A 55,745-nucleotide genomic window follows, 5' to 3' on the forward strand; every position below is an offset into this window, starting at 1 on the left:
TGCCTGTGCCGGGTCTTTGCGTGCAAATTGGCAGCGGATGCGGTCACGCGCGGGGGCATTGCGCCGCCCGCGCAATCCGGCAGTTGCTTCAATGCGGCGCTCCTTCTCGAGCAAGGCGCTAACGCCAGTTATTCGCTTTGGGCAGCCGTATGGCGCGATGACGAATCTGATCGAAGCGGGGGCCGATCCGTCCATCGCCGACCCGCAAGGCCGCGATAGCATGGCGATCGCGCGCGAACGCAAGCTGCCGGCGGGTATCATTGAAAAGCTCGAGTCGCTGCAGCGCAAACTGCCTGGGCGTCGCCATTGATCCGCCAGCTTCCAGTCATTTCGACGCCTGCGACGCGTAACACAACCACGTAACACAACCACGCAACACAACGGGCCCTCTCGTCAATGCGCATTTTCGGAATCAGCCTTTACGTCATCATCGCGCTGCTTTTTGCAGTGCACGCGATCCGCAACCAGCAGAACATGTACTGGCTGCTGATCCTGTTTCTTTTCCCCGGGCTTGGCAGCCTCGTCTACTTCTTCGTCATTTATCTGCCGAGCCTGCGCCAGTCGCGCGGGGCGAGGGCAACAGGCCGGGCCATCTCGCAACTGGTCGACCCCAACCGCGCCGTGCGCGAAGCGCGCAACGATTTCGACCGCGCGCCGACCGTCGCGCACCGTATGCGCCTGGGCGCTGCGCTGCTCGACGCGGGCAACGCCGTCGAAGCGCTGGAGCACTACCAGGCGGCGGCCACCGGGCCGTTCGCATCCGATCCCGCGTTGCTCGAAGGTCTCGCACGCGCGCAGTTTGCCAATGGCAATACCGTAGCCACGCAGGAGACGCTGGAAAAGCTGTTCGCCCTCCAGCCTGTCGCCCGCCAGCAGCCGGATCCCTCCTTGTTGTATGCACGGGCGCTCGCCGCGAATGGCGCAGCGGGCACCCGCGCCGCGTTCGAAGCCGCGCTCTCGTGCGCGAGCGACGCCGCTCCGCGTTGTCTCTTCGCCGACTGGCTGGCAAAGCAGCCCGGTGACGCCGATCGCCAGCGCTCGCGCGAGCTTTACGCCGAGATCGTGCACGACGCGAAGCACTGGCCGCGTCACGCCCGCGAGCACAATGGCGAGTGGCTGCAACGGGCTCAGGCCGCGTTGAGCCGATAGCGTGCCGAGCAGCGCCGCGGTGTCATGGTGTGCGCCGGTCATCGCGCCTGGAATCGATATGACATGACCTGCCGGATGCGTTCAGTCCGGCGTGTGCGCGTCCATGCGCGCGCACATGCGCCGGTAGGCGGCCGGCGTCATGCGGTACGCGCGGCGAAACCAGCGGCCGAGATGGCTCTGGTCGGCGAAACCCACTTCAGCCGCGACCCGCGCCGGCGTGTGGCCCGCCGCCAGCAGCCTGCGCGCGGCACGCAGGCGCAAGCGCACCAGGTACGCATGGGGCGACGTGCCGAACTCGCGCTGGAACAGGCGCGTCAGACGAAACCGGTCGATGCCCGAGCTATCGACGAGTTCGTCGAGCCCGATGTTCGCGCTCATGTGTTCGTGCAGCAGGTCGCGCACACGGGCAAGGGCGGGCGAAGCGGGGCGCGCCGCTGCGGTCGTATCGACCAGATGGCCGCCCAGGCGCTCCAGCAAGCAGTCGAGCGCCTCGTCGCGCGCGAGCCGGCCTTCCTCGCCGTATAGCGCAAGAAACGCCCGGCAGATCGACTCGGTCAGGCGCGGGTCGTCAACGAGCGTCTGGCCGAAAGCGGGCACCACGCCGCCCAGGCCCGCGATGTTCAGCCTGCGCGCCGCACACTCGACCCACGGCTGCGGGAGGTACAGCATCGCGTAGGTGAAGCCGCCCGGTTCGGGCGCGTGGCCGTCGTGCAGCGCGCCCGGTTCGATCAGGATCGCGCGCCCCGGCACGCTCGTATGCAGCGACCGGTGACACTGAAAGCGCTGCACCCCCTGCTCCGTATAGCCGATCAGCATGTCGTCGTGATCGTGGGGATCGTAAGCGTGGCCGCTGAAATGCGCCCGCAGACTCTCGATGCCCGTCTGCGCATCGCGCCGCGCGACGAGCCAGTGATCGTTCCGGCCCTCAGTCACCGTGGCGTTCGTCATGGCAAGCCTGGCTCCTCGTTCCCGATTCCTTTCCCAAGGGGACGAGTGTACGCCGGCCATGCGCGGATGACAGAACGTGGCCTCGTCGGCATGATCGGCGCCGGCTCTCGATCATCGGGTTCAGTCGTCGAACTCGCCGGCCTGCAGCGCTTCGTCGAAATCCGTGATCCACGGGGCGAAGTGATCGGTGTCGTAGGTGGCCGTCTTGCCGTTGGCGATCCGTGTGACGGATACCTGGCGAATCGCCGCGCGCTCACCGCCGGCAGCGGATTTCTCGTTGTCCGAGATCCGGAACTCGCCCAGGTCGAGCCCCCGGCTCGCGAGCACAGCCTTGACGTCTTCCTGTTCATCCCAGGAAAACTCGGCGAAGTCGTGGGCTGTCATGTTCGTCTCCTCCAGGGCGTCATCACGGGCTGCACGGCGCGACGGGCAATCCCTCGGCCTTCCAGCGCAACATGCCGCCAGCGAGATTGGCCACCTTGCCGAAGCCCGCCTTGGTCAGCAATACGCTTGCCTGCGCGGAGCGCACGCCGGAGCGGCACACGGCCACGACCGGCCGATCGCGATCGAGCTCGTCGATGCGCGACATCAGTTGCGAGAGCGGCACGAGTTTCGCGTCGGGCAGATGGCCGAGATGGTCGATGAACTCGGGCGCCTCGCGCACGTCGACGATCTGCAGCGCCGCCGCATGCTCCAGCAGCGCCATGGGCTCGATTTCCCATACGCCGCTAAAGCGCAGCGTGAGCGGCGCCCAGTCGGGCGTTTCCCGGATCGGCGCGTCGCCTTCCGGCTTGCCGCAGCGCAGGTTGGCGGGCACCGCGACGGCCATCTGCTTGGGGTGCGGCAAATTCAGGTTGTGCATGTAGCCCGCAAAGTCGCCGAGATCGACGTCGCCGCCCAGGCGCGGATTAAAGCGCCTCTCCTCCGCCACGCTCGTGACCGTGATGCCGCGATAGTCGTGCGCCGGGTAGAGCAGGCAGTCGTCGGGCAGCGTGAGAATCTGCTCGCGCACGGAAGTAAACAGCTGCTCCGCGCTCCCGCCCTGAAAATCGGTGCGGCCGCAGCCGCGTATCAGCAGGCTGTCGCCGGTAAAGGCCATGCTCGCGTCGTCGAGGACGTAGGTCAGACAGCCGCTGGTGTGACCAGGCGTGGCGCGCACTTCCAGATACCGTTTGCCGAAGGCGATGCGATCGCCGTGCCGCAGCGGACGGTTCACGCCCTCGGCGCCCACCGCGTCGGCGAGCGCGATCTGGCTCCCGCTGCGCTCGCGCAAACGCCACGCGCCCGTGACATGATCGGCGTGCACATGGGTATCGAGCGTCGCCTGCAGGCGCAAGCCCAGCTCCCGCAGCAGCGCGAGGTCGCGCGGCACCTGCTCGTAGACCGGGTCGATCAGGAGCGCCTCGCCGCTTTCGGGGTCGCCGAGCAGGTAGGTATAGGTAGACGATACGGGGTCGAAAAGCTGGCGAAAGATCATCGCGGCTCTCTGCGAAAACAAACGCGTGGTTCGCTTTCCAGTATGCCGCATCCGGTATCGGCCCGGCGGCTCCACGTGCGCGATCTACCCGCGTTTGTTCGGCAGAGAACCAAAGAGCCGCAAGGTCGCTCGCCGCGATGCGGCTCATCGATTGCCATTGCCCGGCTCACCCCTGTGCTTGGGGCGAGCCGTGGGAAGTGACGTGCATTGTTGGCGATCAGTTACCCGTGCGCAACGTCCAGACCGTTGCCGCGTTGGTAGTGTCGTCGACGGCGGCGAACTGCGAGTGGTGCTGGCTGTCCATGCCAAATGCGAGCCCGAACGCGGAACCCGTCGTGGGATCGACCGACATCTGCGCGACGAACTGGCCTTCCACGGTGAATTCGACGATCTCGCTGGGCTGTTGCGCGTCGACGTTCACGGCGTCGCCATTGGCCGTGACGAGATGCCCGTTGGGCGCGAGCGCAAGGGCAAGCGGTCCGTGCAGGTGGGTATTGTCCTGATAGATCAGCCGCCCCACTCCGCCGCTATGATTCGCACCCGCCGCGCCGTAGACGGCGAATACCGCGTTGTCGCCTGTCGAAGCGACGTAGAGCACGTCGTGCTGGCCATCATAGGCGAGGCCCGTCGGGCCGACGACCAGCGCAGCCGGATCGGTGCGATGCATGTAGCCCGAAGCGACGATGGTCGAGGAGGGCAACTCCTTCACGCCGTCCTCGCCGATCGCAAGGTCTATCCGGGCGACGGTGCCGTCGAGCACGTCCGAGACGAAGACCTTCACGATTTGGCCGCCGTCGAGCACGGTGAGGTCCCAGGGGCCGTCGAGCAGCCGCGCATCTTTCAGTTCCTTGACGAGCCGGCCCTGCGGATTGATGACGAGAAGCGAGCCCGGCGCGATGACGTCCTTGCCGTTCGTGGTCGGCACGTTGCCCACCAGTACGAAGCCGCTTCGCAGCACGGCGAGCGCCGTCGTGAGACCAAGGTTGGCGCCCTGGAAGAACGTCACTGGCGGGCTATTCGGAACGAGCTTCACGATCGTCGTGCCGGTGCCTTGCAGATTCGATTTCGCGTTGAAGTTGGACACCACCACGTCACCGGGCTTGAGCGTACTCCATGAGGGCACGCCGAACGGTACGAATGCGATGCCGTACGGATTGACGTCGCCTTTGGACGGCACGGTCGATGAAGTCGCAAAGGCCGGCGGCAGGATCGCCTGCAGGCCGTCGGCGCGCACGGTCCCAAGCGTCAGGGCGAAGAGCCCGGCGCCCAATGCGAGATGACGCAGTCGCGGCACGAACGCCGCCCGGTTCCGGCCGAAGTATGAACGACATGCAGACAACGAGCGGGAAGCTTTCATCTGACACCTCCTTCTCGCGGGGACGGTCCGGACGCCAGGACGACTCGCGCGGCCAGTGAACGCACCATGCTTCGCGCGCCCCGCGTTTTGCGTAAACGATCCAGCGGCGAGGCTATTCCGCTAGTCGCGCTTCAACGCTTTGCCATTCCGATTTTCGCTTTTGGCGAAACCGCAGGCGCCGAAAGCTGCTCCACCAGAAAATCCACGAACGCCCGCACCCGCGACGTCAAATAACGTGCATGCGGATACAGCAGGATGAACGGCCGGGTACGCCCTCCCTCCTCGCGCAGCACTTCCACGAGCCGGCCTTCGCGCAGGTCGTCGGCGACGACGAAGCGGTACGTCTGGAACAGCCCCGCTCCCGCGCGCGCGAGCGTTACGCCGGCGAGCGCGTCGCCCGACGTTCCGTAACTTCCGCTCGTGATCACGTCGCCATCTTCATTGGCATTGCCGTCGAACGTCCAGGCAAGATGGCGCCCACTACTTGGCAGTTCGAACTGTATGCATTCGTGCGACTGCAGATCCGCCACGGTCTTGGGCACGCCCGCGCGCTTCAGATAGGCGGGCGTGGCCACCACCACCATCTCCGCGTCTTCCAGCTTGCGCGCCACCAGGTTGGAATCGGCGGGCGCGCGCCCGCGGATCGCCAGGTCGAAGCCTTCGTCGGCGAAGTCGATGTTGCGGTTGCTCAGATGCGTGTCGACCTGCACCTCCGGATAGCGCTCGCGAAACGCCGGCAAGAGCGGCAGCACGCGATAGTGCCCGTAGGGCGTGGGCATGCTGATGCGCAGCACGCCAGCCGGCGTGGTCTGTTCGCCCGTGACTTCGCGCTCCGCGTCCACGAGTTGCGAGAGCGCCTGGCGGCACTGCTCGAAGTAGCGCCGCCCCGCATCGGTCAGGCGAATCTGGCGCGTCGTGCGCACGAACAGGCGCACGCCGAGCCGCTCTTCGAGCCGCGCCACGGACCGGCTCACCGCGGCGGGCGTGACGCTCGCCGCATTGGCCGCCAGCGTGAAGCTGCCCAGCTCCGCCGCCTGGCAGAACAGTTCGATGCTGCCCAGCAGCAGATCGTCGAATTTGCGTTGCATGCCCTTTTCTCCTGATGGCTCCAGCTCGCGCCAGATGCTTTAGTTCTATTCTGATGCGTCCAACATGAGGCGAATACGCATCGCCACTCGAGGAGAACATGGTGTCCGTCGAACAAAAACTTGCCGATCTCGGTCTCGCTCTGGCCGCCGCGCCGCAACCGCTCGGCAACTACAAGGCCAGAAGGCTTTCTCGAGCAGCCTGCCGTGCTCGACGCCGCATCGGATCTCTTCGCCGCCGTGCTCGGCGAGAAGGCCGGGCACGCGCACTCCGCGTTCTCGCATGCGCGACTGCCCCTCGATCTGCCCGTCGAACTCGTGGTGATCGCGCAGATTCTGCCTGCCTGAAGCCGTCTTTGCCGCCGCCTAAAGGAACATCGGCACGCGCATCCATCGCGCGTGCCGATGTTCCCGTTTGCGTCGATCAAATGCCGCTCAAGCCCATACCGACTGCAGCCGTGCGATGCTCTCGCGCGTCTCGCGCTCCAGTTGCGCCACCAGCTCCGCCGCCGGCAACGCGCGCGCGAGCGGCGCGGCCTGGCCCGCCCACTGCGCGCCGTAGCCGAATTCACCCTTGGCCTTCGCAGCCGCGATCAGCGCCTTGCCCGCGTCGTACGTGATCGGATAAGACGGAACGCGCGGCGCCTTCGGGTCCTCGCCAAGCGCGGTGAAGCGATTGACGATGCTGCGCGCAAGCCGCCCCGAGATTGCCGAGGTGAACGTCGTATGGCGCGCGGGGTCGCCGAGCAAGGCGGCGCGATAGCCTTCGTCGGCCGCGCTCTCCGGGCAGGCCACGAACGCCGTGCCCAGTTGCGCCGCCTGCGCGCCCAGCGCGAGCGCGGCCGCGATGCCCGCGCCGTCCATGATGCCGCCCGCCGCAATCACGGGCACGTCGAATTCGCTCACCAGCAGGCGCGTGAGCGCGAACGTGCCGAGGCCGTCGTCGCGGGCGTTCTGATCGAACACGCCGCGATGGCCGCCCGCCTCCACACCCTGCGCGACGATCGCATCCACGCCCGCCTCCACCGCTGCGGCCGCTTCGTCGAGACTCGTTGCGCTCGCAAACAACCGGACGCCCGCGTGCTTGAGCTCGGCGATCACCGCATCGGGCGGCAGGCCGAAATGGAAGCTCACCACGGCCGGCTTCTCTTCGAGCAGCATGGACTGCATGGCCTTGTCGACGACGAAGCTCATGTAGATCTCCGAGAGCGAGGCAGGCGGCTTCGCGCCGTATTGCTCGAACACCGGCGCGAGCCAGTCGAGCCACGCGCGCTCCACGGCCGCGTCGGGCGTGGCCGGGCGATGGCAGAACACGTTGATGTTGAACGGCTTCGCCGTCAGCTCGCGCGTCTGGTGGATCGCGCGACGCGCGTTCTCCGCGTTCATCGCGGCCACGCCCAGCGAACCGAGCGCGCCCGCATTCGACACGGCGGCGGCCAGCGCCGGCGTGGTAGTGCCCGCCATGGGCGCCTGGATGATCGGCTTCTGAATGCCGAGCGAGCGCAGCAACGCCCGCTGGTCCACTTGAGTGCTCATGTTGCGTTCCCTCCGGATCCGTTCCCGTTTCAAGCGTGAGCGCGGCGCTGCGCCCAGTGCGCGAGTCCGCCGCATGCGACCAGCAGCGCGCCGGTCGCGAAGAACACGGCGTGCAGACCGAAGTGAACGCCGACCACGCCGCCGATCACCGGCCCCACCACCTGGCCGCTGAATTGCGCCGACTGCAAATAGCCGAGCATGCGGCCGGTTTTGCTTTCGTCTACCGACTGCCGCGCGAGCTTGCCGATGGAAGGCAAGAGCCCCGCGAGCGTCATGCCCATCACCACGCGCAGGCCCGCGAGCTGCCACCAGTGTGTGACGAACGCTTGCGGCACCATCGCGAGCCCGGTGAGCACGAGGCAGGCGACGATCACGCGCCAGCTCCCGAAGCGGTCGGCCAGTGCGCCGAGGCGCGCCGCCGTGAGCATGCTGCCAAGCGCCGAGCATGCCATGACCACGCCCGCCACGCGCGCGAGATGCGCCGCGCCCACGCCCAGACTGCCGATATACACCGTGATGACGGGCTCGATCGACATGTTGGCGAGCAGCACCATCATCGCGGTCACGAGCAGCGCGGCCACCACCGCATAGTCGGGGCGGCGCGCACCGCTGCCCGAACCGGCCGCCGCGTTGCTTGCGTGCGGTTTCGCGTCGCTTTCTGGATGAAACTCTTCCTTCACGACGAAGATGGTCAGGAGCGCCGCCACGGCGATCATCGCGCCGCCGGCGAAAAAGGTACCGCGAATGCCGATCCAGCCGGGCAGCACGCCGCCCACCAGCGGCCCGACGAGATTGCCCGCGAGCGCGCCCGTGGAAAGAATGCCGAGCGCCCAGCCCGCGCGCTCGCGCGGCGCCTGGGTGCCGACCATCACCGTGGAAGCCGACGCGTAGCCACCTACGAGGCCGGCGATCAGACGCAGCGCGACGAGCTCGTACACATTGTGCGCCACGCCGATCAACGACATCACCACGGCCATGCCGATGGCCGCGCGCACGAGCATGGGCTTGCGGCCATAGCGGTCGGCAAGGCGGCCCCAGATCGGGGCGGTGAGCGCCGTGCCGAGGAAGGTCGCGCCGAATGCCACGCCCGACCACTGGATCACGGCGGACTGCGAGCTCACGCCGAGCTGCCGCACGTAGAGCGGCAGGAATGGCAGCAGCATGCTGAGGCTCACGAGCGTCGTGAACGAGCCGATCACGCACACGACGAGATTGCGCCGCCAGTACTGCGCATTGCGCTCCGAATAGCCGCGCGGTTGCGGCTTTGACTGCCGCAGCGTAGCCGCGGGCGAGGAAACAGTGGTATTCACTTGGCCCTCAACGCAGAGAAGAGATCGACGAAGAGCGCGAGCCCGAACGCCGCATGGGAGCCAGTCTAGGTTAGATCGCGCAGCGAGAGAATCGCCGCGATACGTAAGTCATTCTTCCGTGAGGCGAACGAATGGTGAGGACTTGCTCAATCGGCGTCGGTAATGCGCCGGGCCTGCTCGAAGTACTCACGTAGCCGGGGCACGGCGAAATCGACGAAGCTGCGCACCTTGGGCACCGAGAGGCGCCCGTGCGGCGTGACGAGATTCGCGGGCAGCGGCCCATGCTCGCTGTCGCGCAGCACGATCCGGAGCCGGCCCGCCTCGACCTCTTCGGCCACGTGATAGGAAAAGAGCCGCGTGACGCCATGCCCCGCAACGGCCGAAGCCCGCGCCGCGCGTATGGTATTCACGATGAAGCGCGGCGAGAATTGCACGACCTGGGGCAGCGCGGTCTGACGCGCCGCCGGGAAGCTCCACGAGTCGAGCCCGAAATGCGTCATCGAGATGATCGGGTGGCTCGCGAGATCGGCGGGCGTCTCGATAGCCGGATGCGTGGCGAGATAGTCGGGCGAGGCGACCACCACGCGCCGCACCTCGCCCACCGGGATGGCGACGAGCGTCGAATCCTGCAGATGCGCAATGCGCAACGCCACGTCGATGCCCTCGTCGATGAGGCTCGCGGGCCGGTCGAGCAGGTGCAGACGGATCGACACCTCGGGGTTGCGGTCGATGAACGCCTCGATCATCGGGCGCAGCACTTCTTCGCCCACGGCCACCGCCGCCGTGACGCCCAGCAGCCCGCGCGGCGCGGAGCGTTCGTCGGCGGCGAGCAGGTCGGCTTCCTCGAGATCGGCGAGAATGCGCCGGCATGCCAGCGCATAGCGCTCGCCCGCCTCGCTCAGGCGAATCGTGCGCGTGGTGCGGTACAGCAGCGCCGTGCCGGTGTGCTCCTCGAGGAACGCAATGGCCCGGCTCACCGCGGCGGGCGAGCGGCCCAGCCGGCGGCCCGCGCCCGCGAGACTTCCCTCGTCGAGCGTGGCGACGAAAACCTTCATGGCGTCGATTCGGTCCATTGCGCGTTCTGGCTTGCGGTCGCTTCGCTCTGTGAATTCCGCGTCGATCTTAGCGGATATCGCGCAGGCGTTAAAATCGGCGCTTCCACTTTTGCGGCAATCGATCACTCATGAAGTGTCCTACCCTCTCGCCGGTCCTCGCTGCCTTCGCTGCCATGGCGCTGGTCGCAACGCCCGCCCTTGCCCAGACGTCGTCGGGCGATTCGAATTCGAAGCGCGACTGCGCGATCGGTTATGTGACGGGCGTGGCAGGCTCGGCGCAAAGCGTGCGCGACTATCTGGCCACGCCCGACCGCGACCGCATTCGCTACCTCAAGGACAACGAGATTCAATGCAAGATCGCCGACGACGACAGCCACGCGTCCGGCTGCACCGGCGTCACGCTATTGAAGAACGAGAAGGTGAGCGTGTACGACGATAGCGACCCTGCCACCACCGCCATCGTCGTGCGCGTCGAACTCGATCGCGGCACCTACCCGGTGATCATCGTCGCGCCCAAAAACGAGGTGAAGTGCGACGAGTGAGCGGAACGTAGTTAGCCTGGCAGTTAACGCGCGCTGCGCTCGCACGCCGCGATTTCCGCCTCAGTCACGCCCGCCATGCGCGCGGCATCGATGATCTGCGACCAGCTCGTCGCATCCACGGGAATGCCCTGCGCTTCGCGCTGCCGCCGCGTCGCGTCCTCGCGCTCGCCGGGCAGCAGGATCTCGTCGACACCCGCTGCGCGCCGCGTGGCCTTCAGCCATTCCACGAACGCGAGCGCTTCGTGCTCGCGCGAGGGCGCGTCGAACGCCGCCGGATCGACGATCACCGACGTCATGCAATTGACGATCGCGTGCGTGGAGACGATGGTTTGCTCGCGCGTGGTGAAGCCGCCCGAGAGCGCGCCCGCCAGAATTTCGCACATCGCGGCGAGCCCCGAACCCTTATGGCCCGCCACCGCGCCGCCGAAAGCGCGCAGCGCACCGTGCTGCGTATCGCTGAACAGCGCGCCCGGATCGCGCGTGGGGCGGCCGTCGCTGTCGATCAGGGCGTCGGCCGGCACATCCACGCCCTTGTTGTAGGCCACGCGCACTTTCCCCGCCGCAATCGCGCTCGTGGCGAAGTCGAGCACCAGCGGCGAGCGCCCCTCGAGCGGAAACGCCGCGCAAAACGGATTGGTGCCGAAGCGCCTGTCGATGCCGCCGAACGGCGCGACGAGCGGATCGCCCGCGACGTTGACGAAGTGGAACGACACGAGCCCGGCGCGCGCGCATTGCTCCGCCCAGTGCCCGATACGTCCGATGTGATGCGCGTTGCGCAGGCCGAGTGCACACACGCCGAGCGATTTCGCGCGCTCGATGCCGCGCTCCATCGCCTCGAACGCCGTGACTTGCCCGAAACCGCGCCCGCCTTCGATCGTGAGCACCGCACCCGCGTCGCGCGCGACCTGCGCGTGCGCGTTCAGTTTGAGCTCGCCTTCGCGGCACGACAGCATATAGCGCGGAATCATGCCCACGCCGTGCGAGTCGTGCCCGGCGAGATTGGCTTCGACGAGATGATCGGCAACCAGCGTCGCCTCGCGCGCCTCGCTGCCGGCCGCGCGCCAGATGGCGACGACGAAGGCGTGCAGCGCACGAGCCTCGATAACGACTTCTGAACCTTTTGCAGCAGCGGCATTCGACATGTACGTGACCCTGTGTATGGCAGCGGAGTAAGAGGCCGCGCCTTCGTGGTTACGTGCTTACGTGCGCGGCGCGTAAGCCGGTTGGTCGACGCGGCTGGCCTCGGGAGCCTCAAGCGGCTCGACGCGTCCGACAATCACAAGATAGCTCACCGCGCCGAGCACGCAAAACCCACCGGCGACCACGAGCGGAATCGTGAACGAGCCGCGCGTGAGCTGCAGCATCACGCCGGTAAACGTCGTCAACGCGATGCCTGCGAGATTCGACGCGAAGTTCTGAATGCCCGCCAGCGAAGCGACATGCCGCGGCGTGGGCGCGACGTCGGCAGGCAGCGACCAGATGCTGGCCGCCGCAGCCGCGAGGCTCCCATAAGCAATCGCGAAGAGTGCGAGCATTACATAGATATCCTGAACAATGCCGGTTAGCGTGATCACGGACGAAAGCAGCATGCCGCCGACGATGCACGTCTTGCGCGCAGCCGTCAGGCTCCAGCCGCGCTTCACGAGTGCATCGGAAAGCCAGCCGCCCAGCCAGCCGCCCGGTATCGAGGCGATGGCGGGCAAGGTGCCGAGCGTACCGAGCGACTTGAGCGAGAAACCGCGCGCCTCGACGAGATAGCTCGGGAACCACGTAATGAAGAAGTAAATGACGAAGTTCAGGCAGAAGAAGCCGAGCATCATGCCCCACACGGTGCGGTAGCGGAACAGGCCGCTCCAGCGTATCGAGGCGGCGGCCGGCGCGGGGGCGCGCGGCTTGTCGAGTGCGGCCCGCGCCTCGGGTTCCCGGTACATCACGATCCAGCCCAGGATCCACACGAGCCCGAGCGCGCCGGTAATCACGAACGACGCCTTCCAGCCCCACGCGGCCATGATGGCGGCCACGAGCGGTAGCGAGAGTGCGGAGCCCACGCGCGAGCCGCTGTCGAAGATGCTCGTGGCGAGCGCGCGTTCATCGCGCGAGAACCATTGGCTCACGAGCTTCGCGCACGACGGATACGCCCCCGCCTCGCCCACGCCGAGCATGAGCCGGCAGCCGAACATCGCCGCGAAGCCGCCCGCCACCGCGGTGGCCGCGGTGAACACCGACCACCAGCCCACGGCGAACGGCAATGCGATGCGCGCACCGGCCCGGTCGACGAACCAGCCAAACGGCAGTTGCATCACGGCGTAAGTCCAGAAGAAGCCGCTGAGCAGCAGCCCCATGGCGGCAGGACCAATGCCGAGGTCCTTCATGATGTGCGGCGCCGCAACCGCGAGATTGGCGCGGTCGATGTAATTGACCGCAATCGCCAGAAAACAGAAGAAAATGACCAGCCAGCGCGATTTTTCTTTCATCGAAAGCACTCCTTCTGAATGTGGCGTCGTCTGTCCGGTGAATGGCGGCGCCTGTTCGAATCGCTCCCGCTCTACATGACCGCTCCCAGATGCCAGGGCACGAATTCGTTCTGGCCGTAGCCGTGCAGCTCGCTCTTCGTGCGCTGCCCGGAGGCGGTCGCGAGCATCAGCTCGAAGATCGCAGCACCGGCCTCGTCCACGCTTTGCTCGCCGTCCAGAATGCGGCCGCAGTTCAGGTCGATGTCCTCTTCCTGGCGTCGCCACAGCGCGCTGTTGGTGCCGAGTTTGAGCGACGGCGAAGGCGCGCAGCCGTAGGCCGAGCCGCGGCCCGTCGTGAAGCAGATCAGGTTGGCGCCGCCCGCCACCTGGCCTGTGGCGGACACCGGGTCGTAGCCCGGCGTATCCATGAACACGAGACCCTGGGCGCGCACGGGCTGCGCATACTCGTAGGTTTCGACGAGCCGCGTCGTCCCGCCTTTCGCCACTGCGCCGAGCGACTTTTCGAGAATGGTCGTGAGGCCGCCCGCCTTGTTGCCGGCAGACGGGTTGTTGTTCATGTTGGCTTCCATGCGCGCGCAATACGCTTCCCACCAGCGAATGCGCGCCACCAGCTTTTCACCCACCTCGCGCGACACCGCGCGCCGCGTGAGCAGATGCTCGGCGCCGTAGATTTCGGGCGTTTCGGAGAGGATCGCCGTGCCGCCGTGCATGACGAGCCGGTCCACGGCCGCGCCGAGCGCCGGGTTCGCGGAAATGCCGGAATAGCCGTCCGAGCCGCCGCACTGCAAGCCGACCATGAGGTGACGCGCATCGACCGGCTCGCGCGTCACGCGGTTCGCATCGGCCAGCAGCGCACGCACCTGTTCGATGCCCGCTGCCACCGTGCGCGCGGTGCCGCCCGTCTGCTGGATCGTCATGGTCGAGAGGCGCGTACTGCGCTCGAGTTGTTCCGCTTCCACGAGACCGTCGATCTGATTCGTCTCGCAGCCGAGCCCGACGATCATCACGGCGTAAAAGTTGGGGTGCCGCGCATAACCCGCGAGCGTGCGGCGCAACACCGTGATCGGCTCGCCCTCGGCCGCTAGCGCACAGCCTTCGCCGTGCGTGAGCGCCACCACGCCATCCACGTTGGGGAACGCTTCCAGCGCTTCGGGGTGGATGTCGCGGCGAAAGTGATCGGCAATCGCGCGCGCGACCGTGGCCGAGCAGTTCACAGACGTCAGGATGCCTATGTAATTACGCGTCCCGACGCGGCCATCCGCGCGCCGAATGCCGAGAAACGTGGCCGGTTGCGCAGCTGCGGGCGTGTCGTGCGCGTCCACGCCGAAGGCGTAGTCGCGCTCGAAATCGCCCATCGAGAGATTCTGCGTATGCACGTGTTCGCCGCAGCGAATCGGCCGGCTCGCAAAGCCGATGATCTGCCCGTAGCGACGCACCGGTTCTCCTGGCTCGATGTCGCGCAGCGCGACCTTGTGGCCCGGCGGAATCATGCCCGCGACCGTTTGGTCGCCATAGAGTGCCGAGCCAGGCATCAACTGCCCACGCGCGATGGCAACGTCATCGCGCCGATCGAGGAGAATGAGCGCGGACGAAAGCGAGGCGGAGTCGAGAAGTGTCATAGCCGGTCTCCGTAAGCAGCGCCGCGCACGCCAACGTAAAGCGAGTACAGCGACGTGCTGGCTGCAATGAATAGGCGATTGCGATTCGGGCCGCCGAACACGAGGTTCGCGACCGTCTCCGGCACGAGAATCTTGCCGAGCAGCGTGCCATCGGGCGCATAGCAGTGGATGCCGTCGCCCGCGCTCGTCCAGACGTTGCCATGCTCGTCCACGCGCATGCCGTCCGGCACCCCAGGCGAAACGTCCGCGAATAACCGCCCGTTGTGCAACCCGCCTTGCGGATCCACGTCGAATACGCGGATGTGATGCGGGCCGTTCTCGATATGCGACGCGCCCGAGTCGGCCACATAGAGCCGCAGTTCATCGGGCGAGAAGGCGAGCCCGTTGGGCTTCATGAAGTCGTCGGCCACGCGCCGCACCACGCCCGTATCGGGCGCCACGCGATATACGTGGCATGCGCCGATCTCGCTCGGCGCGCGAAAGCCCTCGTAGTCGCCGAGAATGCCGTAGTCGGGGTCGGTGAACCAGATCGAGCCGTCCGAATGCACGATCACGTCGTTGGGAGAATTCAGCCGATGCCCTTCGTAGCGGTCGGCAATGACGGTGATGCGCCCGTCGTGCTCCGTGCGCGTGACGCGGCGCGTGCCGTGCTCGCAGGTCACGAGCCGGCATTCGCGGTCGAGCGTGTTGCCATTGCTGAAATTCGAGTTCGCGCGGAACACGCCCGTGCCGATGCCGGGCACCCAGCGCATCATCCGGTTGTTGGGAATGTCGCTCCAGACAAGAAAGTCGCCGGCGGGAAACCACACCGGTCCTTCCGCCCACATGCAGCCGCCCGCGAGCTTCTCGAACTGCGCGTTGGGCTGCAGCAGCATGCGAAAGCGCGCATCGTGGATTTCGTATTCGTGGGGATTCATCGTTCCGGCCTCGTACCGTCAGGGTCAGGTCACGGCGACGCGCGTGACCCGTCGCTCACTGCCGCGCCGGTTTATTAAATACTAGTTGAATAGGCCTGTGAAGATTTTCTTCAAGCGCCTGGAATGTGGTTTACCCGTGTTTCCCCGCGAGCCTGTGTGGCAATCAGGTTTTGTCGAACACCTGGTCCAGGTCGTAGACGAGCAGGAACACGCAGCCCGTGTCGCTATGAAATCCTGCGTCGACCGTGCCCTGTTCGGCGATGCTGGCATAGCCCGCCGTTAGTCGCCGGCCGTTTTGCACGGCCTCGCCTTCGAGTACGTAGATGAACTCCGGGCCCGTATGGCGGTGATCAGGGAACGTTGCCCCTGCAGCGAACCGGACCAGTTGCATCGCGCGGCCGTCTGCCTTGCCGAGGTTCTTGACCTCCACGCCGGGCGCGAAGCGGGAGGGCACCCATGGCAGGCTCGCTGAATCGATGCCTGAGAACCCAGGCGCGAGCGGCGGATCGTTTGCCATGACGGTGCCCTCGTGTGCGCGGGTGCGCGCTATTGCGCCTTCTCGTCGGCAGCGGCGAGCATGGCGTCGGCGATGCGAGACTCGCCGCTCGATTTGAGCGCTTCGCCCGCGCCGCGAATATCGCGCTCTTCCTTGTTCTGGCTGAGCTTGCTCTTGCCGACCAGACGCGTGATCTCGATCTCCACGCCGACGATCGCCTTGACGAGCGTGTCCGTGTAGTCCTTGGGCGCATCGGCCATCTTCCAGGGCTTGGGCTGCGTGGCTTCGTGCGTGCGCGTCAGGCGGCCAATCACGCCGCGCACGTAGCGCTCGTCGTCGAGAATCTTGATGCGCCCGTGAGCATGGACCACGACGTAATTCCAGGTCGGCACCTGCTTGTGCGCCTCGTGCTTGCTCGGATACCAGTTCGGTGAAATATACGCGTCGCCCGCGCGGAAGATCACGAGCACGTCGTCGCCGTTCGCCACGTCCTGCCAAACCGGGTTGGCCCGCGCGACGTGCGCGCGCAGCACGCCCAACTCGCGCTCGCCCGCCGCGAGTTCAAAGGGGAGGTGATTCGCATCGAGCCCGCTTTTGCCCTGCGTGACCAACGTGCCGAACGGATGTTGGGCGATGCAATCGTGCAGAACGTCTTTGCGGTTTTCGGCGAAATGGGCTGGTACGTACATGCGTTTGTCCCTGCTCGTAAGGTGATGGGCGAGCGCGGCCGCAGCCGCCACAAATCCGAGTCTGCCGCAAAAGTGGTTTATTCTATAGATCCAGTTTATTCATAATCCAGTGAACCAGAATCATGCCGAGAACCGCGCAGGCCGCGGAGATGCCATCGTTCGGCACGCTGGACCGGGAGGCCGGCAATCTCAGCCGCCAGGTGGCCGAGGCGCTGCGCGAAGCGGTGCGCAAAGGCGATCTGCAGCCCGCCGATGCGCTGCCTTCCACGCGCGCGCTCGCCGCTTCGCTCCGGGTCGCGCGCGGTACGGTGGTCGAGGCCTACGAACAGCTGATAGCCGAAGGCTTTCTTGAATCGAAAGCCGGGGCAGGTACCCGCGTGGCGCTCGCACTGGCGGAGCCGCCCGCGCGCGAGCCCCGCGTGGCTTCATCGCAGGCGGCGCAAGCCGGGCTGCCGGAGCGCGCCGAAGCGTTCGCCAGGATCGGACGCGAGTTCAAGCCGCTTCCTCCAGTACCGTTTGCCATATCGGTGCCAACGGGTATGACCGCGCCCGGCGACATCTGGCGCCGGCTCGGCAACCGCCTGCGCGCGCGTGGCCCCGCCTCGCCGACCGGCTATGCCGACCCGCTGGGCGCACTGGCGCTGCGCGAAGCGATTGCCGATTATGTGCGCAAGTCCCGCTCGGTGCGCTGCGAAGCGGATCAGGTCATCGTGACGAGCGGCACCCAGCAGGGGCTCTTTCTCGCAAGCCAGGTGCTGCTGGGGCCGCGCGACCAGGCGTGGGTCGAGAACCCGGCCTATCGTGGCGTCACCGCCATCCTCGAAAGCCTGCCCTACCGCGACGCCATGGTGCGCGTGCCCGTGGACGCCGAGGGTCTCGACGTCGAGGCCGGCATTCGCATGGCTCCGAAGGCGCGCGTGGCGTTCGTCACGCCTTCGCATCAATATCCGCTCGGCATGCCGCTGAGCATGGCGCGGCGCGCGGCGTTGCTCGCCTGGGCGCGCTCGGCCCATGGCTGGGTCGTCGAAGACGACTACGACAGCGAACTGCGCTACGAGGGCTCTCCGTTTCCGGCGCTGCAGGGCCTCGCGCCCGATCGCGTGGTGTATCTCGGCACCTTCAGCAAGATCCTGTTTCCGTCACTGCGGCTTGGCTACGTCGTCGTGCCGCCCAGCCTCGTAGATGCGTTCTGCGGCGCGCGCGTGCTCATGGACCGCCATCCGCCAACGGCCGATCAACACGTGCTCGCCGCCTTTATGACCGAGGGGCACCTCGAGCGACACGTCCGCAAGGTTCGCAACGTCTATGCCGAGCAGCGGCTCAGCCTGATCGAAACGCTCGAAGCGCTTTTGCCCCGTGAACTGGCGTGGATCGAGCCCGGCGATCAGGGCATGCATCTCGTGCTCTGGCTCGCCGCGAGGCTGGACGATCACGAGATCGTGCGGCTTGCAGCGAACGAGGGTATCGCGGTGCGCGCAGCGTCGCCGATGTTCGCCGCGGGCACCGCACGCCCAGGGCTCATCCTGGGTTTTGGCGGCTTTATCAGCGCGCAAATGAAAGCGGCCGCAGAGCGCCTCGCCGCCGTGATCGCCACGGCGGCGACATGAAGCATCGCTAAGCGCTTCGGGCTACTGGATATCGCTGCGACTTGCTCAATTCCATAGCGAGGAAGTCGACGAACGCCCGAATGCGCGTGGACAACTGATGCCGCTGCGCATACACGGCGTAGATATCCGCACCGGGCGTTTCATACTCGGGCAGCACGACCACGAGCCGCCCGTCCGCCAGATACTCGTTGATGTCCCATTCCGCGCGCATCAAAATGCCATGCCCGTCCAGCGCCCACTTCACGGCAATCTCGCCGTCGTTGGTCGTGAGATTGCCATTGATCCGGACGGCTTCCGATTTCCGCGCATTGCCGCGCTCGTGCGAAAGCCGCCACACGCCATAGGCTTCGTCGCCCTGGCGAATGCTGATGCAGTTGTGCTTCACGAGGTCGTGCGGCGTGGCGGGCGTGCCCCGGCTCGCGAGATAGGCGGGCGAAGCACAGAGCAAGCGCCGGTTCGCTGCGAGACGCCGCGCGATCACGCGCGTATCGGGCGGCTCGCCGAAGCGGATGCAGACATCGTATGAATCTTCCGTGAGCGGCGGCGGCATGACCGAAAGCTGAAGCTGCACGGAAACCTGTGGATACTGCGCGACGAAACGCGAAAGCGCGGGCCCGATATGGCTGCGCCCAAAGCCGAGCGTCGCGTTCACGCGCAGCAAGCCCTTGGGATGCTTCTTCGAGCCGCCCAGCAGCTCGCCCAGCTCGTCGATCTCGTCGAGAATGCGGCGCGCGTGCTCCAGATACACCTCGCCTTCTGGCGTCAGCATCATGCGGCGGGTCGTGCGGTTCACGAGCGGCACGCCGGCGCGCTCCTCCATTTGCGCGAGCCGCTTGCTCACGGCGGCGGGCGTGAGGCCCAGTTCGCGCGCGGCGGCGCTCAGGCTGCCCGAGGAGGCGAGCGTCGAGAAAAAGCCAAGATCGGCGGGTAGAACGGTGTCGGTCACGGTCGCCACTTGTGAATTCAAGTTAAGGATGCTTTGAGTCTAGCACCGGTTTTTGAACCGGGAGTTCGGTAAAGTGAACCCACACTGGCCTCACTTCACAGGAACGAGACATGAAGACCTATCGCATCGCGACCATTCCCGGCGACGGCATCGGCAAGGAAGTCGTGCCCGCGGGCAAGGAAGTGCTGGAAGCGCTTGCGAAAACCACGCAGCGCTTCGCGTTCGAATTCGAAAACTTCGACTGGGGCGCCGACTACTACCGCCAGCACGGCGTGATGATGCCGGCCGACGGGCTCGATGCCATCCGCAACAAGGACGCCATTCTGTTCGGTTCCGCGGGCGACCCCGACGTGCCCGACCACATTACGCTCTGGGGCCTGCGCCTGAAGATCTGCCAGGGCCTCGACCAGTACGCGAACGTGCGCCCCACGCGCATCCTGCCCGGCATCGACGCGCCTCTGAAGCGCTGCAAGCCCGAAGACCTGAACTGGGTGATCGTGCGCGAGAACTCCGAAGGCGAGTATTCGGGTGTGGGCGGCCGCGTGCACCAAGGTCATCCGCTCGAAGCCGCGACCGATGTCTCGATTCTCACGCGCGCCGGGGTCGAGCGCATCCTGCGCTTTGCGTTCCGCCTCGCGCAGTCGCGCCCGCGCAAGCTGCTCACGGTCATCACCAAAAGCAACGCGCAACGCCATGCCATGGTCATGTGGGACGAGATCGCGCAACAGATCTCGAAGGAGTTCCCGGACGTGAAGTGGGACAAGGAACTGGTGGACGCCGCCACGGCGCGCATGGTCAACCGCCCGGCTTCGCTCGATACGATCGTCGCGACCAACCTGCACGCGGATATTCTCAGCGACCTCGCCGCCGCGCTCGCGGGCAGCCTGGGCATCGCGCCGACCGGCAACATCGACCCCGAGCGGCGTTATCCGTCGATGTTCGAGCCGATCCACGGTTCGGCCTTCGACATCATGGGCAAGGGGCTGGCGAATCCGATCGGCACGTTCTGGTCGGTCGTGATGCTGCTCGAGCACCTCGGCGAGACCGAAGCCGCCGCTCATGTGATGCAGGCCATCGAAACCGTGACCGCGAACCCCGCGCTGCACACCGGCGACCTGGGCGGCAAGGCGACCACGGCGCAGGTCACGGCCGCGGTGTGCGAACTCGTCGAGAAGGCGGCCGTCGCTGCCTGAGCGCTAGCGCGCCGTTAAAAAAGCAGACACGGGGGGCGTGACACCAAAAATACCCGCATGCCCCCGCCGAACCCTCCAGGGAGGAGACACGTGAATTCGGATACCGAAGCAATCGTCACGCGCAAGCTCATGTGGCGCATCATCCCGTTCGTCATGCTGCTCTATTTCGTGAGCTTTCTCGACCGGGTCAACGTGGGCTTCGCGGCAATGACGATGAACAAGGCGATCGGCCTCTCGCCCACGGCGTTCGGCCTCGGCGGCGGCCTCTTCTTCATCGGCTACTTTCTGTTCGAAGTGCCTTCGAATCTCATCTTGCACCGCGTCGGCGCGCGCATCTGGATCGCGCGCGTCATGGTCACGTGGGGCATCGTTTCGGCGGCGTCCGCCTTTGTGACCGGCCCCACCAGTTTCTATGCGCTGCGCTTTTTGCTCGGCGTAGCGGAAGCGGGCTTTTTCCCCGGCATCATCCTTTACCTGAGCCTCTGGTTCCCGACGAAGCAACGCGCGGCAGCCGCGGCGTGGTTCATGGCGGCGGCGCCGATTTCGACGGCGCTCGGTTCGCCGATTTCCGGCGCGCTCATGCAATTGCCGACCCTGTTCGGGCTCGCCAACTGGCAGCTGCTCTACGTGATCGAAGCGGTTCCCGCCTGTGCTGCTCGGTTTCGTGGTCCTGAAAGTTCTCACCGATGCGCCTTCGAAAGCACACTGGCTGAAGCCGCAAGAACGCGACTGGCTCATGGCGAAGCTCGCCGACGAAGCGAGAACGCGCGAAGGCCACGCAGGCCACACAGCCGGGGCGCTGAGCGCCCTGCGCGACCCGCGCGTGCTGGCGCTCGCGCTGATCTACTTCGGCACCTCGGCCGGCCTGTACACGCTGGGTCTGTGGGCGCCGCTCATCATCCGGCAATATGGCTTCAGCGCGCTCGAAACCGGGCTGCTGAACGCGATTCCGAGCATCGTGGCGGTCGTCGCCATGATTCTCTGGGCGCGGCACTCCGACCGCACCGCAGAGCGCACCTGGCACGTCGTGATTCCCTGCGTCCTGGCATGCGTGGGCTTCATCTTCGCGGGGCAGGCCAGCACCGCGCTGATGATCGTGCTGGCGCTCGTGGTGGTCAATGTCGGCATCAGCGCCGCCAAGGCGCCGCTCTAGGCCATGCCCAGCATGTTCCTCTCCGGCGCCGGGGCCGCAGCGGGCATCGCCATGATCAATTCGATCGGCAATCTCGGCGGATTCGTCGGGCCCGCCGTGATCGGATGGCTGAAAACCCAGACCGGGAGTTATGCCGCGGGCTTGTACGTCGTTGGCGCGACGCTCGCGCTTTCCGCGGTCGTGACGTTGATGCTGAGCCGCAAGGCGAGCCAGCCGGTGATGGCGCAGGTAAGGCACGATCACTGAAAGCAGGCAGGCCCTTGCGCGGGCATCGGCCGGGTGCGTCAGGCCTTGCCCGCCAATCGCACCGCAATCACGCATAGGCTTCGGTCCAGAGCAGCGCCTGCACGATCGTCCCGCGCAGGTTTTGCCGATTCTGGCGCACGTTGAGTGCGCTTGCACTATGTGCGCTAGCGCACGGAGCAGGCCGCGCGGAGTCACTATCCTCGCCGGGTGCCCGAGAGACCCGGCGCGAGCCCTCACGTTCGTTTCGCCAAACGGTATCGCCAGTGCGTAGCCAAGCCATCCAATATGCCTTGCTTCTCGCCTGCGGGTGCCCGCCAGCCTTCGATGCGCACGCAGCCGATGCAATTGGCATAGTCAAGACGATCAAAGGCTCGGTGCATATCGAGCGTGCGAGTCAGCCAGTCGGCGTCGCAGTCGGCAGCGAGGTGTTCGCGAGCGACCGCGTCCTGACCGGCCCCGCGTCTTCCGTCGGCATCACCCTGCGCGACAACACGCTGCTGACCGAGGGCGCCAACTCCGTTCTCGATCTCAACAAGTTCGCATTCGACACCACCACGTACGACGGCGCGCTCGACGTGAGCATCAAGCGCGGCTCGCTCGCCGTGGTCGACGGCAAGCTCGCAAAGGCCAATCCGGAAGCCGTGCGCTACAGCACGCCCACCACCACACTCGGCGTACGCGGCACGGAGTTCATCATCGAGGTGGGAGGAAGCGGGGAGACCGATCATTGAAGACGACGAACGCCGCACACTGCCTGCCGCAATGCATGGCGCTCACGCTGTGCGCGTGCCTCTGCGCGTGCAGCACGCCCGACAAGATCACGCTCCTGCCCAACCCGGACGGCAGCGTCGGCAACGTGATCGTGCATAACGGCGGCAAGACGCAAGTCATCAATAAGGCCTACACGCGCGCCGATGTTTCGAAAGGCGGTGCGATCGAGCAAACCGCCGGCAACAAAGCCGCGGTGGATGCCCAGTACGGCGACCTGCTGGCCGCAGAGCCGCCCAGGCCCCGAACGTTCACGATCAACTTCGTATTCGACTCCGCCACGCAGCTTGCGCCCGAGTCCGCGGCCACCGTCGCCGAGTTGAAAAAGGTATTGGCGAACTGGCCCGCACCTCACCTCACGGTGGTCGGCCACACCGATATGGCAGGCTCCCAGGAGTTCAACGACCGGCTTTCCATGCGCCGGGCGCAAAGCGTGGCGTCGTTTCTGGTCAAGTCAGGCATACCCGCGCAGCAGATCGAAGTTGCAGGCCGAGGCAAGCGCGAGCCGCTCGTCCATACTGCGGACGGCGTGCCCAACCAGGCAAACCGTCGCGCGGTCATCACCGTTCAGTAATCCGTATCGATCCGCGATGCGCTTCATCGATCCCATGCCACCATGAAACGCTACCGCAACTCATGCATCGCCTTCCTCAGGCGCATGATCCGGGCGCGCAAAGGGCGCCCCTGGGCGCTTGCGGTGCTCTTGACGCTTCTGTTCATCAACCTGTGCAGCGAATGGCCCGGCGATATTGCGCGGCCGGCCTTGCTCGACACGCTCGATAGCGTGTTGCCCGACACCTTCGGCTCGGCACGCCAGCTCCTTTTCGACCACTACCAGCGCCGCTTTCCGCGTGTGCCAACGACGCAGCCGGTGACCATCGTCGAGATCGATGACAAGACGCTCGAAACCTTCGGCCAATGGCCCTGGCCGCGCAACCGCCTCGCCGGGCTCGTCGATGCGATCGAGGCGAACAGACCGCTGGCGATCGGCCTCGACATCTACATGCCCGAGCCCGACCAGACCTCGCCTGGCATCGTGGCCGACAATCTGCCCGCCTCGGAGGCCGCGCTCGCTACGCAACTGCGCGCGCTGCCCAGCCATGAGCGCATTCTCGCGACCGCGTTGCGCGCATCGCCTTCGATTCTCGGCGCAGCAGCCTTCGACTACGCGACCTCCACGACGCGCACCGACATCCTGAGCGCCCCCGTGCTCGTGCACGGCCCGGACGCCCTCGCGAACGTTCACCGCTTCAATTACGTGCTCGCGAGCCTCCCCGAATTGCAGGGCGCCGCCCACGGCCAGGCCATGCTCAACGTTGCACAGGAACAGGGCACGGTACGGCGCATTCCGCTCGTGCTGGGTCTTGGCGACAAACTTGTGCCGAGCCTGCCCATCGAGATACTGCGCGTGGCCACCGGCTCGCCAGCCATCGAGGTGTTCGCGGGCCCATCCGGCGTGCGCGCCGTCGGCGTGGCGGATGTGCTGGTGCCCACGCAGCCCGACGGCGATATCTGGCTGCATTTCGCCTCGATTGCGCGTACGCAGCAGCGTTATGTTTCCGCACGCGATGTGTTGCAGGGCAAGGTCGATGCGAGCCGCATCCGCAACAAGCTGATTCTCGTCGGCCTCACCGGCACGGGCCTCACCGACATGCGCACAACGGCGTTAGGCGAACTGGTGCCCGGCATCGAGATTCAGGCGCAGGTCATCGAAACGATTTTCGAGGGCAGATTCCTGCAGCGCCCGGACTGGCTGATCTGGTGTGAGACGGTTTTCATCCTCGCGCTCGGCCTGTTCTTCATCTGGTATGTGCCGCGCAACGATTCGCGGCTTGCCGTCTTCATGCGCGCCGTGCCGAAGGCCTCCGCGATCATCGGTCTTACGCTTAACTTGTTGACGCTTTCGATTTGCTTCCTCGTATTCCGTTATTTCGGCTTCCTCGTCGATGCCGCATCGATCTTCATCATTCTTTCCGCGGTCATGGGCAGTTTCTTCACCATCTCCCTCATGGAGCCGGAAGCGCACAACGCATCCACCTCCGCCAAGACGCCCGGTTCGAGCGCGACGACCAACACTTAACGATTGCTTCGGTTGCCTGCATGGCTTCGACCTGGCAACCTCGGTGCTACATTACGATCCTGATTGCCCGACAACAGGAAGTCATGCAAGCACGGAGCGCGAATGACCCCATCGGAACGGATTGACCAGCTGATCGCGGAACTCACCGACTGGCGCCGCGAAACCTTCGTCGCGATACGCGAGGCCATTCTCGCGGCCGACCCGGCGATCGTCGAGGAATGGAAATACATGGGCAGCCCCGTGTGGTATCGGGACGGCATGATCGCCGTGGGCAACGCGCACAAGGGCAAGGTGAAGCTCACGTTCCTGTACGGCGCGAGCCTGCCCGACCCGAAGCAGCTGTTCAACGCCGGGCTCGACGGCAACGCGCGACGCGCCATCGACTGGCTCGAGGGAGATAAGGTCGACAAACGCGCGCTCACAGCGCTCATTCGCACGGCGATCGAATTCAACCGGCGCAACGCGAAGAAAAAAGCGCCTGCCAAACCTCGTGCCCGCAAAACCGCCTGACGCGAGCGCAAGGCGGCGCGCGTCAAAGCACCTTCGCCTCAGGCGTCGGCCTCGATCATCTCGCGAATGGGAATCACGGTGCGCGCGCCGCAATCGCGCAGCAGGTCGCGCAATTCGTTGATGACGGGAAACACTTCGTGATTCCAGTCGGCGCCCTGGTTGTCGTGCGCGGCCTGTTCGAGTTCGACGATGGTGCGGTCTTCCTTGAAGATGCGCTCCGTGAACCAGACCAGCAGCGGCCACGCCGCATCGAGCAGGAAGGGAATGGCGGGCCGGCGGATCGAAAGGAGTCCGAAAGTCCGGTTCGTGCGCTGCCGTGCGTCGAGCGGCACATAAACGATCCACAGGTCCATGAGGAGCGAGTCGTCGCCCGAGCGTATTTTCAGCGTTTGATACGGATATTCCGTGCGGATCGTCATCACGCTCTGGTCGCTCGGGTCCGCGCGGTTCTTGCTCGCGCCAAACACGAGCGCCTCGCCTGCGGGCTGCTTGCCCGCCATGCGCGCGAACGTATAGTCCACTTCGATGGAGTTCTCGCCACGCCGCCGGCCAAGCGAACGCGCCCGCATCTGGCCCATCTGGCGGCGGTGCAGAAACTGGTGATTCATGTCCATCAGATTCTCGTGCATGAACGAGTAGTGGCACTTCACCTCCTGCCCGAAGCGGCGCGTCTTGTATGCCTTGTCCGTGACCGAATCCAGCACGGGCAGCGGCGTTGCTTCGGCGAGCGTGGCGTTGCCGGGAAAGACGAAGATCATGCCGTGCGCCTCGCGGCACGGATAGGCGCGCACGCCGTTGGGCAGGCGCTCCCTGCCGAGGTAAGGCACGTCCACGCATTGGCCCGAACAATCGTAGGTCCAGCCGTGGTAGCCGCAGCGAAGCGACTCGCCCTCCACCACGCCCGCATGCAGCGGCACCTGGCGATGCGCGCAGCGGTCTTCGAGCGCGTGCACCGCGCCGGACGCGGTGCGAAAGAGCACGATGGGCTCGCCGGCGAAATGCGTGCCCAGCGTCTTGCCGGGCTTGAGTTCGCGCGACCAGGCAAGCGGATACCAGTGATCGGGATGAATGGGCACTCGGCGCAGGTCGCGCGGTTCCTGCAAATGTGACTCGATCGTATAGCCGTCGGGGAAAGGCATTGCGCGCATGCGGAGAAACTCCTTGGCGAGTCCGTCGATATGGTCGTTATCGTCGTTCCGGGAAATCGGTACGTCGACGCAAATCTCGTGCCCGCCCATTCAACGCGAATGGCGCATGCGTGTCGATCAGTGTTTTGCCGGAAAGCACGCGATGATGGCCACCTGGACCTTGACGATGGCGGCGTCGCGCAGCGAACTGTTGCGCCACCCGAGTTCCACGGGATAGCGCGGCAGATCGATCGGACACTCGAGCAGCTTCAGGCCCGTCACGCGCGCGATCGCCTCGGCCGCGTGGCGCGGAATCGTGGCGACGCTGCGCGTGCCCTTGAGCAGAAAGGGCAACGCGGCGAAATGCGTCGTCGAGGCCACGACATTGCGTTTCAGGCCCCGCGCGGCGAGCCCTTCGTCGACGATCCCGACCACGCCGCCCGACGACACCAGGATGTGCCCTCTCGACACGTAGTCGCTCAGCGTCAAACGCCGCGGCGTGCGCGGTGCGTCGTCCACGAGGCACGCATAGCTGCCCTCGCCGAGCACCCGGTGACTCAGCCCGCGCGAAGCGAAGCCGCCCGCCGCGACGGCCAGATCCATGTCCTGATTGGCAAGCGCATCGGCGACGATCTGACTGTGCGTCTGGCGAAAGATGATGCGCAGACCCGGCGCGCTGGTTTCCAGCGTTTCGATGATGCGCCGGCCGAAAGCCACTTCGAAGTCGTCCGAAAGCCCGATGGAAACCGCGCGACCGTGAAACGTGGTGGCATCGGGCGAGGCGATCGCGAGGCTATGGCGGCAACGGTCGAGCGCTTCGCTGATCACGGGCTTGAGCTCCTGCGCACGCGAGGTCGGCGCGAGCCCGCGGCCGGTGCGCACGAAGAGCGTGTCCGCATAGAGCGCGCGCAGACGCCTGAGCGCCGCGCTCACGGCCGACTGCGTCATGTTGAGGCGAATCGCGGCGCGGCTAGCCCCGCCCTCTTCGAACAGCGCCTCGAATATCTTCAGCAGATTCAGGTCCACGCCGGCGATATCAAACTGGTTCATATCACATAGTATCGATATACGGTCTCGCGATTTTATCGCCGTGGAAAGATGTGGGCAGTCCAACCCCTGGGAGCCATCATGGCCAAGTCGAAAGTCGCCGCGCTGCAGATCGGTTCGTCCGCCGCCGGCAAAGCGCACACGCTGGAACAGATTCTCTCGTTCGAAGCGCAGATCCGCGCCTCGGGCGCGAAGCTCGTCGTCATGCCCGAGGCGTTGCTCGGCGGCTACCCGAAGGGAGAAATATTCGGCACGCGCCTCGGCTACCGCTTGCCCGAAGGCCGCGAGGCATTCGCGCGCTACTACGAAAATGCGGTCGACGTGCCCGGCGCGGAAACCGAAGCGCTCGCGGAGCTTTCGACGCGTTGCGGCGCATCGCTCGTGATCGGCGTGATCGAGCGCGACGGCAGCACGCTCTTTTGCACCGCGCTGTTCTTCAATCCGGGTGAGGGGCTCGTGGCGAAGCATCGCAAGCTCATGCCGACGGGCACGGAACGGCTCATCTGGGGGCAGGGCGACGGCTCGACGCTGCCGACCGTTCGCACGGAATCAGGCGTCGCGGGCACGGCCATCTGCTGGGAAAACCACATGCCGCTGTTGCGCACGGCGATGTACGCGAAGGGCGTGCAGATCTGGTGCGCGCCCACCGTGGACGAGCGCGACATCTGGCAATGCTCCATGCGCCATATCGCGCACGAAGGACGCTGCTTCGTGATCAGCGCGTGCCAGGTGCAGCCTTCGCCCGCGGCGCTCGGCGTCGAGGTACCGGGCTGGGACGAGAACCGGCCGCTCATCAACGGCGGCAGCCTGATCGTCGGGCCGCTCGGCGATGTGCTGGCCGGCCCGCTGCGCGGTGAAACCGGGCTCATCGTCGCGGAGATCGATACCGACGAACTCACGCGCGCCCGCTACGATTTCGATGTGGTGGGCCACTACGCACGGCCCGATGTGTTCGCGCTTTCGGTCGACGAACGGCGCAAGCGCACGGTCTCGTTCATCGCGGAGTAACGTCGCGCGAAGCTACAGGCGCGCCGTCAGGCCGAATAAAGCCCTTCCGGCCCGTTGCGCAGCGTGCGCGCCAGCAGTTCCAGCCCTTCTCGCAGGGCCTCGTGGCTGCGCGCGCCGCCGAGGCTCAGGCGCACCGCGTGCGGCGCCGACCCGCGGCCGATCACGAAGCTGTCCGCCGTTTTCGCAAGCACGCCGGCCTGACGCAGCGCCGCGGAAAATTCGGCGGCGCGCCAGGGCTCGGCGAGCGGCAGCCAAAGATGCGGGCTCGCCGGATCGGTGCGATACGTCCAGTCCGCCAGCACTTCGGCGGCGATCGCATGGCGCGCGTCCACCTGCGCGCGCTGCTGCGCGATGAGCCGATCGACCTCGCCATCCACGATCCAGCGCGCCGCGATCTCTGCTGCGAGCGGCGACGTCATCCAGCAGTCGCTGCGTATCACCGCGAGGATCTTGCCGACCCAGTCCTGCGGCGCCTGCACATAGCCCACGCGCAGGCCCGGCGCAACCGCCTTCGAGAGACTGCTGATGACGATGCCGTGCTCGGGCAGCCGCGCGGCGAGCGGGGTGGGCGGCGCGTCGAGCAACGCGGCGGGCACGAGGTCTTCGATCACGACGAGGTGATGGCGCACCGCGATCTCGGCGATCTGCGCGCGGCGCGCTTCGGAGAGCGTCGCCGTGGTCGGGTTGTGCAGCGTCGGCACGCAAAAGAGCGCGCGCGGGGCGAGCAGCCCGCACGCGCGCTCGAGCGCGGCGGGGACGATGCCCTCTTCGTCGATTTCGATGCCGACGAGATTCAGCCGCAACTGCCGCGCGAGCGCGACGATGCCCGGATAGCTCAACGCCTCGGCGAAGATCGTGTCGCCTGGCCGCAGCACCGCGCGCAACACACAGGCAAGACCGTGCTGCGCGCCCTGCGTCACCAGCACACGCTCTGCAGCCACCGTGCAGCCCATGCGCGCGAGCCAGCGCGCACCCGCCTCGCGGTGCGAGCGGCGCCCGCCTTCGGGCTGATAAAGCAGCAGTTCGCCCGCGAGGCGCTCGTCGGTGGCCAGCTCGCGCAAGGTCTGCGTGAGCAGGAAGGCTTCGTCGGTCGGCATCGGCACGTTCTGGCCGAGATCGATCAGACGTCCCGGCGCATGGATGCCCGGCGCACCCGGCGTGACCTGCGCGGCGGCGGCCCGCTCGCTGGACTCGGGCACGCTGCGCGCGCGGTCCTGGATGCGCGCGCCGTCGGCGTCGGGCTCGGCCACATAGGTGCCGTCTCCCACGCGCGCCACCACGAGACCGCCGCGCTCCAGCTCCGCATAAGCACGGCTTACCGTGCCGGTTGTGACGCTGAGCTTCTTCGCGAGCAGCCTGTGCGCGGGCAGCTTTTCTCCGGGCAGCATCTGGCCGCCGTGAATGGCCTGTGAATAGGCCTGGGCGATCGCCCGGTACTTGGGTTCGCTGCTGCGCGAGAGCGTGGGCATCCAGCCATTCATGGTTTTCCCGAAGGAGATATGCACGCCGCGGCACGGCGCGACGGCTGCGTCATTATCGCGCCCAATCCGCGGAAATGAAGGCTGTCATTTACTTCAATTGACTTCATTGAGTGCACGAAATTGACCCTCTAGGATGCCGTAACGCCTGACAAGGCCAAGGAGACAATCGCCCGCCCACGGCGCGCCGCATGCGTATCTTCAGACGTAAGCCACGCAATGCTGCGCGCCCAAGGCGGCGCCCCACGCGCCATGACGAATCGCATCGCACGCATCACCATGAGCCAGCACCGGCTGCCGCTCGACCCGCCGTTCCCCGCCTCGTGGGACAGCCGCCCGCGGCGCGCCTTCCCGGCGACGATCGTGCGCGTGGAAGATAGCGAAGGCCGCGTTGGCATCGGCTCCGGCGACGCGATGTACGGCTTTGACGACTACCGGGATCTCTTCATCGGCGCCGACCCGCTCGACCTCGCGCGGCACTCGGCAGTGCTCGAGAACCTCAGCTTCCACGCGGGACGCCTCTGGCCGCTCGACGTCGCGCTTTGGGACCTCGCCGGGAAGATTCGCGGCGAGCCGTGCTGGCAAATGGCCGGCGGCCGATCGAAACGCGTGCGCGCCTATGCGTCCTCGGGCGTGCATCGCACGCTCGACGGCATGGCGCAGTGGGCCGAGCATGCCGTCGCCCGCGGCTTCCCGGCGCTCAAGGTGCGCTTCGGCCGCCCGACCCTCGCCGACGATCTCGCCGCGCTCGCCGCCGTGCGCGAAGCCGCAGGCGAGAACATCGAACTGATGGTGGATTGCAACCAGGGCTGGCGCATGCCGTGGGACACCCAGGCGCCGTGGCGCGCCGACGAAGCGCTCGCCGTGATTCGCCAGATCGAAAAGCATCGCGTGTACTGGGTCGAGGAACCGCTGCATCGCGGCGACTACGCGGGCCACGCGCAGTTGCGCAAGCAAACGCCCGTGCGGATCGCAGGCGGCGAGATGACACGCGACGCGCACGAGTTCGCAGCGCTCCTCGCGCACGACTGCCTCGACGTCTATCAACCCGATGTCGTCTGCACGCTCGGCATGGAAGGCGCGCGGCGGCTCGCGGCGCAAATCGAGGCGCACGGCAAGGTCTTCACGCCGCATACGTGGGGCAACGGCATTGGCCTCGCGGCGAACCTGCATGTCGTGGCAGGCGCTGCGCACGCACCGTTCGTCGAGTTTCCGTACGACCCGCCTGAATGGACGCCGGCGCGGCGCGACTTCCCGATCAAGCGCGTGATCGACATCGACGCGAACGGCTGGATCGAGCTAAGCGATGCGCCAGGACTTGGCATCGAACTCGACGAAGCCATGCTCGCCGCGACACGCGCACACGACAGCCGTTACGACTGAAACCTCTTTGGGCCGCAGCAACGAACCGGATGCCAGCCCCATCTAAAGCATTCCGAAACATTTCAATAAAACGGAGACACACAATGAAACGCTTCACCACCCTCTTGCGCGCAGCCTGCCTGGCGGCCCCGCTCGCCCTCGCCGCGTTGCCGGCGCACGCCGCCGGCACCTGGTGCAGCGCGGGCAAACCCGTGCGCTTCGCTGGCGTCACATGGGAAAGCGGCAACTTCACGAGCGAAGTGCTGCGCTACATCCTCAAGAACGGCTATAGCTGCCAGACGGACACGGTGCCGGGCAGCACAGCGGCCACCGAAACGGCGCTCTCGCGCAACGACCTGCAGATCTGGTCCGAGCAATGGACGGGCCGCTCGGAGATCATCGCCGGCGCGGTCAAGGCGGGTTCGGTCAAGCTCGTGGGCGACACGCTGCCGGGCGGCACGAAGGAAGGCTGGTACGTGCCCGACTATGTGGTGCACGGCGACGCGAAGCGCGGCATCAAGGCGAGCGCGCCCGACCTTCAGTCCGTGAGCGATCTGCCCAAATACAAGGGCCTTTTCGTCGATGACGAGGAACCGGATCGCGGCCGCTTCCTCAACTGCCCCTCGGGCTGGGACTGCGAACGCGTGAATACGCGCCTGCTCAAGCTGCTCAAGCTCGACGACACCTACACGAACTTCCGCCCCGGCACGGGCGCGGCGCTCGACGCGGCCATCTCCTCGGCCTACGCGCGCGGCAAGCCGATCCTCACCTACTACTGGGAGCCGGCCGCACTGATGGCGAAGTACAAGTTCGTTCAGCTCAAGATGCCCCCGTTCAACGAAGCGTGCTGGAAGACGCTGCGCGATGCCAACAGCGCGCAGCCATGCGCCTCGTCGTATCTGGTCTCGCAGTTGAAGATCGGCGTTTCGACACCGTTCTATCAGGCCGAGCCCGACGTGATGGCGTTCTTCTCGAAAGTGAACTTCCCCATCGACTTCCTGAACACGACGATTCTCGACATGACCGAGCATAAAGTCGATGCCCAGAACGAAGCGCTCAAGTTCCTCAAGCAGCACCCCGAGATGTGGAAGACCTGGGTGCCCGCCGATGTCGCGCAGAAGGTGCAGAAGTCGCTTGGCGCGTAAGCGCGACGCGCCCCACGAGATAAAACGATTCCAACGAGAAAAGCCGGGCCGCGCAATGCGGCTCCATGATAAGGAGACTTAAATGAATAAGAAGATTCTCGCGGCGCTGCCGCTGGCGCTGGCGCTGGCCGCAGCGGGCGCGCACGCCCAAAGCAGCGTGACGCTGTACGGCCTCATCGATCTCGGCGTGGACTACGCCAGCAATGTGGCGAACGGCGCGAACGGCCAGCTCGTGCCGGGCACCGGCAGCAAGCTCGTACAGATGCAAAGCGGCGTGCCCGCCGGCAGTCGCTGGGGTCTGCGCGGCACCGAAGACCTGGGCGGCGGCTACGCCGCGATCTTCCGGCTCGAAAGCGGCTTCAACGCGGCGACGGGCGGTCTGGGCGGCGGTCTCGCGTTTTCGCGCAACGCGTATGTCGGCTTCAAGTCGGACCAATACGGCCAGATCACCTTCGGCAAGCAATGGGACGCCACCGTCGATCTGATCGAGCCGTATTCGCTCAATGGCAACTACGGCGGCTGGTATTTCGCACACCCGAACGACATGGACAACCTCGACAACGGGTTCCCGGTCAACAACGCCGTGAAATACGTGAGCCCGGTGCTCGCCGGCTTCCAGTTCGAAGGCCACTATTCGTTCGGCGGCCAGGCGGGCCAGTTCTCGAAGAACGCCTCGTATAGCGCGGCAGCGGCCTACACGCTCGCCTCCTTCAGCGCGGGCGTCGGCTACCTGCGCGTGAACGATCCGATCACGGCGGTGGCCGGTTATGGCAGCGGCGGCAGCTTCGTGAACTCGATTTTCGGCGACGCGCTCGCCAACGCACGCTATCAGGGCATCCTCTCGGCCGGCGCGTCGTATGTGATCGGCAGCCTCAAGCTGATGACGAACTACTCGAACGTAGACTTCGCCTCGGCCACCGGCAGCGGCGACCTGCACTTCCAGAACTTCGAAGTGGCGGGTACCTATGCCGTGACGCCCGCGTTCGTCGTGGGCGCGGGCTACACCTACACGGTGGGCCAGGACCATGCCACCGACAAATCGCCGAAGTATCACCAGGTCAACCTGATCGGCCAGTACGCGCTGTCCAGGCGTACCTCGCTCTATGCGATGGGCGTGTACCAGCACGCGGCGGGCTCGGCGGACAACGCGCAGATCACGGGCTTCAACCCCTCGGGCACCGACAACCAGGCCGTCGCCCGCGTGGGCATCACGCACGCGTTCTAACGTTTTCCACGCTGTCCTTATCACCGAAAATGCGCCGGCGCGAACGACAATGCGCCGGCGCTTCTGCATCGCGAGGCTTGCATGCGCCGCCTACCCTCTTTATCGGCACTGCGTTCATTCGAGGAGGCGAGCCGCACGCTCAGCTTCACCCGGGCAGCGCAGAACCTGCACGTGACCCAGGGGGCGATCAGCCGCCAGATTCGCCTGCTCGAAGACTATCTCGGCACGCCGCTCTTCATGCGGCATCATCACCGGCTCGAAATCACGGCCGCGGGCAAGCGTCTGCTGCCTACGCTGCAGGCCGCGTTCGACAGCATCGCCCATACGCTCGACACGATTCGCGCCGACCCGTCGAACAGCCTGCTCAGTCTGAACGCCGCGCCCACGCTCGCCACGCGCTGGCTCACGCCGCGCCTGCGCGACTTCCAGGTGCGCCACCCCGACTTGCGCATCTCCGTCACCAACGAATACGGGCCGCTGCACGGCACGGAGCGCAACGAAGATTGCCAGATCCGCTTCGGCATGGAACCGCTGCCGGGCGGCCAGAGCACGCTGCTCATGCGCGAGCGCCACGTGCTGGTCGGCTCGGCGCGCGAGTTCAGCCAACCCGCCGCCGATCAGGACGCGTTGCGCGAGATCCTCGCGCAGCATCCGTGGCTCTATATCCTCGATATCGACCGGCGCCTGCTGGTCTGGGAAGCATGGCTCGAAGCCGCGGCGCTCGACGTGCAGATGGCGCCGCGCGGAGAACTGGAGTTCAGCACGCTCGATCAAGTGATCCACGCGGCCGTGGCGGGTCTGGGCATCGCCGTTGCCGACCGGCACATGATCGCGCCCGAACTGGAGAACGGCACGCTCGTGCAACTGAGCGAAGTGGAAGTGGTGGGACCTTCGGGATACTGGCTCGACGTGCGTCCCGAAGTGCAAGAGACACTACGCGTGCGCAACTTCAGCGACTGGCTGGTCGGCTACCACAGCGAACAGGGCAGCCAGCAACGCTAGCGCGGGTGCATGACTCGCGTCACGCACCCGCGTCTGCGCTTTGGATATCGTCAGTTGGGATCGATCGGTGGCCCCGGCGGGCCCGAGTCCACCTGTCTCATCGTGGCCGCGGGGGGGCCCGCGCCCTGTGCCACGTGGCCGGCGCCCTGTGCCATGTTGCCGGCTCCCTGAGCCGCGATCGAACGCGAGAGGATCTCCCGCGCTTCGCCGCTCGACGAATCGACGGTCAGTGCGTGCCCCGCGTTATGCCAGGCGCACACCCACCGCCCATCGCGCGCGCAAAGCCGCGCGTAGCCAAGCAACGAATCGCGCTGATCTTCGCGCGACGTCAATTCGGCCTGCATTTGCAGCGCGGAGCCGTTGCCCGGTTGTGCCGCGAGCGCGGAATTGATCGCACTGCGTGCTGGCCCGAGGCTGTTCTTGTCGAGGCTCGCGCGCGCCATCGCCAGACTTCTCGAGACGTCGGCCCGCGAATCGGCGGCGGCCTTCGCTGCGGCGACCTTCTCTGCGTTGGCCTTCGCGGCCGCGACCTTCTCCGCGTTCGCCTTGTCTGCCCTGGCCTTCGCGGCGGCAATCCTCTCCGCGTTGGCCTTGTCTGCCTTGGCCTTCGCTGCAGCGAGCGCGCGCTCTTCCGCAGCGCTCGGCGGTGGTGCGGTCTCCGCGCGAGCGGTCGCCGTACGCGGCGGCTGCACTTGAGCAGGCGTCGGTTGAGGCGCCGGCGCCGGTGCGGGCGGCGCGACATGGGCCACCACGGGCGGCGGCGCTGTATTGACTGGAGGCGGCTTGACGCTCGCGACCGGAGGCGGCGGCACACTGGCAACCGGAGGCGGCAACTGCGCGACGGCTACGGGCGGCGCGCTGAGCACCGTATGCGGCTTCGAGTCGTGCGCGGCCGGTGTGGCCTTGGGTCCGAGAATCGCACCCTCCACGATCTGGGCGCCCGGGGTCGGCTCGCGCTCGGTCCGGTGCGAAATCATGTAGGCGGTCAGCAGGAACGCGATCGACACTACGCTGCCAATCGCATAGAAGGGCAACCACGAGCGTGGCGCCCGAGGCGCCTCATCGCGCAGCTCGTAATCGCTGTCGCGCGGCGCGCCGCCGCTGAAGCTGAATGCAGAAGGGTTCCACTGCGTGCGCGCATGGCGCGCGAAACCATCGTGCCATTCGGGCGCGACGGATTCGCTGGCCGGCGACGTGCGCGGGCCAGAGGAAAGCTGCTTCGCGCCGCACTGAGGACAGATCATCAGTGGCGCATTAAAACCGGTCCCGCAGTATGGACATCCCCACGGACCAGACTTGGATCGGCCAGGTTCGTTGAACATTGCAGGCATGGAAGCTTTGACAGGATGGTTTCGGGTTGGCTACCGGCGGCTGGTGCGCGTCGCAGCGGAGGCAACCAGGCGGCCCGGATTCGAAGTATTCGCTGTAGTCTCTACTCTATTGCGCAGATCGTTGGACGGTTGTAACAAATAGTCGATTTGAATATGAGCTACTTCGCCGCGAAGTTCAACCGGCATAATCGGCCAGATGGCGGATAAGGACAGGCGGGATTTCGACCCCCGCGGGGGCCGCTCGGGGCGTTCCATGATGGCCGCGCTGCGCAGGCAGATGGGCGCGCTTGATGCGTCCCCGCGCCGTGACATCTTGATACAGAAATCGTGTGGCTGACTGTGGCTGATACGCCATGAGCGCAGCGTTCGGAACGCCTGCGCGGGATATTTCGCCCTCGATTTGCGTGCCAAATCGCGACCGCGACCCGTTTGTTTTCGGCTGTTTTTTAAGTACGTTGGTGACGCCGCGAGCCCGCGCCCCACACTGTCACGCCTTCAACGCGTCCTTGTAGACGCGGCCATCCTTCATGATCAGGCTCAGGTTCTGATCGGGGTTGGCCAGCAGCGTCATGTCCTGGAGCGGGTCGCCCGCCACGATCAGCAGATCCGCGTATGCGCCCTCCTCCAGCACGCCGAGCTTGTGCGGATACGGATTGCGCTCGCCCGCCATCGCGAGCAACTGTCCGTTCGTGGCAGTGGCCATGCGCAACGACTCGGCATTCGAATACCAGCGCGTCATGTGCCCGAGCATCGTGCCTTGCCGTGTGGCCAGCGCCTGCGAAAAGATCAGGTCCGTGCCGAACGCCACCTTGAGCCCATGCTTGCGCGCGAGCTTGTACATGTTGTCGGTCCCGGCTGTCACCTCGAGAAACTTTTCGCGGCTCGACGGCGCCAGCGGCGCAACGTCGTCTTCGCTGGTAAATGGTTGCGTGCTCAACCACGTGCCGTTCTTCGCCAGGACTTCGGCCGTCCGGTCGTCGATGAGGTGTCCGTGCTCGACGCATTGCACGCCGGCAGCCACCGAGCGCTTCACCGATTCCGGCGTGTAGGCGTGCACGAGCACGTAAGTGCCCCAGTCGGACGCCGTTTCCACCGCGGCTTTCAGCTGCGGCTCGGTGAACGTGAGCATGTCGAGCGGACTGCGCGGGGTCGACACACCGCCGCAGCCCACGAGCTTGATCTGCGTGGCGCCCATCATGAACTGCTCGCGCACACGCAGGCGCACTTCGTCGGCCGTGTCAGCGATGGCGGCCGCGCCGGTGCGTTCGATCTCGCTGATCTGGCTGCTCGTGCGCGGTACGTCGGTCAGCAGACGAAAGTCTCCATGGCCGCCCGTCGTGGTGATCATCGCGCCGCAGGGGTAAATGCGCGGGCCGCTCAGCATGCCGGCGTCGATGGCCTGTTTCAAGGCGAAAGCGGGACCCCCTACGTCGCGAATGGTCGTGAATCCGCGCAAGAGTGTGCGCTGGGCCTCCGCGCCCGCGGCCAGGTAGACGAAGCTCAGATCGGACTGGAGGATGGTCGCGATCGGGACCGCAGCGAGAAGCGAATGCCAGTGCATGTCGATGAGGCCCGGCATCATCACCTTGCCGCCGCAGTCGATCACGCGCCCGCCCGACGCGTTCTGCGCGTCAGGCGCGCCCCGACGCAGCCGCGAAATGCGGTTGCCATCGACGACGAGGGACATGCCGTCCTGCAGCGCCGCGGACTTGCCGTCGAACAGGCGAAAGTTCGTGAAGGTCGTGGGCTGGGCGGGAGCGGCGGCGCCAGGCTGCTGCGCGCTGCTGAACTCGGGCAGCACCGCGCTCAACAGGGATGCGCCCATGCCGATCAGGAAGCCGCGACGGGCAAGATCGGCGCTGATGCGGCGACTGGCGAACTCCGCGAGCGCCTTGTCGCCCAGGCAGGCGGAGACAGGGCGGATTGCATTGCCGCGGCGGTCGATTCTGGAAGCCATAGTTCACCTGTGAAAGTAAGCCACGCTTTTATTCTGCACGCCTGACTACATCGTCCTTCGTCAACAGCAGCGCCAGCGGCCGTGTCGAGCTGAACGCAGAGAAAATGATCGTGAGTGCCACGGTGCCCGGCACGGCGAGAAAGGCGCCGGGTATGCCCCACAGCGCCGTCCATGTGGCGAGGCTCATCAGGATGACCGCGGGGCTCAGGTTCAGCGACCCCGCCATCAACCATGGATCGAGCACGTTGCCCATCACGAAGTTGATCGCGGAGAGCGCAATGAGCAACGTGATCGACTCGTTCCACTGGCCGAATTGAAGCGCGGCGAGCAAGGCGGGAAGCGCAACGGATATGAGCGACCCCGCATACGGCACGAAGTTGAGCAGCACGATGAGCACGGCGAGCAGCGGCGCGAACTCCAGCCCGACCAGATGCATGCAGATCCAGCTGAGTATGCCGAGCACCACGCCGAGCAGCGCTTTCAACGCGAGATATGTGCCGATCTTCGAATTGATGGCGTCGATCACGGGCTCCATGTCCGCCTTGCCGCGCATGACCGCGGAGAGCTTGCGGCGGAACCGCCCCATCTCGACCATGAAGAACGCCGTGTACAGCAGAACGACGAGCGTCGTTGCCATGAGCGACGAGAGCGAGCCGAGCAGCGAGGTGAGCAGCGACTGGACGTTGACGGTCGCGAGCAGCTCGCGGCGGAAGGCCGTCCACGAAGCCTCGGTCTCCAGATGAAACAGCGCGGTGATTTTTGCGAGCAAGGCGAGCAGCGTGGCTTCGTATTTCGGCGCCACGGCCAGCATGCGGTCAGTATCGGACAGCAGCAGTTCGGTCGCGACCCACGCGGCCACGAGGATGAGCGCGGCCGCGCTCCAGTAGCGCGCCCCCGCGCGAATGCGCGTGCCCACGTGAGGCACGCGCCGCAGGATTTCAGCAAGCCCGTAGATCACATACGACGTGATGATCGCGAATGCGATCGGCACCAGCACCGGGCGCCCGATATACAGCACCCACCCCGTGATGACGGCGATGACGACCACGCAGGTGAACGTGACGAGATCCTGTTTCATGGAGATGCTTGGGATGACGAACCACGTTGCGTTGATGTTGTAGACAGCGGTTGCGTACAGCGTGTCGCGCGGCGAAGCGGGGACCAGGCACGAGACGTTTGCAACCCATCCACGCCTCGCCGCGCACATCCGGCCCTCAATAAAGCGTCTTCGGGGCGCGATCGGCCGCCACTTCGCAAGACTAGCCGCTTTGAAGAAGACGTGCGCGCTAGCTGGCGAGGAATCCGAACAACCGCGCCGCGGCTTTTCGTTGCGCGCACATCGACTCTTCGCGCGGTCAAAAGATCTCTCCTGCATTTAAGTCACGTTTAAGCAGCTAAACGTACCTTACGCGCACCTTCACCCTCTCTTCGAAGACCATAGCAATGAGTACCATCAAATATCGGCGCCGGGGCCTGATCGCCGGTGTAGCGGTGGCGCTTGCCGGCGCCTGGGTCGTGAGCCATGAGCACGCCAGCGCGGACGAAAGCCCCATCACGAAAACGACGTTATCGGCACCCGTGCCCAAGGCAGACGACGTCCGGGGCTCGGCGCCCAACTTCTCGGCGATCGTCGCGCAGTACGGCCCGGCTGTGGTCCATGTCGAGGTCGTCAAGGAAAACCCGGACTCCGAAGACGGCCATTCGGGCGCCCTGGGTTCGGGCTTCATCGTGAGCCAGGATGGCTACATCCTGACGAACAATCACGTCGTCGAAGGCGCGGACGACGTGACGGTCAAGCTCACCGACGGCCGCAAGTTCCCCGCACGCGTGATCGGCACCGACAAGGCAGGCGACGTGGCCGTGCTGAAAATCGCCGGCACGGGTTTCCCCACGGTGAAGATCGGCAATCCGGCGAACAGCAAGGTCGGCGACTGGGTCGTCGCGATCGGCTCGCCCTATGGTCTCGACAACACCGTGACCTCGGGCATCATCAGCGCGAAGTCGCGCCAGCTTTCGGAAGATAGCCCGACGCACCTGATCCAGACCGACGTGCCCGTCAACCCGGGCAATTCGGGCGGCCCGCTCTTCAACCTGAACGGCGAAGTCATCGGCATCAATTCGATGATCTATTCGCGCACGGGCGGCTTCCAGGGCCTCTCGTTCGCGATTCCGATCGACGAAGCCATGCACATGAAGGATCAGATCGTGCAGGGCGGCGGCCACGGCAATGGCACCACGCTGGCCCGCAATGCGCACCCGCGTCTGGGCGTGGCCGTGCGCGCGCTCAGCGGCGACGAAGCGCAACAGATCGGCGTGGAAGGCGGCGTGCTCGTCGTGAAGGCTGGCGGTGCGGCAAAGGCGGCTGGCATCAGCGCCGGCGACGTGATCATCGCGGTCAACGGCATCGAGGTGGACAACGTCGAGCAGCTGCAAAGCATGATCGCGCGGGCACGCAGCAACGTATCGATCGTCGTGGCCCGCGACGGCGAGCAAATGACCGCACAGGTCGAGCTCGCGCCGCACGCATAAACCCTGGCCGGGTCCGGGCCTGACGCGCGCCAGACGCGCGCTCACGGCCCGTGGCTCGCCAGGTAGTCGATACGCTCGACGATATAGTCGTAGAAGGGGTTCCACGAAAGCCGCGTGAGAAGCCCCGCCCCCACGATCAGCGCCCCGGTTTCGCCGCGCACGGACTGGGCGCCCAGATGGATGCCCAGGTCGTCGTTGGGATCGGGGTTGCGGCCGTACAGCGAATCGGTCACCGGAAACGGCAAGGCCACGTGTGAAAGCGAATAGACATCGAGCGGATAGTCGAGCCCCGTGGGTTCGACTTTCGCCGTTGTCTCGTTCGGCGCCGTACTCTCTTCGACGACGTGCGGCGAGGTGGCGGAGGCGTTGGTGAGCACGGTCAGGCGGTAACGCAGTGGCGGCACGGGCGAGAGACGGCGCAGCGCGTCACGCATCGACGCGCGCAGCAGCGGGCTCCATTGCGCCGTGCGATTAATGTCGAACAGCACGAGCTCGCTGCCGTTGGCAGGCAGTTGCGCATACAGCGAGCTGACGATCGCGCTCGTGCTCACCGTGAAGTCGAGCACGGACTGGAACGTGAGCGTGGGCGGCAGCGCCGCCAGCTTGCCGTTGCGCGCCGCGTCCGCCACTTCCTGCTGGATCTTGCGCGTGACCCGCCACGACTGGCGTGCCCCGTTCACCGGAAACGAGTTGTACTTGAACGGATTGAATTCCGGCACGATGTCGAGCCACGCGGCTTTCGCAAACGCAGGCAGGATCGCGGGCAATGCCGCGAGCCCCGCAAAGCGCGCGAAACGCGTAATGCCGATCATCGGCGAAAGCAGGATCAGGCGATCCGCTTTCGGCAGGCTCGGGTCGTCCAGCGCCTCGAGCGAGTATTGCAGCGCGAGCGCGCCGCCGTTCGAAAAACCCACGATATGCAGCGGCGCAGGCGCCGGCACGAGGTGCCGCGCTTCGCGCACGGCGAGGCGCGCGGCCGCCTCCCAGTCTTCCGCCGTCACTTCGGTCAGCCCCGAGGGCACGGTGCCGTGCCCCGGCAGGCGCACCGCCACCACCGCGAAGCCATCTTGCTGATAGCGCTGCGCGATGTGCCGCAGGCTATAGGGAGAATCGGTCAGCCCATGCAGCATCACGGCCACGCCGCGCGGCGCGCCCTCTGGCATAAGAGTGTATGAGCGGTTCCAGTTGGTACGAAAGTGCCCGGGATAAATCGGGCTGCCCGAGAAGTAACGATTGGCGGGAATGCGATCGTCCGCCGGCAGCTTGTCGGTCACGTTTTTCTTCACCGAGTCGAACAGGCGGTTCTCGTTGGCGATGTATTCCTCCCACGTCGCATGATCGATTTCGTGCGCGTGCATGTCTTCCGGCACGTACGTGTGCCACAGGCTCAACGGCGCCTTGCGCTGCGCGTCGAAGAACCGCACGCCGGCAATGCACACGAATGCGATCAGCACGAAAAGGGAAATCCGCTTGATCCAGCGAAGGAGCCACGCTCTCGTCAAGAAATTCGCCATGTCCGGTCAATGCCTCGTGAACGGGTGGCCGGCCCTTCCTCGCGCTAGCGCGGGAAAACCGGCCAGATGAGCGGTACCAGCATGACGGTGATCACGAGCGCCCCGAGGGCAGCCGGCGAGCCCACCATGAAAAATTCCCGGAACCGATAGCCGCCAGCGGTGCTGACGAGCGCATTCACGGGCGTCGAGATCGGCGACATATAGGCCGCCGACGCGGCAACCGCCGTGGTCATCGCGAACGGATACGGAGACGCATGCAGGTGCGCCGCCATCGCGAGCACCACGGGCGCCATCAGCACCGCCGTCGCCGTGCCGGAAATCACGGTGCCGATCACGAGCGTCAGCAGGAAAACGGCGCCCAGCAAGCCGTGCGCCCCCCAGTTGCCGGCAACGCGCAGCACGGCGTCGGCGGCGATATCGATGCCGCCCGTGCGCTGCAGCGCGATGGAAAACGGCAGCATGCCCACGATCAGCACGAGGCTGCGCCAGTGAATCGCGCGATACGCGCTGTCGAGGCTCACGCAACCGGACGCGCCCATCAGCAGACACCCGATCAGGCCCGCGAGCACGTTCGGCACGCGCGGCGTGAGCATCATCGCGATGACGAGCGCCATGATGGCGAGCGCGTGCAGCGCCTTGTGCGGCACCGGCACGTAGGCATCGCTTTCGACCGGCATGGCGAGACAGACGATGTCGCGCTCCACCGACTGCATCGAGAAGATGTCGATCCACGGCCCGACCACCAGCAGCGTGTCGCCCACCTTGAGCTGCGTGGCCTGCAGGTCCTGCTCGAGCGCGGCGTCGGCGCGGCGCAGGCCGACGACCGTCACGCCGTGCCGACGCAGCGCCGAGGAACTGCGCGCGACGTTGCCCACGAGCGACGAGTCCGGCGGCACGATGACTTCGGCCATGCCCACGTCGTGCGACTGGTCGGTGAAGTATGCGCCCGACATGCGGCGCGTCGCGAGCGCATAGCGCGCGCAAAACGCCTGCACGTCGAAACTCGCGGATTCCACGTCGAGTAGCAGCACGTCGCCGGGCGCAATGCTGCTGTCCGCGGTCGCGGGCAGGACCGTCGCGCCCATGCGCGTGCGCCGCTCGATCGCGACGACGCGCGCCACGGGGTCGTCGTCGAGCCCGGTGTGGCCGAGCGTCTGCCCGACGAGCGGCGAGTCCCCGCCGACCTCGAGGCGAAAGGCGCGCCCTTCGAGCGAATAGCGCGCGACCCAGTCGTTCAGCGACGGGCGCGTGGTCGCCTCCGCGCCATCCGTGCCGGTCAGAAAGCGCCTTGCGAACAGCATCCAGCCGATGCTCGCGGCGAGAACCGGCACGCCCAGCGGCGTGATGGCGAAGAAACTGAAGGGCCGGTAGCCGCGATAGACGAGCGCGCTGTTGATGACGAGATTCGGCGTGGTGGCGACGAGCGTGAGCATGCCGCTCGTGAGCGCCGCCATGCTGACCGGCATGAGCATGCGCGCGCGCGACACGCCCGACTGGCGTGCGATGCGAATGACGATGGGAATGAAGATCGCGACGACGGCCGTCGAGCTCATGACGGAGCCCATGACGCCGACGATGATCATGATCAGCACGACGAGGCGACGCTCGTTGGACCCGCCGCGCTCGATCAGGTAGTCGCCCACGCGCTGGGCGACGCCCGTTCGCGCGAGCGCGTCGCCCAGCACGAAGAGCGCCGCGATGAGGACGATGTTCGGGTCCGAGAAACCGGCCAGCGCCTCGTTGACCGTCACGATACCCGAGAGCGACAGCGCGACGATCATGATGAGCGCCACCGCGTCCGCGCGGGGCCGGCCGATCAGGAACATCGCGATCGCGCAGGCCAGACAGGCAACGGTCATCAAAAGGTCGGTAGACACGATTTCGTTTTGCCTGCTCAACGGGCCTCGGAAACCACTGCTACCGCAAATAGTGCCGGATTTTGAAAACTTACGTTTCAGCGCGGCCTCGGGCCGTCATGGCCGCGATGACGCCGTTTTAATGAAACGTTTGTGAACGTCAAAGCCTTCACGCCTCCAGCAGTGAAACGCGGTTGCGCCCCTGGTGCTTGGCGCGGTACATGGCTTGATCGGCCTGGTCGAGCAGCGAGCGCGCCAACGCTTCGGGACTCGCGGCACCGGCATTCGTCTCGCTGTTGAGCCGATACGCCGCCACGCCAATCGACACGCTGAGCGCAATGCGCTCACCCTCGTCGTCGAGCACTTCGAGCGCCTCGACCGCAATCCGGATACGTTCCGCAACGGCCAGCGCGTCGGGCAGCTCGCACATCAGCAGCGCGACGAACTCCTCGCCGCCGTAGCGCGACACCGTATCCCCCACGCGCACCTGCTGCTTCAGGCAGGTGCCGATGGCGCCCAGCGCGAGGTCGCCGGTTGCGTGGCCGTGCGTGTCGTTGATCTGCTTGAAATGATCGATGTCGATGAAGAGGCACGACATGGGCGCCGCGTGCGAACTCGCGCGCCGGATCTCTTGATGCAGGCGCTCGTCGAAATAGCGGCGGTTAGACAGGCCCGTGAGCGGGTCGGTCACGCCGGTCTTGCGCAGATGCTCGCGGTGAGCGACGTTGTCGAGACTCGCCGCCGCAACGCGGCTGAAGCGCGCGAGCAGATCGGTGCCCATGCTGGCATCGAAACGCGCGGAATCATCGCTTGCGAGGCACAGATAGCCGAGCAGTTGAGTGCGGTTCAGAAGCGGCAACACGATCGCACTGCCGATCGCGGTCCGCGCGTCGAAGAAGGTCTCGCTCACGGCGGGCTCGAGTTCGCTCAGTTCGCTCACGCGGCCAAGCCACGGCTGGTTTCCCGCGCACAGACGCGACAGCGCGAGGCCGCCCTGGAGCCCCGATCGCAGATTCGCTTCGAGGTCGGCGCGCCCGCAGTCGGATTCGAGCAGATCGCGTAGCAGCGGCGTACGGACGTCGAGCCAGAGGCCGGCGCAAGCCAGCCGGAACACCTCGGGCAGATAAACGAATATCCCTTCGAGAAAAGCGCACCAGTCGTGCGCGCCGATCAGGCGCAGTTCCACGTCCTGGAACGACTTCGATGCGCGCTCGTTGCGCTGAACGGTTTCGATTAGCGCAGCAAGATCCAGTGAAGGCTCAGTCCCGGGATGTGTCACGATGCATCGAGAATATTCCGAAGCCTGCTATTACGGCAGCCTGGGGACAGACTTGAGCGTCGAACGACGAGACTCGCGCGGCGGCGGCCTGTTCCAACGGAGTCAGGGCAAAAGAAAAGACCGCTGTCCGTGAGGGCAGCGGTCTTGCTTATGGTCACAGGCTGCTGTTATTTCGCTGCCGGCGACCTTACGCTCGGCCTCGCCAGCGAGTTGTTGTCAGGGCCGCCGGGGGCCGGCGCCGCGCTGTTGTCCATGCTATTCGGCGACGCAGCGCTCATGCCGCTGTCCGAGCCGGTGGCGCCAGGCGTGCCGTAGCCGCTCGTTGCATTGGTATTGGCTGCGGCAGCCGGCGACGTAACGCCTGGGGTTGCCAGTGTGTTGTTGCTCTGTGCATACGCACCGGCGGACAGCGTGAGCGCGGCAACGGCCGCGATCAATGTGCTGGTTGTCTTGCTCATGACTTGCTCCTCCTTTGATTGGACTGGAATTCCGGCACAAACGACCCGCGATATTTCTCATTGGGCGGTCGTTATATGCGGCTCACGACGATCAAATCGCGTAACTGTTCGCAGTGGTGTACGTAAAGCAAACCACTACCAGTTGATGTCAAGTTTAGGAAAGCAATCGCGGATAATTAAGCGCATTGTGCGCAACGATTTATTTCGTTTTTTGGCAATTACCCGTAATGGCGTAATGGATTTATCGGCCTGTAATCCGGGCGCGGCGCGGTTCGATATGCGGTTCGGCGATTTGACGTGGCATTTGCGAGAAGCCTTTTTTGGCGCCCTGATTGAAATCCACCTCAACGATTTACAGCGCATTTGCGAGACTACATTTCGCATCCATATTGCGGAATATCGGTCGCGTTCATTGCGGCACACATAATCGGTCTGCGCGATTTTCGTTGCATGCGCATCGAGGTCATCATTCATTTCCGCGCTGGCATGCAGCCCGCAGCGTGCCGGCAAAAACCGTACGAAGCGCGAGCGAGGCCACCGAGGCCACCGAGGCCACCGAGGCCACCGAGGCCAAAATTTTCACGTCGTGCGAGCGATCTCCTTGCCAATTCTTCGATATTTCGACTATTATCGAAACATGGAAACGAACCAGACCATCGCCGCACTGGCGGCTCTCGCGCACGAGTCCAGGCTCGCGATCTTTCGCGCCCTCGTTCAGGCAGGCCCCGAAGGCTTGCCCGCAGGCCAGATCGCTACCCTGCTCGACGTGCCCCCGTCGTCGCTCTCCTTCCATTTGAAGGAGCTGTCTCACGCGCAACTCGTCACGAGCCGCCAGGAAGGCCGGTTCGTTTTCTACTGCGCGAACTTCGCGACGATGAACGGCCTGCTGGCCTACCTCACCGAGAACTGTTGCGGCGGCAATCCCTGTTCGCCGACATCAATGTGCTCACCCTCCACGGAGAAGCAGTCATGAAGCGCTTTCACATTCATGTCGCCGTTGCGGATCTCGCATCGAGCATCCGTTTCTACTCGGCGCTGTTTGCCGCTGAACCGACCGTCGTAAAGTGCGACTACGCGAAGTGGATGCTCGAGGACCCGCGCGTCAATTTCGCGATCTCGCAGCGCGGCGCCGCACCGGGCCTGGATCACCTCGGTGTGCAGGTCGAGAACGAAGCCGAGCTGGCCGAAATGCACGCGCGGCTGGAAAGCGCGGCATTGCCGGTGGATACGCAGCTGGATACCGCGTGCTGCTACGTGAAGTCGAACAAGTACTGGAGCGTCGATCCGCAGGGCATCGCGTGGGAGTCGTATCACACGCTCAATGAAATTCCCGTGTTCGGGGAGTCGCGCAATACGCCGACCGGTGCACCCGCCCGCGAAGTGGCTGCGTGCTGCGCGCCGTCGGCGGACAGGCCGGCTGGCAATCCGGCCAGTTCTTCGGCGTGCTGCTGAGCAGCTGCGCACGATCGAGCGGGAAAGCCATGACGACCAACGTATTGATCCTGTGCACGCACAACTCCGCTCGCAGCGTGCTGGGCGAAGCCATGTTGAATCACCTCGCTTCGAAGGCCGGCAAGGACGTGCGCGCGTTCAGCGCGGGCAGCGCGCCGGGCGGACGCCTGAATCCTTTCGCCGTCGAGTCGCTAGAGCGCGCGGGCATCGACGTGAGCGGCTACCGCAGCAAAAGCTGGGACGAGTTCGCCGGCAGCCATGCGCCGGTCATGCGCATCGTCATCACCGTCTGCGACAGTGCCGCCGCCGAGACGTGTCCGTATTGGCCTGGCAGTCCCGTCAAGGTTCACTGGGGCTACCCGGATCCGTCTCTCGCACCCGGTGGCGATGAAGGCAAGCGCGTGGCGTTCGAACTCACTCGCCAGGCGATCGGTTATCGCATGCTGCAACTCCTTGCGCTGCCGCTCGAATCGATGAGCGACGAGGAGCTTCAGCAGGCGCTCACTGCAATCTCCGGATCATGACCGCAGTCACGAGTCTCAAGCGCAAGGTCCTTGCCGAGTTGATCGGCACGGCCTTGCTGCTCGCCGTCGTCATTGGCTCCGGCATCATGGCGCAACGGCTTGCGGGCGGCAACGCGGCGATCGCGCTGCTCGCCAACACGCTGGCAACCGTGGCCGGACTGTATGTGCTGATCGAGGTGTTTGGGCCCTTGAGCGGGGCGCATTTCAATCCCGCCGTCAGCGCTGTCATGGTGCTGCGCGGCGAACTGCATGCTCAGGAATTGCTGCCGTACATCGCTGCGCAACTCGTCGGCGCGCTGCTGGGTGCATGGCTCGCGCACGCCATGTTCGACCTGCCCATCGTCGAGCTATCGAGCAAGGTGCGCGCAGGCACCGGACAATGGATTGCCGAAGCCGTGGCGACTGCAGGTTTGATCCTCGTGATCCTGCGCGCGCCGGGCGAACGCGCCGCGATCATGGTGGCGGCGTACATTGGCGCCGCATACTGGTTCACGGCATCGACATCGTTTGCGAATCCGGCCGCAGCGTTCGGACGCATGTTCAGCGACACTTTTGCAGGCATTGCGCCTTCCAGCGTACCCGCCTTCGTCATTGCCCAACTGATTGGCGCGGCGACTGGCCTCGCGCTGCATACAGCCTTCGAACCGCGCAAGCTACGCGTTGGTCACCCGAACCTGGTTGAGTCGTCCGGCGAACACGGCGACGCTCGCTGATGCGCGCATGCGGCTCAGCTGCAGCTTCGCGAGACAAAGCCCGCAGGAGGATCCCGGAGACCTGTCTCCGGGCTTTAGCGTATGCGCCCGGCCGGGCGCAAGGCCATAGTGAGGGGATGATCAGGACTCGTTCGGACGGATCGTCAGCGCGTTCTTGACCGACGTGACGCCTTGCACGCCCGTGGCGACTTCGGTGGCGTGTTCGATCTGCGACTGCTCCGGCACCGAGCCCTGCAGGACGATGGCGCCGTCACGCGCGCGCACGGTGATGTTGGCAACATCGATCTTCTTGTCCTTGGCGAGAGCGGTGCGGACCTTACGGCTGAGCGCGCGATTAGCGGCCTTGGCCTGCTTCGATTGCGCCTTCGACGGGGTTGCCTGTTGCTCGGCTGCGGCAGTCGCGCCGCTAGCTGCGTCGCCCTGCGCATAGGCGTGCAAAGACGCGGCCACGAGAGCCGTCGCCGCGGCCAGCTTGAATACCTGAATAGCCTTCATGGAATTTCTCCTGTTGTCACAGTCTTGTTGTCGGCCCACGAACGGGCCGGTGCACTACACCATCCACGACTAAGCATTCGCGCGCCAGAAACGGCGCTAGACGCGATGCCGCATTTTTCGACGACATCGCATCCATTCGCGCGAGCGCGCCGCAAATTATAAGAATGAAAGGAACGGCACAGGTCGGAGAAAAAGCGGCCGAATCATTAGCTTGATATCGGTCCCGTCATGGAGTAGGCACACCGTTCGTGACCACGGGCTTGTGGCCACATCGCCCGCTCCCTTAATTGCATCCGTCAACGATCGAACGGCTTCGATGCGCTATTTTCGCGTTGGGAGCGAAATGGCGCGCGCAAACGGTCGCGCGTGGGCGGCAAAATTCTGCCAGGCGTCGCATTATTACGACGCCGGTTTTGCCGTTGGATCAGCGCGATGACCGGCTTCCTCTTGCACTGCGCGACGCATCGGATTTCACTATTGCCTCGCGTTCGAGCCATGAACGGAACAACGCGACCCGTTCATCGCCGGACTTCTCGTCCGCCACGTAAGTGCAATAGCTGCGCGATGGCAGACGTGGGCCAGCGAACGGTGCGACGAGCCGGCCAGCGGCGAGGTCGTCGGCGACCAGCGCGGTGGGCCCCATCGCGATGCCGATTCCGTCGATGGCAGCCTGCAAGGTCAGAAAGAAGTGGTCGAAGGTCAAAGCGGCGGCCGGCCTCAGGTCGGGCATCTGCACGCTCGCCAGCCAGTCGGGCCAGAGCCGCGGAAGACTCGACGTGTGCAGCAACGTGTGCTCTCGCAAGTCGCCAGGCGAGCGCAGCGGTACGCGCTTCAAAAGCGTAGGACTACAGACCGGAAGCCGCTCCTCGGACAAGAACGGTTGCATCGAATAGCCGTAGAAGGTGTCCGGGCCACCCCGGATGACGAGGTCATAGTCGTCCTTCAGACTCTCCAGCGGCTCGTTCGACGTCTCCACCTTGACGTCGATGTCGGGATGGCCGGCGCGGAATTTCGCCAGCCTCGGCACCAGCCAGCGCAGCGTGAATGTCGCGGGCGCATTCACGGACAGGGTTCGGGAGACCGTTTGCGGCGTGCCGTATCGCGCGGTTGCCGCCGAGAGCTGTTCGAACAACGGGCCGATTTCCGCCAGATAGTGCTTCGCCGCCGGCGTCAGTTCCACGCGGCGGTTGTGCCGCTCGAACAGCGACGCGCCAAGCCACTCCTCCAGCAAGCGCACGTGCTGGCTCACTGCACCGGGCGTCACGTGCAGTTCCGCGGCGGCGTCCTTGAAGCTGCCGAGCCGGCCTGCGGCCTCGAAGGCTCGCAGGGCGTTGAGTGGGGGCAACACCGGTTTCATTCGCGAGAGTTTATCTAACGTAAGCACCCAATTTATCTGGTTTGTTAGCCCGTCACAAGATAGATATCCTTCTTGCTAGACCATTCATGCATCCCTGCCCGCACCCTCATGCTCAGTTATACCGGCGGTATCGTGCTGTTCGCCGCGCTGCTCCACGCGAGCTGGAACGCGATGCTCCACGGCAACCGCGACCGGTTTTTCTCCATGGCGTGGATGAGCATCGCCATCGGGCTGGTCGCCACGCTCGTCATCCTGTCCGTACCCTCGCCGGCCCGCGCTTCGTGGCCCTACATCGCCGCGTCGGGGCTCGTGCATGTCTTCTACAACGTGAGTCTCGTGCGCTCGTATCGCCGCAACGACCTGGCGCTCGCGTACCCGATCGCACGAGGCTCGTCGCCGCTGCTCGTCACGCTCGGGGCGGCACTGTTCGCGCATGAAGCGATCGGCCCGTTGCACGGTCTCGGGATCGTGATGATTTCGGGAGGCATCATCGCGATCGCGCTGCAGGGGCGTCACGTGTCGCGCGCGGGCGCACTCGCCGCGCTGACGACCGGTGCAACGATCGCGCTCTATACCGTGATCGACGGCATCGGCGTGCGCCTGTCCGACGGCCAGCCGCTCAGCTACACCGCATGGATGTTCCTGTCCTATTGGACGATGCCGGCGCTGTTCGTTGCGCGCCGCGGGCCCCCGGCGCTATGGACACCGGTACGCGCCGAGCCGCTGTCGATCGCCTCGTCGCTGGCCGGCGGCCTCGTGTCGATCGGGGCGTATGGCATCGTGATCTGGGCGCTGCAGGCGGGCGCGATGGGCGCAATATCGGCGTTGCGCGAGACGAGCGTGGTGTTCGCGGTGCTGATCGGGCGGATGTTTTTGCGGGAGGCGGTGAGCGGATCGCGCTGGCTCGCCTGCGTGGTCGTCGCGGCCGGTGCGGTTTGTCTCGGGCTCTGAGATGATTTCACGCACACTGTTTGCTACCCGTGCTGCATCACGCAACTGAGCACGCAACTTGAGTTCGAAGGAGCGCCCCATGCTTGACCATATCGAAACCGACCTGCTCGACATCGCCTATGACGAACAGGGCGACGCGAATGGATGGCCGGTCGTGCTGCTGCACGGCTTTCCCTATGACATCCGCGCATACGACGAAGTGACGCCACGCCTCGTATCCGAGGGCGCCCGCGTCATCGTCCCCTACCTGCGGGGATACGGCCCAACGCGCTTCCTTTCGCCCACGACACTGCGCTCGGGCCAGCAGGCAGCGCTTGGCGCTGACCTGCTGGCGCTGCTCGATGCCCTGCAGATCGAGCGCGCCATCCTCGGTGGATACGACTGGGGCGGCCGCGCGGCATGCATCGTGGCGGCGCTCTACCCGTCGAGGGCGCGGGGTCTGGTTTCCGTCAACGGCTACAACATCCAGGATATCGCCGCTGCCGCACAGCCAGCCGACCCCGAAAAGGAACACCGCATGTGGTACCAGTACTACCTGCACGGCGAGCGCGGCCGCACTGGGCTGACTGAAAAACGGCGCGAATTCTGCCGTCTCCTGTGGTCACTCTGGTCGCCGACCTGGCACTTCGACGACGGCCTCTACGCGCGCACGGCAGCGTCGTTCGACAATCCCGATTTCGTCGACGTGGTGGTCCATTCTTACCGTCACCGTTTCGGACTGGTCGAAGGCGATCCCCGCTTCGACGACATCGAGCGCCGCCTCGCCGCCACGCCGCCGATCACCGTGCCGACGATCACGCTCGACGGCGACGCAGACGGCGTCCAGCCGCCCGGCGCACGAGAGACAAGCTCGAAGCGCTTCAGCGGGCGCCATGAAAACCGCATCGTGCCGAATGCAGGTCATAACCTTCCGCAGGAGGCGCCAGAAGTGTTCGCCAAAGCGGTGCTCGACGTCAACGCGTGGGCAGGTTGACGCCGCGTCCTTGCACAACACGCTTTATTCGAGAGGAGAAGCTAAAGACATGGTTGGCGATACGAACCAACGGGCAGGCCAGTGCCATTGCGGCGCAGTGCGTTTCGTGGCGACGCTAAGCGACGGCTTCAACTCGATCCGCCGCTGCAACTGCTCCTACTGCCGTATGCGAGGCGCGGTCATCGTCGCGGCCGAAACGGGTGGGATCGAATTCCTGCAGGGCGAGGAGATGCTAACGGACTACCGCTTCAACACCGGAGCGGCGCGGCACTTCTTCTGTTCTCGTTGCGGAATCGCCACCCATCTTCAACGGCGCTCGAATCCGAACCTGTATGGCGTGAACGTGGCTTGCCTCGACGGCGTCAGCCCGTTCGATTTCGCCGAGGTCCCTGTCATGGACGGCGTGAATCATCCGAACGACACCGGCGGGCAGGCGCGTCTGGCGGGCATGCTGCGTTTCATCGCAGCCAACTGAGGTCTCAGCGCCACTCGCATATCGAAGTGAAGGCTCAAAAAAACCGCCGCACTTTCGCGCGGCGGCTTTCGCCAGAAGCTGGCAAGCGTAGCAACAGCAAGGAAAATCAGCCGAGCCCGCCCATCATCAGGTACTTCGTTTCGAGGTACTCGTCGAGCCCGTACTTCGAGCCTTCGCGCCCGAGCCCCGACTCCTTCACGCCACCAAAAGGCGCGACTTCCGTCGAGATGATGCCCTCGTTGATGCCGACCATGCCGCTTTCCAGCGCGCCCGCCACGCGCCACACGCGGCCAATGTCGCGCGCGTAGAAGTAGGCGGACAGGCCGAAGTCGGTATCGTTCGCCGCCTGGATCGCTTCTTCCTCGGTCTCGAAGCGGAACACCGCGGCAACGGGGCCGAACGTCTCTTCGTGCGCGAGCATCATGCCGCCGTGCGCGCCCGTGATGACCGTGGGCTCGTAAAACGTGCCGCCCCGCGCATGCGGGTGGCCGCCGCACGCAATGGCGCCGCCCTTCTCGAGCGCATCGCTCACGTGCGCCTCGACCTTGCGCAACGCCGCGCCGTTGATGAGCGGCCCTTGCGTGGCGCCCGGCTCCATGCCGCCCGACACGCGCAACGCGCGCACCGCCGCAACCAGCTTCTCGACAAACGCGTCGTGTACGCCGGCCTGCACGTAGAAGCGGTTCACGCACACGCAGGTCTGCCCCGTGTTGCGGAATTTCGAGGCGATCGCGCCTTCCACGGCGGCATCGAGATCGGCGTCGTCGAACACGATGAAGGGCGCGTTGCCGCCCAGTTCGAGCGACACCTTCTTCACCGTATCGGCGGCAGCGCGCATGAGCAGCTTGCCCACGCGCGTCGAACCCGTGAACGAGATCTTGCGCACGGCCTTCGAGGCCATCAGCGTATCGCCGATCGCCGGGGCATCGCCCGAAACGACGTTGAACACGCCGCGCGGAATGCCCGCCTCGACCGCCAGCTCGGCGAGCGCGAGCGCCGAAAGCGGCGTCTCTTCCGAAGGCTTGAGCACCATCGTGCAACCTGCCGCGAGCGCCGGGCCGGCCTTGCGCGTCACCATGGCGAGCGGGAAATTCCACGGCGTGATCGCACCGACCACGCCCACGGGTTCCTTCGTCACGACAATGCGCGCGCCCTTCTTCGGCGCGGGAATCACGTCGCCATAGGCGCGTCGCGCTTCCTCCGCGAACCACGTGAGAAAGCTCGCCGCGTACGCCACTTCGCCCAGCGATTCTGCGTACGGCTTGCCCTGCTCGGCCGTCATGATGCGCGCGAGGTCTTCGCGATGCAGGTGCATCAGCTCGCCCCAGCGGCGCACCTTCGCGCCGCGCTCCGCCGCCGTGGCGTCGCGCCACGCAGGGAACGCGTGCGAGGCCGCCGCCACGGCCTGCAGCGCTTCGCGCGCACCGGCGCGGGCCACTTGCGCGAGCGGCGCGCCGGTGGCCGGGTCGATGATCGGGTAGGTCGCTTCGCTCGCCACCCATTCGCCGTCGATGAAGCTCGAGGTGCGCCACAGGCGCGCTTCTTTCAGTCCGTCAATCGTCAAGCTCGTCATGCTGCGATCTCCAGGCGTCGCGCCGCGCGCGGCACGCGCGGAATGCGTGCGCTCACGTAATCGTTGATCACGTCGCACGGCGTGTAGTTGCGATCGAGTTCGTAAAGCTCGTCGGCGGTGAGTTGCGTGTCGAGCGCCGCGAGTGCGCTTTCGAACTGCGCGACGGTGTCCGCGCCCACGAGCATCGACGAGATGCCCGCACGCCCCAGCACCCAGGCCTGCGCGATCTGCGCGCACGACACGCCGCGCGCCGCCGCGACTTCGGCCACCGAACGCGCGATATCGCGCGAGGCCTCGTCGTCGTACATCTGCACGGTGAAGAAGTCGGTCTGGTTGCGCACGGACTTCGCGTCGCCGGAAAGGAGGCCTCGTGCGAGCGGACTGAACACCGACACGCCCACGCCCTGATCCTGGCAGAACGGAATCATCTCGCGCTCTTCCTCGCGATACGCGCAGTTCAGCTGCAGCTGCATATTGATCGGTCGTGCGAAGTGATAGCGCTCGCACGCCTGCAGAATCTTGGCGAACTGCCAGGTGAACATCGTCGACACGCCGATATAGCGCGCCTTGCCTGCGCGAACGATGTCGTTCAACGCATCCATGGTTTCTTCGACCGGCGTATTCACGTCGAAGTAGTGCAGCATGTAGACATCGACGTAATCGGTTTGCAGCCGGCGCAGCGAGCCGTCGATGGCTTCCATGATGTGCTTGCGCGAGTGGCCCTGGTTATTCGCGCCACTGCCGATCGGATACCCGACCTTGGTCGTGAGCACGAGTTCGTCGCGCTTCGCAAGCCGCCGCACGATGCGCCCCACCACTTCTTCGCCCACGCCGGTCGAATAGAAGTCCGCGAGGTCGATGAAGTTCACGCCCGCTTCGAGCGCGCGGCGCACGATGGGCTCGCTCTGCTCTTCGTTGTAGATCCAGGGCTTCCATTCCGGCGTGCCCATGTTCATCGTGCCGAGGCACAGGCGCGACACCTTCAGGCCGGAGCGGCCAAGTTGCACGTATTGCATCGTAGTCACCTGTAACGATTGGTGCGGCTCAAGCCGCCCTGGCCTTCGGCGTGTAGAACGGATTGCTGATCTGATCCTTGATCTTCGCAATGTCGTCCAGCAACGGCAGCCCGTTCATCGCGGCGCGAATGGCCGTCTTGCAGGCCACGTAATTGTTCTCGTACACGGCGTCGAGGTCGTCGCACGACCAGTTCACCCAGTTCGCCGTGACGATGCACCACTCGTTCTCCGCTTGCGGCGGCAGCGTGCCGTCGAGCATCGCTTCCGTCACCGCCTTCGCGATGGCCGCCTGCGAGGCGCCCCACGTGGCGTTGCCGTGCAGGTCGCCGCGAATGTCGGCCTTGTTCACGTAGAGCGTGGCGGGCTTGACCGGCACGTTGGGCTGCGCCACCACCATGAACGGCACGTGCCCTTGCGAAGGCGACGACAGGCTGTTCGTAAACGCCTGCCCCACGGGGCCATTGCGCGGGCCGATCATGATGTTGATGTGGGCAGCGTTTACGCCTGGTCCAGCGAAACCTTCGCCGATATAGACTTGCAGGTCTTTCATGTTTGACTCCGTCTCCTGTGTACATGAGTTCGAATTTGGCCAGACGCATTCCAGCACACGCCGCAAGCGCCCAAAAGCTATGAAATCTCATGGGGGCATGACGCGCAGTCATCGCTCTCGCCTGCATGATTCGCGTGATGAAAGTGGCATGAGGTCAGGTAATGCATCGATGACTATTCGTTGCTTCGCAA

At 65.6% G+C, this 55,745-nt stretch carries 53 protein-coding genes and 2 pseudogenes; 25 read left to right on the forward strand and 30 right to left on the reverse strand.

What is annotated here, in order from left to right:
• Positions 1-58: 58 nt before the first annotated feature.
• Complete coding sequence (locus AB3X98_RS02535) at positions 59-310, forward strand: hypothetical protein (protein ID WP_368605096.1); 252 nt, start codon at positions 59-61, stop codon at positions 308-310.
• An 86-nt stretch (positions 311-396) separates the two neighbouring features.
• Positions 397-1,149 (forward strand): hypothetical protein, encoded by a 753-nt coding sequence (locus tag AB3X98_RS02540; RefSeq protein ID WP_368605097.1) that lies wholly within the window; start codon positions 397-399, stop codon positions 1,147-1,149.
• A gap of 81 nt (positions 1,150-1,230) precedes the next feature.
• Here the strand turns inward: AB3X98_RS02540 and AB3X98_RS02545 are convergent, their stop codons facing one another.
• The 5 genes from AB3X98_RS02545 to AB3X98_RS02565 all read right to left on the reverse strand — a co-directional run bounded on the left by AB3X98_RS02545 (position 1,231) and on the right by AB3X98_RS02565 (position 6,019).
• Complete coding sequence (locus tag AB3X98_RS02545; RefSeq protein WP_368605098.1) at positions 1,231-2,097, reverse strand: helix-turn-helix domain-containing protein; 867 nt, start codon at positions 2,095-2,097, stop codon at positions 1,231-1,233.
• Between the two features lie 120 nt (positions 2,098-2,217).
• The gene (locus tag AB3X98_RS02550) at positions 2,218-2,481 is read right to left on the reverse strand and encodes a hypothetical protein (protein WP_368605099.1); all 264 of its coding nucleotides are present in this window, start codon (positions 2,479-2,481) and stop codon (positions 2,218-2,220) included.
• A 22-nt stretch (positions 2,482-2,503) separates the two neighbouring features.
• On the reverse strand, positions 2,504-3,574 hold the full coding sequence (locus tag AB3X98_RS02555; protein ID WP_368605100.1) for an MBL fold metallo-hydrolase: 1,071 nt from the start codon (positions 3,572-3,574) through the stop codon (positions 2,504-2,506).
• A gap of 217 nt (positions 3,575-3,791) precedes the next feature.
• The gene (locus AB3X98_RS02560; protein ID WP_368605101.1) at positions 3,792-4,931 is read right to left on the reverse strand and encodes a hypothetical protein; all 1,140 of its coding nucleotides are present in this window, start codon (positions 4,929-4,931) and stop codon (positions 3,792-3,794) included.
• A 131-nt stretch (positions 4,932-5,062) separates the two neighbouring features.
• Complete coding sequence (locus AB3X98_RS02565) at positions 5,063-6,019, reverse strand: LysR family transcriptional regulator (RefSeq protein WP_069266961.1); 957 nt, start codon at positions 6,017-6,019, stop codon at positions 5,063-5,065.
• 120 nt (positions 6,020-6,139) lie between these two features.
• Here AB3X98_RS02565 and AB3X98_RS02570 point away from each other — a divergent pair, with 120 nt between their 5' ends.
• On the forward strand, positions 6,140-6,364 hold the full coding sequence (locus AB3X98_RS02570; protein WP_368605102.1) for a hypothetical protein: 225 nt from the start codon (positions 6,140-6,142) through the stop codon (positions 6,362-6,364).
• 87 nt (positions 6,365-6,451) lie between these two features.
• Here the strand turns inward: AB3X98_RS02570 and AB3X98_RS02575 are convergent, their stop codons facing one another.
• The 3 genes from AB3X98_RS02575 to AB3X98_RS02585 all read right to left on the reverse strand — a co-directional run bounded on the left by AB3X98_RS02575 (position 6,452) and on the right by AB3X98_RS02585 (position 9,935).
• A complete protein-coding gene (locus tag AB3X98_RS02575; protein ID WP_368605103.1) occupies positions 6,452-7,552 on the reverse strand; it encodes an NAD(P)H-dependent flavin oxidoreductase in 1,101 nt (366 codons plus the stop codon).
• A gap of 29 nt (positions 7,553-7,581) precedes the next feature.
• Positions 7,582-8,862 (reverse strand): MFS transporter, encoded by a 1,281-nt coding sequence (locus AB3X98_RS02580; protein WP_368605104.1) that lies wholly within the window; start codon positions 8,860-8,862, stop codon positions 7,582-7,584.
• Positions 8,863-9,008: 146 nt separating this feature from the next.
• Positions 9,009-9,935 carry a LysR family transcriptional regulator gene (locus AB3X98_RS02585; RefSeq protein ID WP_069266966.1) on the reverse strand — a complete coding sequence of 309 codons (927 nt, stop codon included), beginning with the start codon at positions 9,933-9,935 and terminating at the stop codon, positions 9,009-9,011.
• A gap of 110 nt (positions 9,936-10,045) precedes the next feature.
• On the opposite strand from AB3X98_RS02585, the gene AB3X98_RS02590 reads away from it, so the two are divergent.
• Positions 10,046-10,459, forward strand: a complete 414-nt coding sequence (locus AB3X98_RS02590) for a hypothetical protein (RefSeq protein WP_069266967.1) — start codon at positions 10,046-10,048, stop codon at positions 10,457-10,459.
• Positions 10,460-10,482: 23 nt separating this feature from the next.
• Here the strand turns inward: AB3X98_RS02590 and AB3X98_RS02595 are convergent, their stop codons facing one another.
• The 6 genes from AB3X98_RS02595 to AB3X98_RS02620 form a co-directional block, all read right to left on the reverse strand.
• On the reverse strand, positions 10,483-11,601 hold the full coding sequence (locus AB3X98_RS02595; protein WP_368605105.1) for a malate/lactate/ureidoglycolate dehydrogenase: 1,119 nt from the start codon (positions 11,599-11,601) through the stop codon (positions 10,483-10,485).
• Positions 11,602-11,658: 57 nt separating this feature from the next.
• Positions 11,659-12,933, reverse strand: coding sequence for an MFS transporter (locus tag AB3X98_RS02600; RefSeq protein WP_368605106.1), 1,275 nt, complete (start codon positions 12,931-12,933; stop codon positions 11,659-11,661).
• A 71-nt stretch (positions 12,934-13,004) separates the two neighbouring features.
• A complete protein-coding gene (locus AB3X98_RS02605; RefSeq protein WP_368605107.1) occupies positions 13,005-14,552 on the reverse strand; it encodes a UxaA family hydrolase in 1,548 nt (515 codons plus the stop codon).
• Positions 14,549-15,469, reverse strand: a complete 921-nt coding sequence (locus tag AB3X98_RS02610; protein ID WP_069266971.1) for an SMP-30/gluconolactonase/LRE family protein — start codon at positions 15,467-15,469, stop codon at positions 14,549-14,551. Before AB3X98_RS02610 ends, AB3X98_RS02605 begins: the two co-directional genes overlap by 4 nt.
• A gap of 163 nt (positions 15,470-15,632) precedes the next feature.
• Positions 15,633-15,986 carry a cupin domain-containing protein gene (locus AB3X98_RS02615; RefSeq protein ID WP_368605108.1) on the reverse strand — a complete coding sequence of 118 codons (354 nt, stop codon included), beginning with the start codon at positions 15,984-15,986 and terminating at the stop codon, positions 15,633-15,635.
• A gap of 29 nt (positions 15,987-16,015) precedes the next feature.
• The gene (locus AB3X98_RS02620; RefSeq protein ID WP_368605109.1) at positions 16,016-16,654 is read right to left on the reverse strand and encodes an FMN-binding negative transcriptional regulator; all 639 of its coding nucleotides are present in this window, start codon (positions 16,652-16,654) and stop codon (positions 16,016-16,018) included.
• Between the two features lie 122 nt (positions 16,655-16,776).
• Here AB3X98_RS02620 and AB3X98_RS02625 point away from each other — a divergent pair, with 122 nt between their 5' ends.
• Positions 16,777-18,261: a PLP-dependent aminotransferase family protein gene (locus AB3X98_RS02625; protein ID WP_368605110.1), complete on the forward strand. Its 1,485-nt coding sequence runs from the start codon at positions 16,777-16,779 to the stop codon at positions 18,259-18,261.
• A gap of 7 nt (positions 18,262-18,268) precedes the next feature.
• Here AB3X98_RS02625 and AB3X98_RS02630 read toward each other — a convergent pair whose 3' ends face one another.
• Positions 18,269-19,207, reverse strand: coding sequence for a LysR family transcriptional regulator (locus tag AB3X98_RS02630; RefSeq protein WP_368605152.1), 939 nt, complete (start codon positions 19,205-19,207; stop codon positions 18,269-18,271).
• A gap of 110 nt (positions 19,208-19,317) precedes the next feature.
• Between AB3X98_RS02630 and AB3X98_RS02635 the strand changes: the two genes are divergently transcribed.
• From AB3X98_RS02635 to AB3X98_RS02660, 6 genes and pseudogenes are all read left to right on the forward strand, one after another.
• A complete protein-coding gene (locus tag AB3X98_RS02635; RefSeq protein ID WP_069266975.1) occupies positions 19,318-20,400 on the forward strand; it encodes a tartrate dehydrogenase in 1,083 nt (360 codons plus the stop codon).
• Between the two features lie 90 nt (positions 20,401-20,490).
• Positions 20,491-21,799: pseudogene (locus AB3X98_RS02640) on the forward strand (MFS transporter).
• A gap of 374 nt (positions 21,800-22,173) precedes the next feature.
• Positions 22,174-22,530 (forward strand): FecR domain-containing protein, encoded by a 357-nt coding sequence (locus tag AB3X98_RS02645; RefSeq protein WP_368610206.1) that lies wholly within the window; start codon positions 22,174-22,176, stop codon positions 22,528-22,530.
• Positions 22,527-23,141: an OmpA family protein gene (locus AB3X98_RS02650; RefSeq protein ID WP_342949426.1), complete on the forward strand. Its 615-nt coding sequence runs from the start codon at positions 22,527-22,529 to the stop codon at positions 23,139-23,141. The genes AB3X98_RS02645 and AB3X98_RS02650 overlap by 4 nt, the downstream gene beginning before the upstream one ends.
• Positions 23,142-23,183: 42 nt before the next feature.
• The gene (locus AB3X98_RS02655) at positions 23,184-24,647 is read left to right on the forward strand and encodes a CHASE2 domain-containing protein (protein ID WP_368605112.1); all 1,464 of its coding nucleotides are present in this window, start codon (positions 23,184-23,186) and stop codon (positions 24,645-24,647) included.
• Positions 24,648-24,749: 102 nt separating this feature from the next.
• Entirely contained in the window at positions 24,750-25,157 is a 408-nt protein-coding gene (locus AB3X98_RS02660; protein ID WP_368605113.1) for a DUF1801 domain-containing protein, read from the forward strand.
• A 38-nt stretch (positions 25,158-25,195) separates the two neighbouring features.
• Here the strand turns inward: AB3X98_RS02660 and AB3X98_RS02665 are convergent, their stop codons facing one another.
• Together AB3X98_RS02665 and AB3X98_RS02670 are read right to left on the reverse strand one after the other, a co-directional pair.
• Positions 25,196-26,305: an aromatic ring-hydroxylating dioxygenase subunit alpha gene (locus tag AB3X98_RS02665; RefSeq protein ID WP_069267053.1), complete on the reverse strand. Its 1,110-nt coding sequence runs from the start codon at positions 26,303-26,305 to the stop codon at positions 25,196-25,198.
• Between the two features lie 117 nt (positions 26,306-26,422).
• Entirely contained in the window at positions 26,423-27,334 is a 912-nt protein-coding gene (locus AB3X98_RS02670) for a LysR family transcriptional regulator (protein WP_368605114.1), read from the reverse strand.
• A 78-nt stretch (positions 27,335-27,412) separates the two neighbouring features.
• Here AB3X98_RS02670 and AB3X98_RS02675 point away from each other — a divergent pair, with 78 nt between their 5' ends.
• Entirely contained in the window at positions 27,413-28,339 is a 927-nt protein-coding gene (locus tag AB3X98_RS02675; protein ID WP_069266980.1) for a carbon-nitrogen hydrolase family protein, read from the forward strand.
• Between the two features lie 26 nt (positions 28,340-28,365).
• On the opposite strand, the gene AB3X98_RS02680 is transcribed toward AB3X98_RS02675, so the two are convergent.
• Positions 28,366-29,820: a PLP-dependent aminotransferase family protein gene (locus tag AB3X98_RS02680; RefSeq protein ID WP_368605115.1), complete on the reverse strand. Its 1,455-nt coding sequence runs from the start codon at positions 29,818-29,820 to the stop codon at positions 28,366-28,368.
• 249 nt (positions 29,821-30,069) lie between these two features.
• Here AB3X98_RS02680 and AB3X98_RS02685 point away from each other — a divergent pair, with 249 nt between their 5' ends.
• The 4 genes from AB3X98_RS02685 to AB3X98_RS02700 all read left to right on the forward strand — a co-directional run bounded on the left by AB3X98_RS02685 (position 30,070) and on the right by AB3X98_RS02700 (position 34,551).
• On the forward strand, positions 30,070-31,200 hold the full coding sequence (locus AB3X98_RS02685; protein WP_368605116.1) for a mandelate racemase/muconate lactonizing enzyme family protein: 1,131 nt from the start codon (positions 30,070-30,072) through the stop codon (positions 31,198-31,200).
• A gap of 83 nt (positions 31,201-31,283) precedes the next feature.
• Positions 31,284-32,324, forward strand: coding sequence for an ABC transporter substrate-binding protein (locus tag AB3X98_RS02690; RefSeq protein WP_069266983.1), 1,041 nt, complete (start codon positions 31,284-31,286; stop codon positions 32,322-32,324).
• A gap of 82 nt (positions 32,325-32,406) precedes the next feature.
• Positions 32,407-33,549, forward strand: a complete 1,143-nt coding sequence (locus AB3X98_RS02695; RefSeq protein WP_368605117.1) for a porin — start codon at positions 32,407-32,409, stop codon at positions 33,547-33,549.
• A gap of 81 nt (positions 33,550-33,630) precedes the next feature.
• A complete protein-coding gene (locus tag AB3X98_RS02700; protein WP_368605118.1) occupies positions 33,631-34,551 on the forward strand; it encodes a LysR substrate-binding domain-containing protein in 921 nt (306 codons plus the stop codon).
• 50 nt (positions 34,552-34,601) lie between these two features.
• On the opposite strand, the gene AB3X98_RS02705 is transcribed toward AB3X98_RS02700, so the two are convergent.
• The 3 genes from AB3X98_RS02705 to AB3X98_RS02715 all read right to left on the reverse strand — a co-directional run bounded on the left by AB3X98_RS02705 (position 34,602) and on the right by AB3X98_RS02715 (position 38,917).
• Positions 34,602-35,795, reverse strand: a complete 1,194-nt coding sequence (locus AB3X98_RS02705) for a hypothetical protein (RefSeq protein ID WP_368605119.1) — start codon at positions 35,793-35,795, stop codon at positions 34,602-34,604.
• A gap of 574 nt (positions 35,796-36,369) precedes the next feature.
• On the reverse strand, positions 36,370-37,839 hold the full coding sequence (locus tag AB3X98_RS02710) for an amidohydrolase family protein (protein WP_368605120.1): 1,470 nt from the start codon (positions 37,837-37,839) through the stop codon (positions 36,370-36,372).
• A gap of 28 nt (positions 37,840-37,867) precedes the next feature.
• Positions 37,868-38,917, reverse strand: coding sequence for an AI-2E family transporter (locus AB3X98_RS02715; RefSeq protein ID WP_069267055.1), 1,050 nt, complete (start codon positions 38,915-38,917; stop codon positions 37,868-37,870).
• Between the two features lie 533 nt (positions 38,918-39,450).
• Here AB3X98_RS02715 and AB3X98_RS02720 point away from each other — a divergent pair.
• Positions 39,451-40,347, forward strand: a pseudogene (locus tag AB3X98_RS02720) (S1C family serine protease); the annotation flags it as partial.
• Positions 40,348-40,409: 62 nt separating this feature from the next.
• On the opposite strand, the gene AB3X98_RS02725 reads toward AB3X98_RS02720, so the two are convergent.
• From AB3X98_RS02725 to AB3X98_RS02740, 4 genes are all read right to left on the reverse strand, one after another.
• Positions 40,410-41,882, reverse strand: a complete 1,473-nt coding sequence (locus AB3X98_RS02725) for an alpha/beta hydrolase (protein WP_368605121.1) — start codon at positions 41,880-41,882, stop codon at positions 40,410-40,412.
• Positions 41,883-41,926: 44 nt separating this feature from the next.
• Entirely contained in the window at positions 41,927-43,759 is a 1,833-nt protein-coding gene (locus AB3X98_RS02730; RefSeq protein ID WP_368605122.1) for an SLC13 family permease, read from the reverse strand.
• Between the two features lie 148 nt (positions 43,760-43,907).
• Positions 43,908-45,017 (reverse strand): DUF484 family protein, encoded by a 1,110-nt coding sequence (locus tag AB3X98_RS02735; RefSeq protein ID WP_368605123.1) that lies wholly within the window; start codon positions 45,015-45,017, stop codon positions 43,908-43,910.
• Positions 45,018-45,184: 167 nt separating this feature from the next.
• On the reverse strand, positions 45,185-45,475 hold the full coding sequence (locus AB3X98_RS02740) for a hypothetical protein (protein WP_069266991.1): 291 nt from the start codon (positions 45,473-45,475) through the stop codon (positions 45,185-45,187).
• Here AB3X98_RS02740 and AB3X98_RS02745 point away from each other — a divergent pair.
• From AB3X98_RS02745 to AB3X98_RS02765, 5 genes are all read left to right on the forward strand, one after another.
• The gene (locus tag AB3X98_RS02745; RefSeq protein ID WP_342949413.1) at positions 45,474-45,902 is read left to right on the forward strand and encodes a hypothetical protein; all 429 of its coding nucleotides are present in this window, start codon (positions 45,474-45,476) and stop codon (positions 45,900-45,902) included. The two genes, AB3X98_RS02740 and AB3X98_RS02745, sit on opposite strands and share 2 nt — an antisense overlap.
• 210 nt (positions 45,903-46,112) lie before the next feature.
• Complete coding sequence (locus AB3X98_RS02750) at positions 46,113-46,448, forward strand: helix-turn-helix transcriptional regulator (RefSeq protein WP_069266993.1); 336 nt, start codon at positions 46,113-46,115, stop codon at positions 46,446-46,448.
• Positions 46,445-46,927: an ArsI/CadI family heavy metal resistance metalloenzyme gene (locus AB3X98_RS02755; RefSeq protein ID WP_368605124.1), complete on the forward strand. Its 483-nt coding sequence runs from the start codon at positions 46,445-46,447 to the stop codon at positions 46,925-46,927. The genes AB3X98_RS02750 and AB3X98_RS02755 overlap by 4 nt, the downstream gene beginning before the upstream one ends.
• A gap of 29 nt (positions 46,928-46,956) precedes the next feature.
• The gene (locus tag AB3X98_RS02760; protein WP_368605125.1) at positions 46,957-47,451 is read left to right on the forward strand and encodes an arsenate reductase ArsC; all 495 of its coding nucleotides are present in this window, start codon (positions 46,957-46,959) and stop codon (positions 47,449-47,451) included.
• Positions 47,448-48,164: an MIP/aquaporin family protein gene (locus AB3X98_RS02765; RefSeq protein ID WP_069266996.1), complete on the forward strand. Its 717-nt coding sequence runs from the start codon at positions 47,448-47,450 to the stop codon at positions 48,162-48,164. Before AB3X98_RS02760 ends, AB3X98_RS02765 begins: the two co-directional genes overlap by 4 nt.
• 120 nt (positions 48,165-48,284) lie before the next feature.
• Here the strand turns inward: AB3X98_RS02765 and AB3X98_RS02770 are convergent, their stop codons facing one another.
• Both AB3X98_RS02770 and gcvA read right to left on the reverse strand, forming a co-directional pair.
• The gene (locus AB3X98_RS02770) at positions 48,285-48,659 is read right to left on the reverse strand and encodes a BON domain-containing protein (RefSeq protein ID WP_069266997.1); all 375 of its coding nucleotides are present in this window, start codon (positions 48,657-48,659) and stop codon (positions 48,285-48,287) included.
• Positions 48,660-49,083: 424 nt separating this feature from the next.
• Positions 49,084-50,016 carry a transcriptional regulator GcvA gene (gene gcvA, locus AB3X98_RS02775; RefSeq protein WP_368605126.1) on the reverse strand — a complete coding sequence of 311 codons (933 nt, stop codon included), beginning with the start codon at positions 50,014-50,016 and terminating at the stop codon, positions 49,084-49,086.
• 108 nt (positions 50,017-50,124) lie between these two features.
• Between gcvA and AB3X98_RS02780 the strand changes: the two genes are divergently transcribed.
• The 3 genes from AB3X98_RS02780 (at position 50,125) to AB3X98_RS02790 (ending at position 52,415) form a co-directional block, all read left to right on the forward strand.
• A complete protein-coding gene (locus AB3X98_RS02780) occupies positions 50,125-50,967 on the forward strand; it encodes an EamA family transporter (RefSeq protein ID WP_368610207.1) in 843 nt (280 codons plus the stop codon).
• 79 nt (positions 50,968-51,046) lie between these two features.
• A complete protein-coding gene (locus AB3X98_RS02785; protein ID WP_368605128.1) occupies positions 51,047-51,940 on the forward strand; it encodes an alpha/beta fold hydrolase in 894 nt (297 codons plus the stop codon).
• Between the two features lie 10 nt (positions 51,941-51,950).
• Positions 51,951-52,415 carry a GFA family protein gene (locus tag AB3X98_RS02790; RefSeq protein ID WP_368605129.1) on the forward strand — a complete coding sequence of 155 codons (465 nt, stop codon included), beginning with the start codon at positions 51,951-51,953 and terminating at the stop codon, positions 52,413-52,415.
• Between the two features lie 106 nt (positions 52,416-52,521).
• Here AB3X98_RS02790 and AB3X98_RS02795 read toward each other — a convergent pair whose 3' ends face one another.
• From AB3X98_RS02795 to fae, 3 genes are read right to left on the reverse strand one after another with little or no spacing between them, the layout of a single operon-like run.
• On the reverse strand, positions 52,522-53,988 hold the full coding sequence (locus AB3X98_RS02795; protein WP_368605130.1) for an NAD-dependent succinate-semialdehyde dehydrogenase: 1,467 nt from the start codon (positions 53,986-53,988) through the stop codon (positions 52,522-52,524).
• Positions 53,985-55,004, reverse strand: a complete 1,020-nt coding sequence (locus tag AB3X98_RS02800) for an aldo/keto reductase (RefSeq protein WP_368605131.1) — start codon at positions 55,002-55,004, stop codon at positions 53,985-53,987. Before AB3X98_RS02800 ends, AB3X98_RS02795 begins: the two co-directional genes overlap by 4 nt.
• A 28-nt stretch (positions 55,005-55,032) precedes the next feature.
• The gene (gene fae, locus AB3X98_RS02805; RefSeq protein ID WP_368605133.1) at positions 55,033-55,554 is read right to left on the reverse strand and encodes a formaldehyde-activating enzyme; all 522 of its coding nucleotides are present in this window, start codon (positions 55,552-55,554) and stop codon (positions 55,033-55,035) included.
• Between the last annotated feature and the right edge of the window lie 191 nt (positions 55,555-55,745).

This window comes from Paraburkholderia sp. BR14312 (assembly GCF_040948675.1).
GTDB lineage: Bacteria > Pseudomonadota > Gammaproteobacteria > Burkholderiales > Burkholderiaceae > Paraburkholderia > Paraburkholderia nodosa_A.

What these genes read in the sequence shown, in the direction of transcription:
- AB3X98_RS02540 (WP_368605097.1), top strand. Translation starts at nt 397, where the DNA reads ATGCGCATTTTCGGAATCAGCCTTTACGTCATCATCGCGCTGCTTTTT.
- AB3X98_RS02670 (WP_368605114.1), bottom strand. Translation starts at nt 27,334, where the DNA reads ATGAACCAGTTTGATATCGCCGGCGTGGACCTGAATCTGCTGAAGATA.
- AB3X98_RS02620 (WP_368605109.1), bottom strand. Translation starts at nt 16,654, where the DNA reads ATGTACGTACCAGCCCATTTCGCCGAAAACCGCAAAGACGTTCTGCAC.
- AB3X98_RS02605 (WP_368605107.1), bottom strand. Translation starts at nt 14,552, where the DNA reads ATGACACTTCTCGACTCCGCCTCGCTTTCGTCCGCGCTCATTCTCCTC.
- AB3X98_RS02780 (WP_368610207.1), top strand. Translation starts at nt 50,125, where the DNA reads ATGCTCAGTTATACCGGCGGTATCGTGCTGTTCGCCGCGCTGCTCCAC.
- AB3X98_RS02800 (WP_368605131.1), bottom strand. Translation starts at nt 55,004, where the DNA reads ATGCAATACGTGCAACTTGGCCGCTCCGGCCTGAAGGTGTCGCGCCTG.
- AB3X98_RS02740 (WP_069266991.1), bottom strand. Translation starts at nt 45,475, where the DNA reads ATGAGCAAGACAACCAGCACATTGATCGCGGCCGTTGCCGCGCTCACG.
- AB3X98_RS02555 (WP_368605100.1), bottom strand. Translation starts at nt 3,574, where the DNA reads ATGATCTTTCGCCAGCTTTTCGACCCCGTATCGTCTACCTATACCTAC.
- AB3X98_RS02755 (WP_368605124.1), top strand. Translation starts at nt 46,445, where the DNA reads ATGAAGCGCTTTCACATTCATGTCGCCGTTGCGGATCTCGCATCGAGC.
- AB3X98_RS02760 (WP_368605125.1), top strand. Translation starts at nt 46,957, where the DNA reads ATGACGACCAACGTATTGATCCTGTGCACGCACAACTCCGCTCGCAGC.
- AB3X98_RS02705 (WP_368605119.1), bottom strand. Translation starts at nt 35,795, where the DNA reads ATGATCTGTCCTCAGTGCGGCGCGAAGCAGCTTTCCTCTGGCCCGCGC.
- AB3X98_RS02765 (WP_069266996.1), top strand. Translation starts at nt 47,448, where the DNA reads ATGACCGCAGTCACGAGTCTCAAGCGCAAGGTCCTTGCCGAGTTGATC.
- AB3X98_RS02770 (WP_069266997.1), bottom strand. Translation starts at nt 48,659, where the DNA reads ATGAAGGCTATTCAGGTATTCAAGCTGGCCGCGGCGACGGCTCTCGTG.
- AB3X98_RS02655 (WP_368605112.1), top strand. Translation starts at nt 23,184, where the DNA reads ATGAAACGCTACCGCAACTCATGCATCGCCTTCCTCAGGCGCATGATC.
- AB3X98_RS02695 (WP_368605117.1), top strand. Translation starts at nt 32,407, where the DNA reads ATGAATAAGAAGATTCTCGCGGCGCTGCCGCTGGCGCTGGCGCTGGCC.
- AB3X98_RS02715 (WP_069267055.1), bottom strand. Translation starts at nt 38,917, where the DNA reads ATGAAACAGGATCTCGTCACGTTCACCTGCGTGGTCGTCATCGCCGTC.
- fae (WP_368605133.1), bottom strand. Translation starts at nt 55,554, where the DNA reads ATGAAAGACCTGCAAGTCTATATCGGCGAAGGTTTCGCTGGACCAGGC.
- AB3X98_RS02665 (WP_069267053.1), bottom strand. Translation starts at nt 26,305, where the DNA reads ATGCGCGCAATGCCTTTCCCCGACGGCTATACGATCGAGTCACATTTG.
- AB3X98_RS02625 (WP_368605110.1), top strand. Translation starts at nt 16,777, where the DNA reads ATGCCGAGAACCGCGCAGGCCGCGGAGATGCCATCGTTCGGCACGCTG.
- AB3X98_RS02750 (WP_069266993.1), top strand. Translation starts at nt 46,113, where the DNA reads ATGGAAACGAACCAGACCATCGCCGCACTGGCGGCTCTCGCGCACGAG.
- AB3X98_RS02675 (WP_069266980.1), top strand. Translation starts at nt 27,413, where the DNA reads ATGGCCAAGTCGAAAGTCGCCGCGCTGCAGATCGGTTCGTCCGCCGCC.
- AB3X98_RS02745 (WP_342949413.1), top strand. Translation starts at nt 45,474, where the DNA reads ATGACTTGCTCCTCCTTTGATTGGACTGGAATTCCGGCACAAACGACC.
- AB3X98_RS02565 (WP_069266961.1), bottom strand. Translation starts at nt 6,019, where the DNA reads ATGCAACGCAAATTCGACGATCTGCTGCTGGGCAGCATCGAACTGTTC.
- AB3X98_RS02685 (WP_368605116.1), top strand. Translation starts at nt 30,070, where the DNA reads ATGACGAATCGCATCGCACGCATCACCATGAGCCAGCACCGGCTGCCG.
- AB3X98_RS02700 (WP_368605118.1), top strand. Translation starts at nt 33,631, where the DNA reads ATGCGCCGCCTACCCTCTTTATCGGCACTGCGTTCATTCGAGGAGGCG.
- AB3X98_RS02560 (WP_368605101.1), bottom strand. Translation starts at nt 4,931, where the DNA reads ATGAAAGCTTCCCGCTCGTTGTCTGCATGTCGTTCATACTTCGGCCGG.
- AB3X98_RS02725 (WP_368605121.1), bottom strand. Translation starts at nt 41,882, where the DNA reads ATGGCGAATTTCTTGACGAGAGCGTGGCTCCTTCGCTGGATCAAGCGG.
- AB3X98_RS02785 (WP_368605128.1), top strand. Translation starts at nt 51,047, where the DNA reads ATGCTTGACCATATCGAAACCGACCTGCTCGACATCGCCTATGACGAA.
- AB3X98_RS02590 (WP_069266967.1), top strand. Translation starts at nt 10,046, where the DNA reads ATGAAGTGTCCTACCCTCTCGCCGGTCCTCGCTGCCTTCGCTGCCATG.
- AB3X98_RS02690 (WP_069266983.1), top strand. Translation starts at nt 31,284, where the DNA reads ATGAAACGCTTCACCACCCTCTTGCGCGCAGCCTGCCTGGCGGCCCCG.
- AB3X98_RS02595 (WP_368605105.1), bottom strand. Translation starts at nt 11,601, where the DNA reads ATGTCGAATGCCGCTGCTGCAAAAGGTTCAGAAGTCGTTATCGAGGCT.
- AB3X98_RS02610 (WP_069266971.1), bottom strand. Translation starts at nt 15,469, where the DNA reads ATGAATCCCCACGAATACGAAATCCACGATGCGCGCTTTCGCATGCTG.
- AB3X98_RS02600 (WP_368605106.1), bottom strand. Translation starts at nt 12,933, where the DNA reads ATGAAAGAAAAATCGCGCTGGCTGGTCATTTTCTTCTGTTTTCTGGCG.
- AB3X98_RS02545 (WP_368605098.1), bottom strand. Translation starts at nt 2,097, where the DNA reads ATGACGAACGCCACGGTGACTGAGGGCCGGAACGATCACTGGCTCGTC.
- AB3X98_RS02575 (WP_368605103.1), bottom strand. Translation starts at nt 7,552, where the DNA reads ATGAGCACTCAAGTGGACCAGCGGGCGTTGCTGCGCTCGCTCGGCATT.
- AB3X98_RS02680 (WP_368605115.1), bottom strand. Translation starts at nt 29,820, where the DNA reads ATGAATGGCTGGATGCCCACGCTCTCGCGCAGCAGCGAACCCAAGTAC.
- AB3X98_RS02550 (WP_368605099.1), bottom strand. Translation starts at nt 2,481, where the DNA reads ATGACAGCCCACGACTTCGCCGAGTTTTCCTGGGATGAACAGGAAGAC.
- AB3X98_RS02660 (WP_368605113.1), top strand. Translation starts at nt 24,750, where the DNA reads ATGACCCCATCGGAACGGATTGACCAGCTGATCGCGGAACTCACCGAC.
- gcvA (WP_368605126.1), bottom strand. Translation starts at nt 50,016, where the DNA reads ATGAAACCGGTGTTGCCCCCACTCAACGCCCTGCGAGCCTTCGAGGCC.
- AB3X98_RS02615 (WP_368605108.1), bottom strand. Translation starts at nt 15,986, where the DNA reads ATGGCAAACGATCCGCCGCTCGCGCCTGGGTTCTCAGGCATCGATTCA.
- AB3X98_RS02795 (WP_368605130.1), bottom strand. Translation starts at nt 53,988, where the DNA reads ATGACGAGCTTGACGATTGACGGACTGAAAGAAGCGCGCCTGTGGCGC.
- AB3X98_RS02585 (WP_069266966.1), bottom strand. Translation starts at nt 9,935, where the DNA reads ATGGACCGAATCGACGCCATGAAGGTTTTCGTCGCCACGCTCGACGAG.
- AB3X98_RS02710 (WP_368605120.1), bottom strand. Translation starts at nt 37,839, where the DNA reads ATGGCTTCCAGAATCGACCGCCGCGGCAATGCAATCCGCCCTGTCTCC.
- AB3X98_RS02635 (WP_069266975.1), top strand. Translation starts at nt 19,318, where the DNA reads ATGAAGACCTATCGCATCGCGACCATTCCCGGCGACGGCATCGGCAAG.